At 39.1% G+C, this 57,671-nt stretch carries 55 protein-coding genes and 1 pseudogene (1 of these 56 running past the window's edge); 19 read left to right on the top strand and 37 right to left on the bottom strand.

Annotated features, from left to right (window positions below; all coding sequences use genetic code 11):
• Positions 1-151: 151 nt before the first annotated feature.
• Positions 152-1,420, top strand: a complete 1,269-nt coding sequence (rho, locus tag ACTJJH_RS08105) for a transcription termination factor Rho (RefSeq protein WP_002117304.1) — start codon at positions 152-154, stop codon at positions 1,418-1,420.
• Between the two features lie 190 nt (positions 1,421-1,610).
• On the opposite strand, the gene ACTJJH_RS08100 is transcribed toward rho, so the two are convergent.
• Positions 1,611-1,736 (bottom strand): hypothetical protein, encoded by a 126-nt coding sequence (locus tag ACTJJH_RS08100; protein WP_002117184.1) that lies wholly within the window; start codon positions 1,734-1,736, stop codon positions 1,611-1,613.
• Between the two features lie 94 nt (positions 1,737-1,830).
• Here ACTJJH_RS08100 and ACTJJH_RS08095 point away from each other — a divergent pair, with 94 nt between their 5' ends.
• Positions 1,831-2,073, top strand: a complete 243-nt coding sequence (locus ACTJJH_RS08095) for a hypothetical protein (RefSeq protein WP_017387628.1) — start codon at positions 1,831-1,833, stop codon at positions 2,071-2,073.
• A gap of 138 nt (positions 2,074-2,211) precedes the next feature.
• Here the strand turns inward: ACTJJH_RS08095 and ACTJJH_RS08090 are convergent, their stop codons facing one another.
• Genes ACTJJH_RS08090 through pheS form a run of 3 tightly spaced genes read right to left on the bottom strand, consistent with a single transcriptional unit; the run spans position 2,212 to position 5,899 of the window.
• Positions 2,212-2,508: an integration host factor subunit alpha gene (locus tag ACTJJH_RS08090; RefSeq protein ID WP_000126166.1), complete on the bottom strand. Its 297-nt coding sequence runs from the start codon at positions 2,506-2,508 to the stop codon at positions 2,212-2,214.
• Positions 2,505-4,886 carry a phenylalanine--tRNA ligase subunit beta gene (pheT, locus tag ACTJJH_RS08085; protein ID WP_440600974.1) on the bottom strand — a complete coding sequence of 794 codons (2,382 nt, stop codon included), beginning with the start codon at positions 4,884-4,886 and terminating at the stop codon, positions 2,505-2,507. The genes ACTJJH_RS08090 and pheT overlap by 4 nt, the downstream gene beginning before the upstream one ends.
• A gap of 32 nt (positions 4,887-4,918) precedes the next feature.
• Positions 4,919-5,899 carry a phenylalanine--tRNA ligase subunit alpha gene (pheS, locus tag ACTJJH_RS08080; protein WP_440600973.1) on the bottom strand — a complete coding sequence of 327 codons (981 nt, stop codon included), beginning with the start codon at positions 5,897-5,899 and terminating at the stop codon, positions 4,919-4,921.
• Positions 5,900-6,057: 158 nt separating this feature from the next.
• Between pheS and ACTJJH_RS08075 the strand changes: the two genes are divergently transcribed.
• On the top strand, positions 6,058-7,050 hold the full coding sequence (locus tag ACTJJH_RS08075) for a hypothetical protein (protein WP_440600981.1): 993 nt from the start codon (positions 6,058-6,060) through the stop codon (positions 7,048-7,050).
• A gap of 52 nt (positions 7,051-7,102) precedes the next feature.
• Here the strand turns inward: ACTJJH_RS08075 and rplT are convergent, their stop codons facing one another.
• From rplT to ACTJJH_RS08060, 3 genes and pseudogenes are all read right to left on the bottom strand, one after another.
• A complete protein-coding gene (gene rplT / locus ACTJJH_RS08070; RefSeq protein WP_000124858.1) occupies positions 7,103-7,462 on the bottom strand; it encodes a 50S ribosomal protein L20 in 360 nt (119 codons plus the stop codon).
• A gap of 11 nt (positions 7,463-7,473) precedes the next feature.
• Complete coding sequence (gene rpmI, locus ACTJJH_RS08065; protein WP_002054552.1) at positions 7,474-7,668, bottom strand: 50S ribosomal protein L35; 195 nt, start codon at positions 7,666-7,668, stop codon at positions 7,474-7,476.
• Between the two features lie 11 nt (positions 7,669-7,679).
• Positions 7,680-7,870: pseudogene (locus tag ACTJJH_RS08060) on the bottom strand (hypothetical protein).
• Positions 7,871-7,908: 38 nt separating this feature from the next.
• Here ACTJJH_RS08060 and nreB point away from each other — a divergent pair.
• On the top strand, positions 7,909-9,159 hold the full coding sequence (gene nreB / locus ACTJJH_RS08055) for a nickel resistance MFS transporter NreB (protein WP_032056076.1): 1,251 nt from the start codon (positions 7,909-7,911) through the stop codon (positions 9,157-9,159).
• A 40-nt stretch (positions 9,160-9,199) separates the two neighbouring features.
• On the opposite strand, the gene ACTJJH_RS08050 is transcribed toward nreB, so the two are convergent.
• From ACTJJH_RS08050 to thrS, 4 genes are all read right to left on the bottom strand, one after another.
• Positions 9,200-9,628: a YqaA family protein gene (locus ACTJJH_RS08050; protein WP_057077543.1), complete on the bottom strand. Its 429-nt coding sequence runs from the start codon at positions 9,626-9,628 to the stop codon at positions 9,200-9,202.
• Between the two features lie 53 nt (positions 9,629-9,681).
• Positions 9,682-10,302 carry a glutathione S-transferase N-terminal domain-containing protein gene (locus ACTJJH_RS08045; RefSeq protein ID WP_032056074.1) on the bottom strand — a complete coding sequence of 207 codons (621 nt, stop codon included), beginning with the start codon at positions 10,300-10,302 and terminating at the stop codon, positions 9,682-9,684.
• 228 nt (positions 10,303-10,530) lie between these two features.
• Entirely contained in the window at positions 10,531-11,082 is a 552-nt protein-coding gene (gene infC / locus ACTJJH_RS08040; RefSeq protein ID WP_075383312.1) for a translation initiation factor IF-3, read from the bottom strand.
• 5 nt (positions 11,083-11,087) lie between these two features.
• Positions 11,088-13,010, bottom strand: coding sequence for a threonine--tRNA ligase (gene thrS / locus ACTJJH_RS08035; protein WP_002117224.1), 1,923 nt, complete (start codon positions 13,008-13,010; stop codon positions 11,088-11,090).
• Between the two features lie 393 nt (positions 13,011-13,403).
• Between thrS and ACTJJH_RS08030 the strand changes: the two genes are divergently transcribed.
• Positions 13,404-15,041 (top strand): acyl-CoA synthetase, encoded by a 1,638-nt coding sequence (locus tag ACTJJH_RS08030; protein ID WP_415871710.1) that lies wholly within the window; start codon positions 13,404-13,406, stop codon positions 15,039-15,041.
• A gap of 48 nt (positions 15,042-15,089) precedes the next feature.
• Here the strand turns inward: ACTJJH_RS08030 and yjgA are convergent, their stop codons facing one another.
• The 9 genes from yjgA to mazG form a co-directional block, all read right to left on the bottom strand.
• Positions 15,090-15,626 carry a ribosome biogenesis factor YjgA gene (yjgA, locus tag ACTJJH_RS08025; RefSeq protein ID WP_125699774.1) on the bottom strand — a complete coding sequence of 179 codons (537 nt, stop codon included), beginning with the start codon at positions 15,624-15,626 and terminating at the stop codon, positions 15,090-15,092.
• Positions 15,627-15,628: 2 nt separating this feature from the next.
• Complete coding sequence (locus tag ACTJJH_RS08020) at positions 15,629-15,898, bottom strand: HPr family phosphocarrier protein (RefSeq protein ID WP_000567533.1); 270 nt, start codon at positions 15,896-15,898, stop codon at positions 15,629-15,631.
• Positions 15,895-16,746 (bottom strand): RNase adapter RapZ, encoded by an 852-nt coding sequence (rapZ, locus tag ACTJJH_RS08015; RefSeq protein ID WP_002117179.1) that lies wholly within the window; start codon positions 16,744-16,746, stop codon positions 15,895-15,897. The genes ACTJJH_RS08020 and rapZ overlap by 4 nt, the downstream gene beginning before the upstream one ends.
• 23 nt (positions 16,747-16,769) lie before the next feature.
• The gene (panC, locus tag ACTJJH_RS08010) at positions 16,770-17,618 is read right to left on the bottom strand and encodes a pantoate--beta-alanine ligase (protein WP_002117191.1); all 849 of its coding nucleotides are present in this window, start codon (positions 17,616-17,618) and stop codon (positions 16,770-16,772) included.
• Positions 17,619-17,621: 3 nt separating this feature from the next.
• Positions 17,622-18,431, bottom strand: a complete 810-nt coding sequence (gene panB, locus ACTJJH_RS08005) for a 3-methyl-2-oxobutanoate hydroxymethyltransferase (protein ID WP_002117298.1) — start codon at positions 18,429-18,431, stop codon at positions 17,622-17,624.
• A gap of 45 nt (positions 18,432-18,476) precedes the next feature.
• Positions 18,477-18,959, bottom strand: coding sequence for a 2-amino-4-hydroxy-6-hydroxymethyldihydropteridine diphosphokinase (gene folK / locus ACTJJH_RS08000; RefSeq protein WP_014208398.1), 483 nt, complete (start codon positions 18,957-18,959; stop codon positions 18,477-18,479).
• Complete coding sequence (gene pcnB / locus ACTJJH_RS07995) at positions 18,956-20,419, bottom strand: polynucleotide adenylyltransferase PcnB (RefSeq protein WP_440600972.1); 1,464 nt, start codon at positions 20,417-20,419, stop codon at positions 18,956-18,958. The genes folK and pcnB overlap by 4 nt, the downstream gene beginning before the upstream one ends.
• A 125-nt stretch (positions 20,420-20,544) precedes the next feature.
• A complete protein-coding gene (locus ACTJJH_RS07990) occupies positions 20,545-20,949 on the bottom strand; it encodes a ComEA family DNA-binding protein (RefSeq protein ID WP_440600971.1) in 405 nt (134 codons plus the stop codon).
• Positions 20,918-21,724, bottom strand: a complete 807-nt coding sequence (gene mazG / locus ACTJJH_RS07985; protein ID WP_440600970.1) for a nucleoside triphosphate pyrophosphohydrolase — start codon at positions 21,722-21,724, stop codon at positions 20,918-20,920. Before mazG ends, ACTJJH_RS07990 begins: the two co-directional genes overlap by 32 nt.
• Positions 21,725-21,836: 112 nt before the next feature.
• Between mazG and ACTJJH_RS07980 the strand changes: the two genes are divergently transcribed.
• Positions 21,837-22,610 (top strand): SDR family oxidoreductase, encoded by a 774-nt coding sequence (locus ACTJJH_RS07980; protein ID WP_440600969.1) that lies wholly within the window; start codon positions 21,837-21,839, stop codon positions 22,608-22,610.
• A 46-nt stretch (positions 22,611-22,656) separates the two neighbouring features.
• Here ACTJJH_RS07980 and ACTJJH_RS07975 read toward each other — a convergent pair whose 3' ends face one another.
• Genes ACTJJH_RS07975 through cysM form a run of 4 tightly spaced genes read right to left on the bottom strand, consistent with a single transcriptional unit; the run spans position 22,657 to position 28,158 of the window.
• Complete coding sequence (locus ACTJJH_RS07975) at positions 22,657-24,963, bottom strand: RelA/SpoT family protein (protein WP_002117181.1); 2,307 nt, start codon at positions 24,961-24,963, stop codon at positions 22,657-22,659.
• A 30-nt stretch (positions 24,964-24,993) separates the two neighbouring features.
• The gene (gene rlmD, locus ACTJJH_RS07970; protein ID WP_440600968.1) at positions 24,994-26,385 is read right to left on the bottom strand and encodes a 23S rRNA (uracil(1939)-C(5))-methyltransferase RlmD; all 1,392 of its coding nucleotides are present in this window, start codon (positions 26,383-26,385) and stop codon (positions 24,994-24,996) included.
• Positions 26,386-26,394: 9 nt separating this feature from the next.
• Entirely contained in the window at positions 26,395-27,213 is an 819-nt protein-coding gene (locus ACTJJH_RS07965; RefSeq protein WP_005066255.1) for a 3'-5' exonuclease, read from the bottom strand.
• 12 nt (positions 27,214-27,225) lie between these two features.
• Complete coding sequence (gene cysM, locus ACTJJH_RS07960) at positions 27,226-28,158, bottom strand: cysteine synthase CysM (protein ID WP_002117176.1); 933 nt, start codon at positions 28,156-28,158, stop codon at positions 27,226-27,228.
• Positions 28,159-28,330: 172 nt separating this feature from the next.
• Here cysM and ACTJJH_RS07955 point away from each other — a divergent pair, with 172 nt between their 5' ends.
• From ACTJJH_RS07955 to ACTJJH_RS07930, 6 genes are all read left to right on the top strand, one after another.
• Positions 28,331-31,138 carry a GacS-like sensor histidine kinase gene (locus ACTJJH_RS07955; RefSeq protein WP_078220175.1) on the top strand — a complete coding sequence of 936 codons (2,808 nt, stop codon included), beginning with the start codon at positions 28,331-28,333 and terminating at the stop codon, positions 31,136-31,138.
• Between the two features lie 94 nt (positions 31,139-31,232).
• Positions 31,233-32,021 carry a crotonase/enoyl-CoA hydratase family protein gene (locus tag ACTJJH_RS07950; protein WP_005066251.1) on the top strand — a complete coding sequence of 263 codons (789 nt, stop codon included), beginning with the start codon at positions 31,233-31,235 and terminating at the stop codon, positions 32,019-32,021.
• A gap of 12 nt (positions 32,022-32,033) precedes the next feature.
• Positions 32,034-32,903: an NAD(P)-dependent oxidoreductase gene (locus ACTJJH_RS07945; RefSeq protein WP_440600967.1), complete on the top strand. Its 870-nt coding sequence runs from the start codon at positions 32,034-32,036 to the stop codon at positions 32,901-32,903.
• Positions 32,904-32,916: 13 nt separating this feature from the next.
• Entirely contained in the window at positions 32,917-33,711 is a 795-nt protein-coding gene (locus tag ACTJJH_RS07940) for a hydroxypyruvate isomerase family protein (protein WP_202745076.1), read from the top strand.
• A gap of 81 nt (positions 33,712-33,792) precedes the next feature.
• Positions 33,793-34,194, top strand: a complete 402-nt coding sequence (gene rsfS, locus ACTJJH_RS07935; protein WP_001047580.1) for a ribosome silencing factor — start codon at positions 33,793-33,795, stop codon at positions 34,192-34,194.
• A gap of 207 nt (positions 34,195-34,401) precedes the next feature.
• Positions 34,402-35,223 (top strand): SDR family NAD(P)-dependent oxidoreductase, encoded by an 822-nt coding sequence (locus ACTJJH_RS07930; RefSeq protein WP_032035278.1) that lies wholly within the window; start codon positions 34,402-34,404, stop codon positions 35,221-35,223.
• Between the two features lie 55 nt (positions 35,224-35,278).
• Here the strand turns inward: ACTJJH_RS07930 and ACTJJH_RS07925 are convergent, their stop codons facing one another.
• From ACTJJH_RS07925 to ACTJJH_RS07915, 3 genes are read right to left on the bottom strand one after another with little or no spacing between them, the layout of a single operon-like run.
• Positions 35,279-36,733 carry an NAD(P)(+) transhydrogenase (Re/Si-specific) subunit beta gene (locus ACTJJH_RS07925; RefSeq protein WP_032007079.1) on the bottom strand — a complete coding sequence of 485 codons (1,455 nt, stop codon included), beginning with the start codon at positions 36,731-36,733 and terminating at the stop codon, positions 35,279-35,281.
• A gap of 12 nt (positions 36,734-36,745) precedes the next feature.
• Positions 36,746-37,060 carry a proton-translocating transhydrogenase family protein gene (locus ACTJJH_RS07920; RefSeq protein ID WP_000230434.1) on the bottom strand — a complete coding sequence of 105 codons (315 nt, stop codon included), beginning with the start codon at positions 37,058-37,060 and terminating at the stop codon, positions 36,746-36,748.
• 11 nt (positions 37,061-37,071) lie between these two features.
• Positions 37,072-38,199 (bottom strand): Re/Si-specific NAD(P)(+) transhydrogenase subunit alpha, encoded by a 1,128-nt coding sequence (locus ACTJJH_RS07915; RefSeq protein WP_014208383.1) that lies wholly within the window; start codon positions 38,197-38,199, stop codon positions 37,072-37,074.
• Positions 38,200-38,437: 238 nt separating this feature from the next.
• On the opposite strand from ACTJJH_RS07915, the gene ACTJJH_RS07910 reads away from it, so the two are divergent.
• The 5 genes from ACTJJH_RS07910 (at position 38,438) to ACTJJH_RS07890 (ending at position 43,044) form a co-directional block, all read left to right on the top strand.
• Positions 38,438-39,364, top strand: coding sequence for a DMT family transporter (locus ACTJJH_RS07910; protein ID WP_017399914.1), 927 nt, complete (start codon positions 38,438-38,440; stop codon positions 39,362-39,364).
• A gap of 68 nt (positions 39,365-39,432) precedes the next feature.
• Positions 39,433-39,843 carry a RidA family protein gene (locus ACTJJH_RS07905; RefSeq protein ID WP_017399913.1) on the top strand — a complete coding sequence of 137 codons (411 nt, stop codon included), beginning with the start codon at positions 39,433-39,435 and terminating at the stop codon, positions 39,841-39,843.
• Between the two features lie 15 nt (positions 39,844-39,858).
• Entirely contained in the window at positions 39,859-41,049 is a 1,191-nt protein-coding gene (locus tag ACTJJH_RS07900) for an MFS transporter (RefSeq protein ID WP_017387602.1), read from the top strand.
• Between the two features lie 142 nt (positions 41,050-41,191).
• Positions 41,192-42,196, top strand: coding sequence for a tRNA dihydrouridine(20/20a) synthase DusA (gene dusA / locus ACTJJH_RS07895; RefSeq protein ID WP_440600966.1), 1,005 nt, complete (start codon positions 41,192-41,194; stop codon positions 42,194-42,196).
• 335 nt (positions 42,197-42,531) lie between these two features.
• A complete protein-coding gene (locus ACTJJH_RS07890; RefSeq protein ID WP_017482054.1) occupies positions 42,532-43,044 on the top strand; it encodes a hypothetical protein in 513 nt (170 codons plus the stop codon).
• A gap of 8 nt (positions 43,045-43,052) precedes the next feature.
• Here the strand turns inward: ACTJJH_RS07890 and ACTJJH_RS07885 are convergent, their stop codons facing one another.
• The gene (locus ACTJJH_RS07885) at positions 43,053-43,952 is read right to left on the bottom strand and encodes a LysR family transcriptional regulator (protein WP_415872178.1); all 900 of its coding nucleotides are present in this window, start codon (positions 43,950-43,952) and stop codon (positions 43,053-43,055) included.
• A gap of 96 nt (positions 43,953-44,048) precedes the next feature.
• On the opposite strand from ACTJJH_RS07885, the gene ACTJJH_RS07880 reads away from it, so the two are divergent.
• Positions 44,049-44,171, top strand: coding sequence for a hypothetical protein (locus ACTJJH_RS07880; protein WP_206238117.1), 123 nt, complete (start codon positions 44,049-44,051; stop codon positions 44,169-44,171).
• Positions 44,172-44,234: 63 nt separating this feature from the next.
• Here ACTJJH_RS07880 and ACTJJH_RS07875 read toward each other — a convergent pair whose 3' ends face one another.
• The 7 genes from ACTJJH_RS07875 to ACTJJH_RS07845 form a co-directional block, all read right to left on the bottom strand.
• Positions 44,235-44,996, bottom strand: a complete 762-nt coding sequence (locus ACTJJH_RS07875) for a tRNA threonylcarbamoyladenosine dehydratase (RefSeq protein WP_440600965.1) — start codon at positions 44,994-44,996, stop codon at positions 44,235-44,237.
• A gap of 332 nt (positions 44,997-45,328) precedes the next feature.
• Positions 45,329-48,085 (bottom strand): aconitate hydratase AcnA, encoded by a 2,757-nt coding sequence (gene acnA, locus ACTJJH_RS07870; protein WP_440600964.1) that lies wholly within the window; start codon positions 48,083-48,085, stop codon positions 45,329-45,331.
• Between the two features lie 124 nt (positions 48,086-48,209).
• Complete coding sequence (locus ACTJJH_RS07865) at positions 48,210-49,022, bottom strand: TatD family hydrolase (protein WP_019767987.1); 813 nt, start codon at positions 49,020-49,022, stop codon at positions 48,210-48,212.
• The gene (locus ACTJJH_RS07860; protein WP_440600980.1) at positions 49,022-49,963 is read right to left on the bottom strand and encodes an RsiV family protein; all 942 of its coding nucleotides are present in this window, start codon (positions 49,961-49,963) and stop codon (positions 49,022-49,024) included. The genes ACTJJH_RS07865 and ACTJJH_RS07860 overlap by 1 nt, the downstream gene beginning before the upstream one ends.
• 90 nt (positions 49,964-50,053) lie before the next feature.
• The gene (locus tag ACTJJH_RS07855; RefSeq protein ID WP_005066206.1) at positions 50,054-50,896 is read right to left on the bottom strand and encodes a hypothetical protein; all 843 of its coding nucleotides are present in this window, start codon (positions 50,894-50,896) and stop codon (positions 50,054-50,056) included.
• Positions 50,897-50,965: 69 nt separating this feature from the next.
• On the bottom strand, positions 50,966-52,558 hold the full coding sequence (locus tag ACTJJH_RS07850; protein WP_204085841.1) for a peptide chain release factor 3: 1,593 nt from the start codon (positions 52,556-52,558) through the stop codon (positions 50,966-50,968).
• 222 nt (positions 52,559-52,780) lie between these two features.
• Positions 52,781-53,644, bottom strand: a complete 864-nt coding sequence (locus tag ACTJJH_RS07845) for a hypothetical protein (protein WP_005066203.1) — start codon at positions 53,642-53,644, stop codon at positions 52,781-52,783.
• Positions 53,645-53,970: 326 nt separating this feature from the next.
• Here ACTJJH_RS07845 and ACTJJH_RS07840 point away from each other — a divergent pair, with 326 nt between their 5' ends.
• A complete protein-coding gene (locus ACTJJH_RS07840) occupies positions 53,971-54,543 on the top strand; it encodes a TetR/AcrR family transcriptional regulator (RefSeq protein ID WP_069036446.1) in 573 nt (190 codons plus the stop codon).
• A 415-nt stretch (positions 54,544-54,958) separates the two neighbouring features.
• Here the strand turns inward: ACTJJH_RS07840 and ACTJJH_RS07835 are convergent, their stop codons facing one another.
• The gene (locus tag ACTJJH_RS07835; protein WP_440600963.1) at positions 54,959-57,013 is read right to left on the bottom strand and encodes an EAL domain-containing protein; all 2,055 of its coding nucleotides are present in this window, start codon (positions 57,011-57,013) and stop codon (positions 54,959-54,961) included.
• A 326-nt stretch (positions 57,014-57,339) separates the two neighbouring features.
• On the bottom strand, positions 57,340-57,671 hold the end of the coding sequence (gene ilvC, locus ACTJJH_RS07830) for a ketol-acid reductoisomerase (RefSeq protein WP_002115094.1). Its footprint extends 685 nt past the window's final position; 332 of the gene's 1,017 nt are visible here — the last part of the coding sequence; its start codon lies beyond the right edge, outside the window; its stop codon occupies positions 57,340-57,342.

Genomic DNA, 57,671 nt, shown 5'->3' with positions numbered 1-57,671 from the left:
ACAGAAATTGTTTTTTCACATTTCTCTTCGAAACAATTAATCAGACTTCTGAATTGTTATTGTGTAAATACAATTGCGATAATCTTTTTTGTATGCGAGCGATTTTTCTCCTTTTTAAACCACACTCTACTCTTTCCTAATTCTGACCCTTATGAATTTAACTGAACTCAAGAAAAAACCAATCGGCGAACTAATTAAAATTGCTGAATTTATGGGCCTGGAAGGTATGGCTCGTAACAGAAAGCAAGATATTATTTTTGCCATTTTGAAACGCCATGCGATGAATGGCGAAGAAATTTTTGGTGATGGCGTTCTCGAAATTCTCTCTGATGGTTTTGGTTTTTTGCGTTCTGCCGCAGGTTCGTATTTAGCAGGTCCGGATGATATTTATGTGAGTCCTTCACAGATCCGACGCTTTAACTTGCGTACAGGTGATACCATCACAGGTACTATTCGCCCTCCAAAAGAAGGTGAGCGTTATTTTGCGTTGCTCAAAGTTAACCAGATTAACTATGACACGCCAGAAAATTCTCGAAATAAAATTTTATTTGAAAACTTAACTCCCCTTTTCCCGACCGAACAATTGGTTATGGAATTAGGTAATGGTACGACAGAAGACTTAACTGCTCGTGTCGTTGATTTAGTTGCACCAATTGGTAAAGGCCAACGTTCTATTATTGTTGCACCGCCGAAAGCGGGTAAAACAATGTTACTTCAAAATATTGCTCAATCGATTGTTAGAAACAATCCAGAAGTATTCTTGATTGTTCTATTAATTGACGAACGTCCAGAAGAAGTAACTGAAATGGAGCGTACTGTTCGCGGTGAAGTTATTGCCTCAACATTTGATGAAGCACCGGCTCGCCATGTACAAGTTGCAGAAATGGTAATTGAAAAAGCTAAACGTCTTGTTGAGCATAAAAAAGATGTTGTGATTCTTCTTGACTCTATTACTCGCCTTGCACGTGCTTATAACACAGTAATCCCATCATCAGGCAAAGTGTTAACTGGCGGTGTAGACGCTCATGCATTAGAGCGCCCTAAACGTTTCTTCGGTGCAGCACGTAATATCGAAGAAGGTGGTTCACTTACGATCATCTCTACTGCTTTGATTGAAACAGGCAGTAAAATGGATGATGTAATTTATGAAGAATTCAAAGGTACAGGTAACCAAGAGATTACGCTTGATCGCCGTATTGCTGAAAAACGTGTCTTCCCTGCTATGAATATCAAAAAATCTGGCACACGTCGTGAAGAGCGTTTAATGGATGAAGATAAATTACGCAAAGTATGGATCCTCCGTAAGCTACTTCACCCTATGGATGAATTAGCAGCAATGGAATTCTTACTCGACCGTATGAAAGAAACGAAAACAAACGATGATTTCTTTGATCAAATGAAACGTAAAGCTTCAACTTAAGTGATCAAGCTTTCAAAAAAGCCACTCTTTTGAGTGGCTTTTTATTTGGTTGACAAGCTTTACACAAAAATACATTTTGCTAATTTTTATGTAAAATTATTTATAAGTTTTTGATAATAAATATTTTTGCATAAAAAAGCTTAATTTTTTTAGTAGCTTACCTCTACCTTTTCCAATATATAGGAGCTGATTAATTGTTTTTTTCTGTTAAAAAACAGTCTGTTTTTCTCTTTTTCATACGTTTTTTTGACAGACGACAGTAGTATTTCAGCATTTGCAGTGATAGCATAGCGGCAGACCAGTTAGACTGCTCCATGCGTTGTTACCTAGCTACGTTTTAGGAATAATAAAAGCAAAACAGTCCAACTTAGGTTTTTTTAATCTCAAATCTTTTTTGTGAGAGTGATGCCATGTTATTCAAAAAATTCGCTGTTGCTGCTGCTGTTGCTGCTACTTTAGCTTTCGTTGGTTGTTCTAAGAAAGAAGAAGCTCCTGCTGCTGCTTCTGAAGCTGTAGCTGCTGCTTCTGAAGCTACTGCTGCTGCTTCTGAAGCTGCTGTAGCTGTTGACGCTGCTGCTTCTGAAACTGCTGCTGCTGCTTCTGACGTTGCTGCTGCTGCTTCTGACGTTGCTGCTGCTTCTGCTGCACACTAATCTATATTCTAGATTAGATAAAAAAGAGGACATTTTGTCCTCTTTTTTTATATCTAAATTTTGATTTTCTAAGATTAAGCGGTCCTATATTGCTGCCCAATAAACTATAAAAGCTATTTAAAATATAAAAAAAGCAGATCAATCGATCTGCTCATTTCCAACGCGCTGTCTAAACTTCTGACCCGCTCTGAACGTAACTACACGGCGCGCAGAAATTGGAATTTCCTCGCCTGTCTTAGGGTTACGTCCTGGGCGTTCGCGTTTATCTCTTAATTCGAAATTACCAAAACCAGAAAGCTTAACCTGCTCCCCTGCAATAAGCGCTTGGCTAATCTCGTCGAAGAACAACTCGACCATTTGTTTTGCTTCACGGCGATTTAAGCTGGTTAACTCACTTAAATGATCAGCCATGTCTGCTTTAGTTAATGCTGTCATGAGGCCCTCAATGTCGCTTGATAAGTGTTTTCCAACACTTGGATTATATTGTCCATACCAGATTTAATTTCAGCATCTTCAAGCGTACGTGAAGGATGTTGCCATAATAATGCAAACGCCAATGAGCGCTTACCTTCTTCGACACCCTGCCCCGTATACACATCGAATAACCATGTAGAGTCTAAAAGCTCTCCACCAGTTTTTTCGATTAACTGCTGAATATCTCTAACATTTATATTATCAGAGATTAAAAGCGCGATATCACGTCTAATCGAAGGAAAACGTGATAATTCTGTAAAATTAGATACATAAGATTGCAAAACGGCTGTTTGATTAAGTTCAGCAACCCAAGTTGTGCTTAAATCTAGCTCATTTTCTAAAGATGGATGCAGACGGCCTAAATAACCAATTGATTGCCCATCAACTAAAATTTCAGCAGACTGCCCTGGATGCAACCATGCACGCTCTGAACGTACATATTCAACTTTGACACGACCAGCAGCTAAAATCTCTTCAATTTCTCCTTTGAAGTCGAAGAAATCCATTGGCTGAGGCTTAACATGCCAAGATTCTAGTTGTTGCGAGCCAACTGCCACTAAAGCTAAAGTTGGAATCTGTTTTAGATCCTCAATACTTTTAGCATCTTGATAATCAAAACGAAGTCCTAATTCAAAGAAACGAACACGACTTTGTTGACGGTTGAGATTATATTGTACGCAAGGGATTAAACTTGAAAGTAGAGTACTACGCATTGCAGCCAAATCACTTGAAATTGGATTTGCTAGCATTAACGGATTTACTTGTGGGTTCAATTGCTTTTCAAGTTTTGCATCAGCAAAGCTAAAACTAATTGCTTCTTGATAGCCTAAAGTGACGATAGTTTGGCGTAACTCTGCAATTTCAAATCGGTCTTGATATTTAGCTAATTGAACATCCATGCTTGGTAAGCTAATTTGGATATTGTCATAACCATCAATACGTGCCACTTCTTCAATTAAGTCTTGATAAATAGCCATGTCATAGCGATGTGATGGAGGTACTACATTCCACTCACCTTCAGCTTTAACAGTTACTTCACACCCTAGTCGAGTTAAAGCATCTGCAATGAAATCAGCCGTCAATTGATATCCCAACAATTGGTCTACCTGAGCTTGTTTCAGTTCAATTGCTTCACGCTTTGGTAAAATTTCAGTTTTTTCAGCCACAGTAATTGGACCAAATTCACCACCTGCCAACTCTTGAATAAGCTGCGAAGCACGGTTCATGGCAATTAACGGCAACTCAAAATCTACACCACGTTCATAACGCTGAGAAGAATCAGTATGCAAGCCAAAACGGCGAGCACGTCCAGCAATAGCAAGTGGCGCGAAGAAAGCACTTTCTAGGAAGATATCGGTAGTATTATCAGTTACGCTTGATGCTAAACCACCCATAATTCCAGCAATTGCCAAAGCTTTCTGGTCATCAGCAATCACCATAATATCTTCTTGTAATTCAACTTCTTGATCATTAAGGAGTTGTAATTTTTCTTGTGGCTGAGCTTGACGCACATGTACAGTCCCTTCGATTTTAGCTAAATCGAAAGCATGCATTGGCTGACCCAGTTCCATAAGGACATAGTTCGTCACATCAACCAAAATGCTGTGCGTGCGAATTCCTGAACGAGCTAAAGCCTGCTCCATCCACTCAGGAGTAGCAGCTTTAACATTTACGTTTTTAATTACACGTCCTAAATAGCGTGGAGCACCTTCAGTGCTGATCACTACTTTCTTCTCATCAGCAATTGTCGCTTCAACTGATTTAATATCAGGTTCATTCATTTGCAGTTGGTTAATTACTGCAATCTCACGAGCGATACCACGGATACTGAAACAGTCACCACGGTTTGGTGTAATACTGATATCGATGACGTTATCATCGAGTTTTAAGTATTCACGGATGTTTACCCCTACTGGAGCATCGGTAGGTAACTCAAGCAAACCATCGATTTTATCTTCAAGATCAATTTCAGAAGCACCACAAAGCATGCCTTGTGACTCAACTCCACGAAGTTTACCTTTTTTGATTTTGAAATCACCCGGTAATACAGCACCAATCGTTGCAACTGGAGCTTTCATGCCAGCACGAACATTCGGTGCCCCACAAACAATTTGTAAAGGCTCGCCCGAACCAATATTAACTGTCGTTACACGCAAACGATCTGCATCTGGATGCTGCTCAACTGTTAAAACTTCGCCGACCACGACACCAGTAAATGGCTTGGCAACAGGTGCAAGTTCGTCAACTTCAAGACCAAGCATAGTTAACTGATCAGACAATGTCTCACTATCAATTGCTGGGTTAACCCATGTGCGTAGCCAATTTTCGCTAATCTTCATCTTTATAAACCTTTTTTAATCCTGAAAAATTGTTAGGCAAATTGGCGTAAGAAACGCACATCATTTTGATAGAACATACGCAAATCATTAATGCCATAACGCAACATTGCAAAACGCTCTACCCCTAAACCAAAAGCAAAGCCTTTGTATTTATCAGGATCAATACCCGCAGCACGCAATACATTTGGATGTACCATGCCACAGCCTAATACTTCTAACCAACGTCCACGCTCATCCATGATATCTACTTCTGCACTAGGCTCTGTAAATGGGAAATATGATGGGCGGAAACGTACTTTTAAATCTTTCTCAAAAAATTCATTCAGTAGGTTAATCAATAAACCTTTTAATTCAGCAAAGCTGGTGTTCTCAGCAACATATAAGCCTTCGATCTGATGGAACATTGGCGAATGCGTTTGATCCGAATCACAACGGTAAACACGGCCAGGACATACGATACGAATTGGCGGCTCACTCGTCTCCATCGTACGAATCTGTACCCCAGAGGTATGCGTACGTAGTAGGTGAGTAGCATCAAAGTAGAAAGTATCGTGCATAGCACGTGCTGGATGGTGACCAGGAATATTTAATGCTTCGAAATTGTGATAGTCATCTTCAACTTCTGGACCGGTTGCAACTGTAAAACCAGCTTTAGTGAAGAACTGACAAATTCGCTCTTGTACCTGAGTAACAGGATGAACTGTACCAATACGTTGACCACGGCCCGGCAATGTAATATCAATCGTTTCACTTGCTAGCTTTTGTGCAAGTGCTGCCTGTTGTAGTGCCACTTGACGTTCTGTTAATGCAGTATTAATTGTTTCTCGAACAGCATGAATCGCAGCACCTTGTACTTTGCGTTCTTCAGGGTCCATTTTCCCTAATGCTTTCGATTGTTCTGCAAGCTGGCTTTTTTTCCCTGTAAATTGCACACGCACCTGATCAAGTGCAACAAGGTCTTGAGCTGCTGCAATGGCAGCAAGCGCTTCTGTGGTCAGGGCTTCCAGTGACATATTAACTCTCAAAGCAACAAATTTAAAAAATATAATAAAACACTGCATTCTAACAGTTTTTCATCGAATTGATGAAGTTTATCCATCATGAAAAATGTATTAGGCAACAAAAAGATAAAACGTATAAGATAGTAGCATCGTCAATGAGATCAACTATTATGGCGCTTAATCAGATTTGGAAACAACAACTTACGCTTGTGACATATGGTAATGAATACCTCCGTCAGAATTTAAGCTTTAACCAATGGCGACAACATCATATTTTCGACCATCATAGTTTTCAGTTTCGTGACTTAACTTCTCAACATTTGTTGGCCCAACACTTCCAAGTTTGGTTAGAAGTATTAAAAAAACAAGGCACCACAAAGCTCAGCTTACATTTATCAAGCCTTCTCAATGAAGAACAAAATCCAAACAGTAATGTCGAGCTCTTACCTTATACTCATTTTATCGTGACCCATCAAAATGATAAGAAATTTGCATGGATTTTTGGCCATGAGCTTGCCGAATGGTATAACAATGATAATGAGTTTGAAGCCCCTGCCTCACAAACATGTGAGCTTCGTTTAGAAACTTTCTGGCGTTTTGAACTCAATGAAAAATTATCAAAAAAAATTGAAGCTGATTTAAAAAATCCGCCATGGCAAGAAATAGCTGATTTTATGGATAGTGAATTATTTCATAGTAAATATGCAGCAGGCTTTGAGGAGCCAGAACTTCAAAATGCTCTTTTTGATGGTACAAATATTAAAAGCTTAGAGCCAAAACTTGCCTTAATTCCTGAGAGCTATCCCGCAGATTATGCCCATCAGCTTTTATCTCGTACTCAAGCATTAGCTGACTATGTAGAACAAAAGAAACGTATTGCAAATGATCCTTTGGGAGAAGAACTAGACCAGGAGCAACTCATCAATTTAAGAAACTTTACACAAAAAACTGATGATTTGTTTGCCAAGCTTATTGTAAAAGTTGCCAACCATTATCAGACAGCTCAGATGGTGCCTGTAGTTAAAGCATCTCCATTTGAGCAATCAAACGAAAATCCACAGCATCTCAAGTCTCAGCACCATAAAGGCACTGGTTCAGGCGTTATTAAGCTGATTATTCTAACCATTATTATTTGTGCTTTGGCTTATTATTTTGGCCTTTAGATAAATAATAAAAAAGACCGCTAAAAAGCGGTCTTTCTTTGAATCTCTAAGCTTATGCAGCTAATGCGCCTTTAGCTTTTTCAGCTAAAGCAGCAAATGCTACTGCATCATGCATAGCGATGTCAGCTAATACGCGACGGTCGATGATCACTTGAGCTTTTTTCAAGCCATCGATCATACGGCTGTAAGACAAACCGTTTTGACGAGCACCAGCATTGATACGCGCAATCCATAGAGCACGGAATTGACGTTTCTTTTGACGGCGGTCACGGTAAGCGTATTGACCAGCTTTGATTACCGCTTGGAACGCTACGCGGTAAACGCGTGAACGAGCACCGTAGTAACCTTTAGCGCGAGCAAGAATTTTTTTGTGACGACGATGAGCCACTACACCACGTTTTACACGAGCCATTTATAATCTCCTTAGATGTATGGGCACATACGACGAACTGAATTCATGTCAGAAACATGAACCATTACACAGCCGCGTAATTGACGGATACGTTTAGCAGATTTTTTGGTCAAGATGTGGCGCTTGAACGCTTGTTTACGCTTAAAACCGTTTGCAGTCGCTTTGAAGCGTTTAGCTGCACCACGGCGAGTTTTTAACTTAGCCATAGTAACCTCTTTTAGGCACCTGTTCGGCGCGATTGCACCATTGCAAAATCGACCTGCAGGTAAGGAAGCGCGTATTTTATAGCATGCTGAGCAAAATTAAAACTATTAGTTACTGTTTTTATGAGTGCAAAGAAAGACTTTCTCGATTTCAACTTGTGGCAGCCATATCAATAATAAATAAAGCACCTATACTTTTTTCCATTTATAATACGATCAAATTATCAACATACGATATTCCCAATGCAGAAACATGATGCATTTGCCGCCTTACGCTATAGAGATTTCTCAATTGTTACCATTAATCAATTTTGCTTAACATTAGCAATTCTAATTCAAGAAATTATTGTTGCCTATTCACTCTATCAAATCACTAAAGACCCTCTGACTCTAGGTTTAATTGGACTTGCAGAAGCTATTCCTTTTATTGCTCTTTCTCTTTGGGGTGGCTATTTTGCAGATAGATTTAATAAACAGATTATTATGAAAATCTGTTTATTTTTCTCGGTTCCTCTTCCTTTAGTTCTTTGGTCGTTGTTCCATCTGCATGGTCTAGGTCATATCAGCGTAAATTTCCTTTCTTGGGGTATTTATGCTGTTATTTTTGGCTTAGGCACTATACGTGGGTTTTATAATCCCTCTGCAACGTCTTTAAAACCATTTTTGATTCCTCGTGAACTGTACGCAAATGGTGCAACATGGACGACAATCGGTTGGCAAAGTGGAGTAATTATCGGGCCAATGCTTGGTGGTTTCATGCTTGCCTATTTAGGCCGAGAAACAAGTCTATTTAGTGTTGCGGTTTTACTTGGTATTTGTTTTATCTTAATTAACCTATTGCATAAGCGTAGTTTTCCTAAAATTGAAACTGCTAATGTTTTAGAAAGTTTAGGAGATGGTTTCCGTTTTATCTGGAAAACTAAAATTGTTCTTTGGGCAATTTCTCTTGATTTAGCTTCTGTTTTATTTGGTGGAGTCATCGCATTATTACCAATTTTCGCAGAAGATATCTTAAAAGTCGGTCCAGAAGGACTGGGATATTTGCGTGCGGCACCATCTATTGGAGCGCTCGTCACTATGATTGCTTTGACTCGCTTCCCACCAACTCAGCATGCATGGCGTAACATGCTACTTGCTGTTGCAGGATTTGGTGTTTTCACGATTCTTTTCGCGTTCTCAAATAACATGTGGTTATCACTATTTGCGTTGGCTATGACAGGCGCTTGTGACAGTATTTCAGTTGTGGTTAGACAAACCATTTTGCAAATTTTTCCACCAGAAAATATGCGTGGTCGCGTTGCTGCCGTAAATGGCATGTTCGTTTCATCAAGTAATGAGCTTGGTGCATTTGAGTCAGGTTTAGCAGCTAAATATTTAGGAACGATTGCAGCAACTATTTTTGGTGGTTGTATGACACTTGCAGTGGTCACATTTTGTTGGCTAAAAACCAATGACCTATTTAAAGTCGATATTACTAAAAGCTCAGAAGACTAATTAAACCATTTTAATAAAAGCATCTTCAGATGCTTTTATTTTAGATAAAATCTGTAATCACCCAATAAATAAAAATATAACGCCCTGCTTTAGCAATCAAAACGATAATTAAAAAGCGCCAAAAATTTTCTTTGAATAAACCCGCAACTAAAGTAATTGGGTCACCAATCACAGGTGTCCAACTTAGCAGCAACGAATAAAACCCATATTTATGATAAAAACGCTGAGCTTGTTCTAAACGTTTTTCAGAAACTGGGAACCACTTTTTGTGTTTAAACTGCTCTATTTTTAAACCAAGCCACCAGTTCACACACGAGCCCAGTACATTTCCGAAAGTAGCGATAGAAATTAGAAGGAAAGCAGAATATTCTTTTTTTAATAATAAGGTGGCGAGCACAGCCTCTGATTGTAATGGTAATAATGTAGCCGCCCCAAACGCGCTCAAAAAAAGTAAAAAGTAACTTAGCATATTAAATTAGACCAAATCACCTTTCACTTTATTCATTAGGCTACCAATAAGAATTAGATGACTTTGATTGATAATGCTTTTTGTACCGCAGGACGTGCCGTTAAACGTACAACATATTCTTGTACATAAGGATAATCTTCTAATTGAATACCCTGCCATTCATAGCGCAAGATCCAGGGTAAAATTGCCATATCAGCAATCGAGTATTCACCTGCAACAAACTTCTGACCAATAAGCTGTTTGTTTAATACACCATATAAACGTTTAGTCTCATTTACATACCGGTCTATAGCGTAGGGAATTTTTTCTGGTGCAAAGCGGTTAAAATGATGATTCTGCCCAAGCATAGGCCCTAGCCCACCCATTTGCCACATGAGCCATTGTTCAACTTCAACTCGTTCTTGCTCATCAGTTGGATAAAATAATCCAGTTTTTCGACCTAGATATTGCAAGATAGCGCCTGATTCAAATATTGAAATTGGCTCACCACGAGGTCCATCTTGGTCAACAATTGCCGGAATTTTATTATTTGGAGAAATTCTCAGAAAGTCTGGTTGAAATTGATCATTTTCTAAAATATTGATTGGGTAAAGAGTGTAGTCCAGTCCCATTTCTTCTAAGGCAATTGTGATTTTATGTCCATTGGGAGTTCCCCAATAATATAGATCAATCATTCTATTTTCCTATTCATCGTTATCATGACTGCGTCTTGCGTTATAGCATGTTTTAAGAGGGACGATGAGATTTCCAACACTAAAAAATACATAAAATTCAAGAATTGAATTTCTTTCAAAATATAGCAACTGTCTTAAATCAAACTGAATAGATAAAAGTTAAATCATCTTTTTTTATTATGATAAGGATATAAAAAAGCACTGCTTTTGCAGTGCTTTTTTTGAGTATTACTTTTTCTTTTTCGGTCCAAGTAACATACCCATTTGACGGCCTTCCATTTTAGGTGCTTGTTCCACAACCCCAAACTCAGCGACATCCGCTTCAATTTTTTGTAATTGAGCTAAGCCAAGTTGTTGGTGAGCCATTTCACGACCACGGAAACGTAAAGTGATTTTCACTTTGTTTCCTTCTTCAAGGAATTTCAAAATAGCACGAAGCTTAACTTGATAATCACCAACATCAGTTGCAGGGCGCAGTTTGATTTCCTTCACTTGCACTTGATGCTGTTTTTTCTTCGCATCTTTTTGCTTCTGCTTAAGGTCAAACAAGTGCTTGTTGTAATCCATAATTTTACAAACAGGCGGCTCGGCGTTTGCAACGATCTCAACTAGGTCAAGATCTGCCTCTTCAGCAGCGCGCAGTGCTTCATTTAATGAAACAATTCCTTTTTGCTCACCGTCAGCACCAACGAGGCGTACTTCTTTTGCACGGATCTCGTCGTTAATTGCTGGACGGTTGCTTTTTGCACCTTGTTGTTGGTTACGGTCAGGCTGTTTAATCTTTCTTACTCCACAATATACCGGCCACGTTCGGCGACGGCAGACTTCACTAAGTCAATGAATGCATCTACTGACATAGTACCTAAATTTTTTCCTGAGCGGGTACGCACATTCACTGTACCTTCTTCAACTTCTCGATCACCAAGAACTAATAGGTAAGGAATACGCTCTAGAGTACGCTCACGAATCTTAAATCCGATTTTTTCATTTCTCAAGTCAGAAATAGCACGAAGGCCATTTTCTTTGAGTTTTGCTACGACTTTCTCACAAGCTTCAGCTTGAGAGTCCGTAATATTCATGACACAAGCTTGTAACGGCGACAACCAAGGTGGCATGAAACCAGCGTAGTGTTCAATTAGTATACCAATAAAACGCTCAAAACTACCAAGAATTGCACGATGCAACATCACAGGCTGATCACGATCATTGTCTTCAGTCACATAAGACGCATCTAAACGTTCTGGTAAGTTGAAGTCACACTGAATAGTACCACACTGCCATACACGTCCGAGACAGTCTTTCAATGAGAATTCAATTTTCGGACCGTAGAACGCGCCTTCACCAGGTTGTAATTCCCATTCGAGACCCGCTGCATCTAAAGCATCTGCTAAAGATTTTTCAGCCATATCCCAAAGTGCATCATCACCCACACGTTTTTCTGGACGTGTAGAAAGTTTCATTTGCACTTCTTCAAAGCCAAAATCTTTATAAACTTCTAAAGTCAGCTTAATAAAGTCTGCAACTTCTTGACCGATCTGTTCTTTAGTACAGAAAATATGTGCGTCATCTTGTGTAAAGCCACGTACACGCATAATGCCGTGTAAAGAACCTGATGGTTCGTTACGATGACAAGAACCAAACTCTGCTAAACGAATCGGTAAATCACGGTAAGACTTCAAACCTTGGTTGAACACTTGCACGTGACATGGGCAGTTCATTGGCTTAACGGCATAGTTACGATTCTCAGAATGAGTTGTAAACATGTTGTCAGCATAGTTCGCCGCATGACCTGATTTTTCCCACAGTGTAAAATCTACAATTTGTGGTGTTTTAATCTCAAGGTAACCGTTGTCTTGCTGAACTTTACGCATGTATTGTTCAAGTACTTGGTAAATAGTCCAGCCATTTGGATGCCAGAACACCATACCTGGTGCTTCTTCTTGCATATGGAACAAGTCTAAAGCTTTACCAATTTTACGATGGTCACGCTTTTCAGCTTCTTCGATACGTTTGATGTATGCAGCGAGCTGTTTTTTGTCTGCCCAAGCTGTACCATAAATACGTTGAAGCTGTTCGTTCTTCGCATCACCACGCCAGTATGCACCAGAGATTTTAGTGAGCTTGAACGATTTTAAGAATTTGGTATTCGGTACGTGTGGACCACGACACATATCCAAATAATCTTGATGATAGTACAAGCCCATTTGTGTTTCTTCAGGCATGTCTGCAATCAAGCGTAATTTATATTCTTCACCACGCGCAGTAAATTCAGCAATAACTTCATCACGTGGTGTCATTTTTTTAACGACATCATAATCTTGATCGATGAGCTTTTTCATGCGCTCTTCGATAGCTGCCATATCATCTAATGTAAAAGGACGTGGCATCCAGATGTCGTAGTAAAAACCTTCTTCAATGACTGGACCAATCACCATCTTGGCTTCAGGGAAAAGCTGTTTAACAGCATGCCCTACAAGGTGTGCACAAGAATGGCGAATAATTTCAAGACCTTCCTCATCTTTTGGAGTGATAATTTGTAAGGTCGAATCTTCGGTAATTAAGTCACATGCATCAACTAAGCGATCATTTACACGGCCAGCAACAGTATTTTTTGCTAGACCAGGCCCGATACTTTGGGCAACTTCCATAACAGATACAGCGTGATCAAAACTCTTTTGATCGCCATTTGGCAATGTGATAATTGGCATAAAAAAATCCTTAAGGAGTGATGCCCTATACGAAGGAGCATTTCACCGCGAGATTATGATCGAGGCGAACCTCAAAATATAAAAACGGTGTAAATCAAAGTTAAAAAACCTGAAAGATTTTACACTTGTTCAAGCAATGTGAAAACCTTTGAGTCCATAAAATCATAAATACATTTTGCTTATCACGTAAACAGCAATAAATGACTTAAAAAATATATTGAGATGATTTTTAAACATGTTTAACACAAGTGGTTTAAGATGAAGAAAATAGCATTTCTGCTCATTTTTTGACTGGAGGGTATCGCTCTTTAAGACTAAAGCATAGATGCTTTGATTAATATTACATCATATGTTCAAAGAATGAATTAAAAATAGAACACGGAGTTGTTTCACATGGTTAGTGCTTATGATGAGTTACCACGCACACCCGCAAACTTTGTTGCGTTATCACCTCTACGCTACCTAGAGCGTGCGGCTTATATTTACCCAGATCAAGCTTCAATTATTCATGGTAAGCGCCAAATTTCATGGAAAGAAACTTACCAACGTTGTTGCCAATTTGCATCTCAGCTCAAGCAACTGGGAATTGAGAAAAATGATACGGTATCTGTCTTATTGCCAAATATTCCAGCCATGATTGAAGCACATTTTGCAGTTCCTATGGCTGGTGCGGTACTCAATACTCTCAATACACGTTTAGATGCAAAAACAATCGCTTTCATGTTGGAACATGCTGAAAGTAAAGTGCTGTTGGTTGATCCTGAATTTGTGAATTTGGCAAGAGAAGCCCTCTCACTTATTCCTAACCAGCACATTATTGTAATTGATGTAGCTGATACCGAATATGAAGGTGAAAATCAGTTTTTAGGTTCTTTTGAATATGAAGAATGGATCGCTCAAGGCGACATTAACTTCTCTTGGCATTTACCAGAAGATGAATGGGATGCGATTAGCTTAAATTACACATCTGGAACTACAGGTAATCCTAAAGGTGTGGTCTATCATCATCGCGGGGCTTATCTTAATGCTGCAAGCAATATCTTGGCTTGTGGAATGAAACCACGTGCTGTGTATTTATGGACACTACCCCTCTTTCATTGTAATGGCTGGTGTTTTGCGTGGAGCATAGCAGCAAGTGGTGGAACCAATATTTGTTTACGCAAAGTCGATCCAGAATTAGTCATGCAATTGATTGCAGCACATCAAGTTGATTATTTCTGTGGTGCACCTATTGTTCTTTCAATGATTCTTAACTTACCTAAAGAAAAACAAGCGAACTTTGATCACCATGTTGAAGTCATGGTCGCTGGGGCAGCTCCCCCTGTTGCCATAATTGAAGGGATGCGAAACATGGGGATTAACGTAAACCATGTATACGGTTTAACAGAAACTTATGGACCTTCTGCCCTATGTGCTTCTCAATCTGGATGGAATGAGCTATCAATTGCTGAACAAGCCCAACTTCATTCCCGCCAAGGCGTACCCTACCCGTTGCAAGACAGCATGCGTGTGTTAGATCCCGAGACTATGGAACCTGTGCCTAATGATGGTCAAACCATGGGAGAAATCATGTTCCGTGGCAATATTGTCATGAAAGGCTATTTAAAGAATCCTAAAGCAACTCAAGAAGCCTTTGCTGGCGGATGGTTTCATACGGGCGACCTAGCCGTTTGCCACCCAGATGGTTATGCAAAAATTACTGATCGTTCGAAAGACATTATTATTTCAGGTGGAGAAAACATTTCATCTTTAGAAGTAGAAGATGTGTTGTATAAACACCCTGCTGTATTAACCGCTGCGGTAGTCGCTAAACCCGATGCACGTTGGCAAGAAGTACCATGCGCGTTTATTGAATTAAAGATGGGTACTACAGCAACACCTGAAGAAATTATTGCACACTGCCAAAAAGAGTTAGCGCGCTTTAAAGTACCTAAAGATGTGGTTATTACTGAAATTCCAAAGACATCGACAGGTAAATTACAGAAATTCATTTTGCGCGAATGGGCAAAAGAACGAGCTGAAAATATATAAATAAAAAAAGCGACGCCTTGAGCGTCGCTTTTTACTATTGAAGAGCAATTAGCCTTGATCAGACAATAAGGCAATTTGCTGCACATAGTTAACAAATTTACCTTTTGATGCCTCAAGCTCTGCTTCACTCACTTCTTGAGTCTTATCACGCTTGATTCTCAACACATGCTGACGCAATGTGTGACGTTCCGATGCATTATAAATTTTACTAAATTCATTAATTGCAGGGTCACCTTGTTCGATCATACGATCAACCCAACGCATCAATTGAGCCTGTTTTTTTGCGCCTTGCTGCGGAGTTAAATAAGACAAAATAATGGTCTCATCTTCATTACGCAATAATTTACCAATACGTTGAAACTGACGACGACGAGCTTCAAAAGAACTAATGTTCTGTACTTCCATTAACGCATCAATTAAACGTTCATCAACTGGGAGTTTTTGAATCTGTTTAACAGAAAGTTGTGCTAATTGCTCACCTAAAGCAGCCATACGTTGAACTGCTTTTTTCTGCTCTGTCTTACTTGCACGTCCTTCTAAAGAGCCAAAATCTTCTTCAGTATAACGTTGGGGACGACGTGCCACGATTAATCTGCCTCATAAAATTTTGCGGCGAATAACGCCTGTACTTCATTTAATGCCTGCTCTTCGTCGGTACCATCAATGACCAATCGTAAAGTGGTCCCTTTACCTGCACCTAACATCAGCAAAGACATAATATTTTTTGCATCTACTAAATGATCGCCTTTTCCAATTTGGATCGACGAACGAAATTTTGTAGTGACCTCTATCAGTTTTCCTGATGCACGAGCATGTAAACCGAGTTTATTAATTACATCAACAGTTGTGTCTATCATGACCAGTGCTTCATTTCTCTGTGTAAGACCTGAACAGACCATTCTGCCTCAAGTGCTTGTTTTAGTCTATCTACGATATAAACGGAACGATGTTGACCACCAGTACAACCAATAGAAATCGTCATATAGTGACGATGCCCTTCAGCAAATGCTGGAAGCCATTTTTTTAAGAAGTGAAGAATATCATCAAACATTTCGTTTGCTTGCGGACTTGCTTCTAAAAATAGTCTTACTGGCTCATCCAAACCAGAAAAACGTCTCAATTCTAAATCCCAATGCGGATTTGGTAAATGCCGTACATCAAAAACATAATCAGCATCTAAAGGAATGCCATGTTTATATCCAAATGACTGCAATATCACGATAAGCTTATCTGACTGCCCCAATTTAGACAGTAAAATATGCTTTAAATCATGAACACTTTTATCCGTTGTATCAATATGAACCGTAGCACGGAACTGAATTGGGAGCAGCAATTGCTTTTCTTCATGAATACATTGCAACAGACTTTTAAAACGATTGGCCAATGGATGCGGACGACGCGATGCACTAAAACGTGCGATCAAATCCTGATCTTGCGTAGTCAGATAAATCACATCAACTGTGCCATGTTTTTGTAGTTGTTCAAAAACATGATCAAACTCTTGCATATCTGCACGAGTGCTTCGAACATCCACACCTAATGCCAACTGCTCTAGATTATTTTCATGATCTAGCTTTGCCACAATTTCGGGCAGCAATGCCAAAGGCAAATTATCAATACAGTAATAGCCCAAATCTTCTAACACTTGGAGAGCCGAAGATTTTCCTGAACCAGACTGTCCTGTCACGATAAGTATACGCTTCATGGCATGGCTGTCCTTTGATCTGTTTATTGGGGTGTAAAGGCAACTTCTAAATTATCAATCAAACGAGTTGCACCCAATTTTGCCGCGATGAACAACACAATATCACGATCAAACTGAGTAGCAGGTAACAGATTTGACTGACGAGCTTCGACATAATCCACAACAAACCCATTATCTGTCAACTGAGTTTTGATATCTTCTAAAACTTGTTGTAGATCTTTGCCTTGATGTAACTGCTGCTCAGCTTGCTTTAAACTCTGATAAATAACTGGAGCGACCTGACGTTGCTCAGGACTTAAATAACCATTTCTTGAACTAAGAGCCAAGCCATCTGCTGCACGAACAATAGGCACACCAATTACTTCTAGCGGGATATTTAAGTCTTGTACGAACTGACGAATCACTGCTAACTGTTGGTAATCTTTTTGACCAAAGAAAGCATAGTTAGGTTGCACAATATTAAAGAGTTTGGTGACCACCAAAGCTACGCCATCAAAATGCCCAGGACGTGAACTACCACATAAAGCATCAGTAATTTGGCTAACACTTATATTGGTTAAACGTGGCTGAGTACCGTACATTTGCTCAACTGAAGGTGCAAAAATAATGTCACAGCCGACATCGGCCAATAGACGACTATCTTGTTCTAAAGTACGAGGATAGTTATCAAAATCTTCACCCGGTCCAAATTGGGTTGGATTTACGAAGATACTAACAACCACAACATCACATAACTTTTTCGCTTCACGAACAAGTGTGAGATGGCCTTCATGTAGATTTCCCATTGTTGGGACAAAACCAATAATTTTACGCGCAGCTCTAGCAGGATTTAAAGATGCTGCAAGACCTTGTATGGTGGTTTCTGTTTTCATGAATTACAGCTCAACGTGGAAAGTATGTTCTTTGGCTGGAAATGACTGGTCCTGTACAGCAGCATGAAAAGCTTTAAAAGCGTCTAGGATTGCTGTTTCGCCGGATTGTTCTTTCATAAAGTTACGGACAAAACGCGCAACTCGACCAAAAGTTAAACCAAGCATGTCCTGTACTACAAGTACCTGACCATCAGTCGCATTACCCGCACCAATACCAATCACAGGTGTATTTGGAAATAGTTCGGCAATTTCCTGTCCTAACTGAGCAGGAACACATTCAAGCAATAGAACTGCCGCACCCGCTTCAACCACTGCCGTACAGTCAGCAATAAGTTGATCAGCTGCTTCACGTGTTTTAGCTTGTAATTTGTAACCACCAAATACGTGTACAGATTGAGGAGTTAAACCTAAATGTACACATACAGGTACACCATTACGTGTTAAAACTTGTACAGTTTCACTTAACCAAGCGCCACCTTCGATTTTGATCATCTGAGCACCAGCTTGCATAACTGTTCTTGCGTTTTGCAAAGCATCATTTAAGGTGGCATAACTCATAAATGGTAAGTCAGTCATAATCAAAGCATGCTGGTTACCACGACGCACCGCCGCCGTATGATAAGCCATGTCCTCAACAGTTACAGGTAAAGTTGAGTCACGACCTTGAATTGCCATTCCAAGAGAATCACCAATTAAGATTGTATCAATTTCAGCAAGTTCCATTGCTTTTGCCATACTCGCATCGTAACAAGTTAGACAAGAGAACTTACGTCCTTCGGCTTTAAATTTTCTTAAGTCACTTAGACTAATCATGATGGTATCCTCTACAGGAGTTTGCAGAACGTAATAAGTCAGGCTTTAAGCCCAAGACTCATCAGCAAGTACAGTCAGCGTAGGCTGCTGTATGAGTTCTAAATTTTTAAGTGGCTGATCGTTAATATGTAAATCAGCGTCTAAATCTAATAAAGGAATTACAACGAAATCTCGCTCTAGAATTCCAATGTGTGGCACAGTTAAGCGCTCATTTTGAATTTTTTCATCACCATATATAAGCAAATCCAGATCCAAGGTACGCTCTCCCCAACGACGAAGGCGTACACGACCAGCTTCTTGCTCAAATCGCTGTAACTGGTCTAACAAATCTAAAGGCATGAGATCCGTATTTAGCTCTGCAACTGCATTTAAATAATTTGGTTGATCTTGAGGACCCATAGGTGGACTTTGATAAAGTTTAGAAACTTTCACTCCACCTAAAGTTTTAAGCTTAGCAATGGCTTCAGATAAGATTTGGCGCGAATCACCCAAATTACTTCCTAAACCAATATAGGTCTTCGTTGTCATTGCGTTGGCCCAAAAATAACTTGGCTTAAATCGCGTTGTACTCGCTTACGCTTCAAAATCGGATGGTCGCTCATCAACCCAGCTTCTGAAGCAGAGGCTTTTTCAACGAAACGACCCATCGATTGTTCTTGTCGAGCACGTTCTTTTTTCCCACGACGGCTGCGTGGTTCAGGAATATCAACCAAAGGTTCGATTTCCGTCTCAACTTTATTGTTTTCAACAGGTTCAGCAACGGCTTTACGACGGTTTCTAGCTTTCTGACGATTGTACTGGCTAATTGCAGCTTCTTTTTCGTCATTCGACATTTCTTGGTAGGCTTCCCACCAGCTTCCCATTCCTTGCGTGGTGTCATCACCTGACTTTTCACGAAGTAACAAGAAGTCAAAACCAGCACGGAAACGCGCATGTCCAGCCAATGCTTCAATTTGCTGTGGTTTCGGACTAAGCAAACGGGTCTGCATTTCCCAAACTTCACGAATAAAAGTTTCTGCAAAACGAGGAATCACAGTGCGGGTTGCTTGACGTTTTAAGACATCTAAACCAGCTTGTGCACGCGCTTCAGCTGGTACCACACCTTTAGATAAATAAAATTCACAACGCTCTAAAAATGGTTGCCACAATAAGACTGCATAGAAAAATGCAGGGTTAATTGTTTTACCCACTTGAATACGCTGATCTGTATTCTTTGCTGCTCTTAAAATAAATGGAGTGAGGTTAGGCTGAATATCGGCAAAGAGTTGTTTCCAAACACCAAACTCAATCAACATTGGCAAAACACGCGCCAAATGTCCCATTGTAAAGAGCTTCTGAGATTCATCATATAAACGATGCGGAGAAACATCACGCAATAGTTGCGTCATCTCTGCATCAAATATATCGAGAATATCTGAATCAATTTTAAAATTTAACTTCGCTGCAAAACGTAAAGTTCGCAGCATACGCACAGGGTCTTCTTCGAAGCGCTGTGCCGGATCGCCCAATAAACGTAGGGTTTTATTTTTTACATCGTCAATTGCTTTGCAGAAATCAAGCACAATACTCTTACGCGGTTGGTAATATAGCGTATTGATTGAAAAGTCACGGCGAGCAAAGTCTTGTTCGATGGTTCCCCAGTTATTGTCACGTAAAATCATGCCTGAAGCACTGGTGACTGCTTTTTTAGGAGGAGCACGGAAAGTTGCAACTTCAATAAGCTCACGCCCTGAATAGACATGTGCTAATTCAAATCGACGGCCAATGATTCGACAACGTCGACCAAAAACTTCTTTAATCTGGGAAGGTGTTGCATTAGTGACTGCATCGAAATCTTTAGGATTAAGCCCTAGCATTAAATCACGGACACCACCCCCAACAATATAAGCTTCATAGCCAGCTTTAGTCAGGCTATCGATCACATCTAAAATCGAAGAAGGAAGTTGGGCTGTGGACAAACCACATTTTGACGCTCGCAAGGTTTGCAAAAGACGCTGTCTCCTACGTCAGGACGTAAATAACAAGTTGTCGCTAATCATAGCTCTAACGCACACAAAGGGCAATTTGATTCTCTGTAGTTTGCACATGAAATGATAATTGACAGAAAGATGATTTATAAAGCCATCCGTGATTTATTCTTTTCAAAAATGGCTGGACCAATACCCTTTACGTTTTTAAATTCATCAATATTTTTAAAGCCGCCATTCTTTTGACGGTATTCTACAATCGCCTGAGCCTTTTTCTCACCAATACCTTTTAGCTTTTGGAGCTCATCAATATTGGCTTGATTCAAGTGTATTTGCCCTGACGAATCAGTCATAACTGAGCTTTTTGGACTATTAGAATGAGAGGCTTGTTGCATGCTCAACTTCTGATCATACATCTGCTGTTTAGCCTTCCACTCCTTAAAATTTTGATCAAAAGATTGAGCCTGAACAAAGGTTGAAGAAATCAGGCTCCAAAATAAAACAATGAAAATGTTGTGCTTATTCTTCCAAAGATTCATGCTGAGCTGCATGTGTTTTTTCCCCTAACTTTAACTGCCGCTTTGCCTGATTCCACAATTCATCCATTTCAGACAAGGTCATGTCCTCTAATGTTCTTTGCTGTTTTTGCGCTTGATCTTCAATAAAAGCAAAACGGCTTCTAAATTTATGTATTGTCGATAAAAGTGATGTTTCACTTGAAATCGCAAGTTTACGTCCAACATTGACTAATGAAAACAGGCAATCTCCAAATTCGTCTTGAATTTCATCAATATTTTGATTTTTTAGGGCCTGCTTAAACTCATCCAACTCTTCTTCTAGTTTTTCATAAGCATCTTCTACCGTTTCGAAATCAAACCCAACCTTAGCTACATTTGCTTGAATTTCTTGTGCCTGTAACAGGGCTGGCCCATGTTTAATTCCATCTAATCTTGATTGCGGCTTGCCTTGTTTTTCTTGTTGCTTAATTTGTTTCCAAAGCTCACTTACTTGTTCTGGTGTTAAAGTATTAAATTGATCTGCCTGAAAAACATGGGGATGACGGCGTATTAACTTTTCACTTATTGCCTCAACAACATCTTGAAAGTTAAAAGCGCCTTGCTCACTAAACATTTGTGATTGAAACACAACTTGCAATAACAAATCGCCTAGTTCATTTCTAATTTCATTGATATCGCCTTGACGGATGGCCGCCTCGACTTCATACGCCTCTTCAATCGCATATTTAGTCAGTGACATTGGGGTTTGTTGTTGATCCCACGGACATTTTTCACGTAACTCTTGCATGATTTTAAGCAATTTATCCATGGTAACCCTCAAGTTTAAAAAGTCGGTCAGTCAAACTAAGATTTTAATTTGTTATGATCAAAATCAAAGCGATTAAATCAGTCGCACTATTGTACTGACAAAGAGAAAAAAGATGAGATACAGTATTCTGATTAGTGGTGCCGCTCAAGGTATTGGGGCTGAAATTGCACGCGTATTCTACAAACAAGGATATAAAGTAGGCATTTATGATATTAATGAATCGCTTGCTCAGGAACTAGCAAATGACTTAGGGCCAAATGCCCGTGCCGGCTATCTAGATGTAAGTGATTACAGCCAGTGGCAACACACATTAAAAGAATTTACCGAATGGGCTGGTGAACTTAATATTTTGGTAAATAATGCAGGTATTTTATATTCTGGCGCGTTTGAAATGACTGATATTAAAGCTCACCAAAGAACAATAAATATTAATGTAAACGGCGTAATCAATGGTTGTCACGCTGCTCTACCCTACTTAAAGCAAGCGTCTTTTGCACGTGTTATCAACCTCTCTTCAGCCTCTGCAATTTATGGGCAAGCTGATTTGATTTCTTATTCTGCTAGTAAATTTGCAGTTCGTGGAATTACTGAAGGTTTAGATGTGGAATGGAAAAAATATGGTATCCGTGTTTTAGATGTGATGCCGCTATTTGTCCAAACTGCAATGGTTAACAATATGGATGCAGGCACCATTCAGAATATGGGGATAGATTTAACCCCAAATGATATTGCTCAGCAGGTGCTTACGCTTGTAGAGAAAAAGGCTCATTTTTGGACGCCTACCCACACTCCAGTGGGTATAAAAACCAAACTGCTTTATCAGCTCTCAACGTTGAGCCCACAATTTCTAAATCGACTAACCAATATTTATTTATCTAGAAAGTAATTTGCAATAAAAAGGCTGCCATTTGACAGCCTTTTTACTTAATTTATTAAACGCCTTGAATCATGCGTCGAGCACTAATGATTCCTGGTTGTTGCTCTAGGCGAGCCAATAAACGAGAAAGCTGCGCTAAACCTTTAACCTCAATGAGCAACTTCATATTAGCAATACCATCTGCCTCAGAAATTGTATTAACCTGACGAATATTGATTTGGTCAGAGAAAATCACTTGAGTTAAGTCTTTAAGCAGACCACGACGATCATAAGCTTCCACCACAATTTGAACGCTTTGACCACGTGTTGGCTGCATTTCCCAATCAGCTTCAACAGCACGCTCTGGCTCTTGCTTAATCATACGCTGATAGTCAGAACAAATGACTTTATGGATGCTGACACCGCGGTTCAAAGTAATATATCCAGCGATTGATTCACCATGCACCGGCTGACAGCACTGAGCGATGTGCAGTTCTACATTATCCAAACCATCAATTAAAATGCCATGTGCTGATAGCGTATGGCTAGCACGCGGATTTAACGTTGGTTTAAGTACTAGTTCAGGCTCATCCTGATCTAGATGCATTTGGCGGTTCACCTGATTAATCAGGGCATGTAAGCTAATATCGCCACTGACCAAATTCACCAAAATGTCGTCGCCGGTCTTCACATTAAAATGTGATGAATAATCGTTTAAGTCGATACTTTTTGGGTGAATCGCAAGACGAGCTAACTCTTTATTAAGCAGTTCTCGGCCTACTTCAAGATTCTTACTACGGTCTTGCTGCCTAAACCAATGACGCAACTTGTCACGTGCACGAGAGGTTTTAATATAACCTAGAGAGTTCACCAACCAATCACGGTTTGGTTCACGATCTTTTTTAGTTAAAATTTCAACCTGTTCACCCGTTTTTAAAGTATAGGTAAGTGGCACATAACGCTGGTTGACCCGCGCCGCATAACACTTATTCCCTACTTCTGTATGCACATGATAGGCAAAATCTAAAACTGTTGAGCCACGCGGCAATTCCTTAATATCACCATCACGACTGAAAACATAAATCTTCTCAAAGCCTTCAAAGTCTTGTAACTGTTCAAAGCCTTCTGTTTCATCTTCGTTTTGATGTACCGTCGTTTCATTACGCTCTTGATAATGTTCTAAAACGGCACGTAATGAATGCAAACGATGGTTAAAAGAATGGTCGGTATTCTTTGAACCTTCTTTATAGTTAAAGTGTGAACATACGCCTAACTCTGCTTCATCATGCATCTCGTGAGTACGAATTTGCACTTCAAGAGATTTGTTTTCAGCAATTACAGCCGTATGCAAAGAACGATAACCATTGGCTTTCGGGTTTGTAATATAGTCATCAAACTGATGCGGAATATGACGCCAGATTTGATGTACGATACCTAAAGAGTGGTAGCACTCTGGCACACTATTGACCAACACACGCAAAGCACGAATGTCATAAAGTTGGTCAAAGCTCAGGTTTTTGCTCTTCATTTTTCGATAAATCGAATAAATGTGTTTTGCACGCCCTGTAATTTCAGCTTCAATGCCGTAAGACGCTAACTCATTTTTCAAACGATCAATGACGAACTGAATATAATGCTCACGCTCTAAACGCTTTTCATTGAGTAATGAAGCAATCTCTTTATAGCGATCTGGAGCCAAATAGCGAAACGCTAGATCTTCAAGTTCCCATTTAAGCTGAGCAATACCAAGTCGATGTGCCAACGGCGAATAAATAGTAAGAATTTCACGCGCTACACGTTCTTGGCGTTCACGAGAGGAATTTGCAAGCTCTCGCAAAGAATAAGTACGTTCAGCAAGTTTAATTAAAACAACACGAACATCTTCTGTCACCGAAATCAGCATTTTATAAATGCCGCTTAGATGTTCTCGTTGATTATTATTAAAGTGATCTTCTAACCGTTTATTTTTCTCAATAAGTTCTGAGAGTTTACCCATTGCCAAAGTACCTTTGACAAGGTTGTAAACTTGCTCCCCGAATTTCTGTTTTACTTCTTCTATATCGGTAATGCCTTCACGTACACTACGATAAAGCATTGCTGCTGATAAAGTATCTTCATCTACATGGAGATGTGCCAGAATGTCGGCCATTCCAACGCCTGTAGCAAAAGTATTGGAACGATGATTAACCGTTGAATCTAACTCTTTTTGCAGGGTTAAATGAGCGACTTTTTCAAGTTGTTCAAGCTCCGCCCCATCTAATATTTCACGCACCCGATCCAACCATGAGGCTAAACCGATTTGCGTTTCGGCGGCATGCTCTACAGTCGTTTCCTCTGACAACTCGGTTAGTTGTTCAGGTAACTGTTCACGTACTGTGACCATACCATTCTCCTCAATATGTAACTCATGTTTTTAATCGTTTATCTCTTGAATTTTTTCAAATAGTGCAATGGATTCAACATGTTCGGTATGCGTAAACATGTCCATCACTGCTGCTTTTTTTAACTGGTAACCATATTGGACCAAAACACCCGCATCCCTTGCCAGTGTAGCTGGATTACATGATACATAAACGATTCTTTTTGCTCCAAAATTTGATACATACTGCATAATTTCATATGCACCAGCACGAGGAGGATCAATCAATAATGCATCAAATCCTTGATTTGCCCAAGAATGATGCGAAAAATCTTTTGTTAAATCTTGTGAAAAGAAGGTTGCTTGCACCAAACTATTGCATTCCGCATTAGCTGTTGCTCGCTGCACCATTTCTTCACTCCCTTCAACACCGACAACCTGACCACTCTCACCAACACATCGTGCTAACGGGAGTGAGAAATTGCCCAAACCGCAAAATAGATCAAGTACCTTTTCACCTGGTTGCAATTGAAGCAATTCACATGCCAATTGAACCATCTGTTCATTTACTGTGGCATTGACCTGAGTAAAATCCAATGGCGAAAAAGCAAAATTTACATTAAACCTTTCTAAGGCATAATGTAAACGTAAAGCACCTTGTTCATCATCAATACGATGAATGCTTTCAGGACCTTTAGGTTGCAAATACAAATGCCACCCTTTGTGTAACGCAAATTGCTTTAATTGGTTGACATCAGAATTGTTTAATTTTTCTACATGACGAACCAATAAAGAAATTTCATTATCACCTTTTGCTAATTCTACATGACCAATGTGCGCTTTGCCTTTTAGACTTTGGAGTAAAGTGCGTAACTCAGGCAGACTATTTGATAAGTTTTTATCCAAAACACTACAGCTATGGATCGAAGTTAAACGATTACTATGATGTTCGCGAAAACCCATGATTAAGCGATCTGGTTTTGGCAAATAGCGCACGCCTATTCGAGCACGACGACGATAATCACTTTGTAAAGATCGAATCGGTTCTAGCCACTGTTCAGGTTGAATACCTGCGAAATGCTGTAAATGTGACTGGAGTACATTTTGTTTTAAACGGATTTGTTCATCAGGGTGAATATGCTGCATGCTACATCCACCACAGATACCATAATGAGGACAAATTGCCTCTATACGATGTGCTGAAGGTTCTCCTAACAACTGCAACATTTCAGCTTCTTCAAGACGCTTCGCTTGATGGGTAATCCGAGCTTTTACAGTTTCTCCTGGCAATGCATAACGAATAAAAACTTTTTTGCCATGCTTATCTGCAGGGTGCTCAGGATGAGAACCATAATGTGCAATTCCACGCCCCTCATGAGAAAGTGTTTCAACCTGAAAAATATATTCAGGTTGTTGAAGGTTGCGAGATTTGGCTTGTTGTTTCAAAGAATGAACCTAAAAATCTGAAGAATTAAAATAGTGAGAAGTAAATTCGGTATGTTTCGAAGTACGTTCCCATACTTCAAGGAAATCGGCTTGCTGTGGCATAGTCTGTAAATATTCAATACTCGAACTAATCCAGTGGTTATGTTCATCTGCATTCAATTGACCTTTTAGTACTAACCAACGCAAATAAATAAACCATGTATTGAGCACATCCCCTTCACAATAGCTCGTCAATTTTAACCACTGTTGATTACGAACATATTCAGGCACATGATAACCCGATTCGCCACGCTTACCCGGCAAACCTAAAATACAGGCAATATCATCAAGCTTTTGAAAATTACGACCATTAAACATTGCCATCACGTCCATTAAATCTATATGGCGATGGTGATAACGGTTTTGGTAATTATTAAAACGCTTTTGGCTATCAATCTCACCTTGATCAAACAGACCGGGTGCAGAGAGCCCATGATACATAGCGCGAAATAGGATAACTGGTAAATCAAATTGCGAACCATTCCAACTTACTAGAGTCGGATGGCGCTTATCAAAAATAGATAGAAATTTCTGCAAAATTTCTGCTTCAGAATATTGTTCTCGACTGAAAGAAAATAATCGAAAACCAGACTCATCGATCCATAGGCCAGAAATACAAACAATTTCATGTAAAGGCAAACGCTGAAAATCCATACCAGATTCTTGGCGACGGATTTTCGTCAATGCTTGCTCTACATCGGCTTCAGGTAAATCAAGATGATATAAATGCGCACCCGCTTTTAAATCAGTTAAAGTTTCAATATCAAAAACTAAGGTAGGGAAACGCATTATTTCTCTCAATTATGAGTTATCGTCCTGTACTGAAAACAGACCTGTAGACAAGTAGCGATCGCCACGGTCACAGATAATGCAAACAATAACAGCATCCGGATTTTCTTCTGCAATTTTGATTGATGCCCAAACTGCACCGCCTGAAGATGTACCAGCACTCACACCTTCCATACGAGCTAATTTACGCATAGTTTTTTCAGCTTCAATTTGGGGAATATCAATAATACGATCAACACGGCTACTATCAAAAATAGTAGGCAAGTATTCTTTTGGCCAACGGCGAATACCGGCAATACTTGATCCGTCTGCTGGCTGTAAACCAACAATTTGAATATCTGGGTTTTGTTCTTTTAAATATTTAGAAACGCCCATAATAGTACCGGTTGTACCCATTGAGCTTACAAAATGGGTAATCTTCCCACCTGTTTGCTTCCAGATTTCAGGACCAGTTGTTAAATAATGTGCTTCAACATTATCAGGATTACCAAACTGATTTAAAACGTGACCTTTGCCTTCTTTTTCCATTTGCAAGGCTAAATCACGTGCACCTTCCATACCTTGCTGTGGTGTTACCTCAATCAGCTCTGCGCCATAAGCCAACATTGCGTCTTTACGCTCTTGGCTCATATTGTTCGGCATAATAAGTTTCATTTTATAGCCGCGCATTGCCGCAACCATAGCCAAAGCAATACCGGTATTACCGCTGGTTGCTTCAATTAAAGTATCACCCGGTTTAATTTGACCACGTTTTTCTGCCTGCATAATCATGTTATATGCAGGACGGTCTTTTACAGAACCTGCCGGATTATTACCTTCCAATTTTGCTAAAACTATCGCTTGCGTATGAGAAGCTAATCGCTGCAAACGAACTAGAGGTGTCTTACCTACATAGTGATCTAACAAAAATTCGTCAGCTAAAAAATCAGGTTGTGTATTACTCATGATCAACACCTATATCGAGGTGGGCCTATTGTATGAAAAAATGCTCGGTACTGCACCCATTTCAATATGCTTTTTCATGAAAGCGATTAAAGCTCGGTCATTTATAAAATGCCGTCTGTTTTAAAATAAAGCGTGATAAGATGCCGTACAGAGAGATAAATCTGATGTAGCCATGTCTAATTTCAATAAAACCTTATCGAAACGCTTACGTCTGAATCATGCATATGGGCAATTGATTGCTCTTATTTTTGTGCCCATTATGATTTTAACGTGTGTTGGTGCTTTTCTGGTTTTAACTGAAACCTCACATTCAGTAAAACAACAACAGCTACATCATGCCTCAGCAATTTTAGCTCGCTATAATCAAATTGCACTAGACTTATACCACCTAGTTGAACTACAGCCTGATGAATATGACCATGCTCAGCACATCATGCAAAGCATGTTTAATGAAAAAAATCTAAAGCGTGCTGCGTTAATTGATAGTAACGGCCAAACCTATTTAAGTATCGGTTATCGAGACAATCGTTACTGGCCAAATTTTACTGAAAAAAATAATTTTTTTGGTCCAATCTCTTATAATCACAACAATATTTATGGACTTCGTATTAGCGATACACCAGGAAAAACACCTGTCTGGCTCGTGATTGAAATGGATAATCAGCCACTAGAATTGGCACGTTACCGTATTTTGATTGCCCTTGTCATTACTGGCTTAATGACCTTACTGTTACTTTTACTTTGCTTGAATTTTTATTCGCGTCGCTGGATTGCGCCGATGTACGAAATTCGCATGCAGTTGCAACGTTTAAATGCAGACACGTTGGACCAGCATATGGTTATTAACAGTACGGGTGAATTGCGCTTGTTACAGCGAGATATTGCAAACGTTGTTAAACGATTGCACTTTAGCTTTTTAGAGTTAAAAGAACACACCGAACAAACCGAAGAAGACTTACGCAGAACGCTAGATACCTTAGAAGTTCAAAACATTACCTATCGTCAAGCACGTGACCAAGCGATTTCGTCAAACCAAGCCAAATCGGTTTTCCTTGCCAATATTAGTCATGAGCTTCGAACGCCTTTAAACAGTATTGATGGCTTTATTCATTTATTACTTCGTCAACAAAACCTAAATAACGAACAAAACCTTTACCTACAAACCATTCGCAAATCATCTGCCCATTTATTAGCATTAATTAATGATGTATTAGATTTCTCAAAAATTGATGCGGGTAAGTTAGAGCTCGAAACAGCACCGTTTGATTTAGAAGAAGCTGTCTTTGATGTCATGGATATGCTGTCTCCACTGGCTGCTCAAAAGCATATCGCAATGGCTTTTTATTATGCGGACAATATTCCACAACAAGTGATTGGTGATGCTTTACGCTTTAAACAAATTCTAACTAATTTGATTTCAAATGCGATTAAGTTCACTCCAGATGGCGAAATTATTGTTCGTGTTCGTATGGAACATGATGATATCGGACAATGCCTACTTCATTTTAGTGTTCAAGACAGTGGTATTGGTTTAAGCGGCACAGATCGTAAAAAATTATTTGAATCATTCTCGCAAGGTGATGCATCTGTTACACGCCAATTTGGCGGTACAGGTTTAGGCCTTGCGATCTCTAAACAGCTTGTTCATCTGATGCATGGCCAAATTGGCTTTGAGGATAACCAAGAACGCGCTCCAACAGAAAAAGGCTCGACCTTCTGGTTTACAGCACAATTTGTGGTAGATGAAGATTACGAGATTGAACACCCGCACTTTGAACATTTACAAGTGGTGTCTTATCTTGCCCACCCTGCTACAGCAAGTGTTTTACGTTATTACCTTGAGAACTATCATGTTCCTCATATCGAGACACAATCGATTCTGGACTTATTTAGTCGTTTAAAACATCTTGATCAGAAAGATAATACCTGGCTCATTGTTGACCATAGTGGTGATACTGAAGCGTTATTAAAAGAAATTCGTAGTCGTTATCAAGGTAATTTGGCAGTTTATGGCTATCAAATGACGCTTGAGCCAAACATGCTCACTGAATATCGTGCTCGCCCTCTCTATCAACCGCTCAGCCGAAGTGGTCTTATTCAATTGTTGAGCGATCAACCTGTATTTGAAGAAGAACAACAAGACTTTAATGGTCAGGGTTTACACATTCTGGCAGTGGATGACCATTTACCTAACTTAATTGTTTTAGAAGCCCTACTGGGTGAACTCAACGTTAGAACAACTAAAGCAATCAGTGGTCAAGAAGCGCTTAATCTGATTCAAGAGCGAATCGATCAGAAACTCAAACCATTTGATTTAGTGTTTATGGATATTCAAATGCCTGTTATGTCAGGTATTGATACCACGCGGGCTATTCGTTCATTAGAGTCGACTTTAGATGGTGAAATGCAGCTTCCAATTATTGCATTAACAGCCCATGCCCTTGCCGATGAAAAACAAAAACTTCTCAAAGTCGGCATGAATGACTATGTCACCAAGCCCATTCAAATGGAACAAATTATTCAGATTTTAACGCAATGGACTAAAAACAACTTTACAGCAAAAGCTCCAGATAAAGACCATCATGTCGTTGCAGAAGCATTAGACCCAGAAATTCTAAACTGGCAACAAAGCTTGCAGCTTGCAGCAAACAAAGAAGATCTTGCTCAAGATTTACTTAAAATGTTAGTTGATAGCTTCCCAACTGAGCTAGACGAAATGCAGCAGCTCATCGAGCTTGAGGACTTCCCTCAACTTGAGCATGTTTTACATCGTCTTTATGGCGCTACACGCTATGTAGGGACTCCAAAACTACAACAAGTGACTGGTGACTTTGAGCAATTTATTTCAACACTACGCAAAGAACGCCGTATAGCCGATGAAAGCTTTATTGAAGAAGTTATGAGACGCTTCGACGAGTTAGGACTTGTTGTAAAAGAAGTGGAAAGTGCAGCCCATCAAATCTTGGTGATCCCTGACTAACATATCTACAAAATAGGCATGACTGGGCTGTCATGTTTCCAAATTACAGCCATGTTATGCTCCGCTTATCGATAAAAAAATAAGCGGGAATTTCATGGCACTTTTACGTATTGAAAAGAATAATGGCATTGCAACAGTTTATCTAAACCGTCCTGATAAACGTAATGCCATGAGTTTTGCCTTATTAAAAGAACTCGTTTCAACAGCAAAAGCCATTAAAAAAGATAGAGATATCCGCTGTGTGATTTTGACAGGTGAAGCACAAGTTTTTAGTGCCGGAATTGATTTATCTGACCTGAATAATCCAAAAAATTCTGCCTTTGCCATTTGGGAGCTTGTAAAGCCTGGACAAAGCTTATTCCAAAAAGCATTCCTGATTTGGCAAAATTTACCTGTACCGGTGATTGCGGCACTTGAAGGATATTGTTTTGGTGCTGGAATGCAACTTGCCTTAGCAGCTGATATTCGAATTTCTCATCCAGACACTAAAATGTCGATTATGGAAAGCCGTTGGGGCTTAGTGCCAGACATGGGACTTACTCGCTCATTGAAAGGCTTAATTGGTGTTGACCTTGCAAAAGAACTCACCTTAACAGCCCGTGTTTTTGATGGAGATTATGCAAAAGAAATTGGTCTTGTAACTCATTTAAGCGACTCTCCGCTAGAAAAAGCAAATGAAATTGCCACTGAAATGTTACAACGCTCACCTGATGCTCTCACTGCTGCAAAACGTGTACTTGATGCAATGGAACACCAACCTGAAAAGTCATTGCGTCTAGAAAAAATCTGGCAACTTAAATTATTACTTGGTAAAAATAGCAAACTTGCTCGTAAAAAAGACAAACATCCGGAAGTTAATTTTTTACCACGCCAATATAAATAAAGAGCTTAGTTTATGAATTTTGATCGTAATACCCCTATTGCTTTTTTAGGTATAGGGCTGATGGGGAGCCGCATGGCAACCCGCCTTATTCAAGCTGGCTTTCAAGTTGCGGTTTGGAATCGAACCCCTTCTGCATGTGATGAACTGATTGATATCGGCGCACAGCCTTTAGAACTTTCTGATATTGGCGAGTATCCAATTATTTTGACCTGTCTAGCAGATGACAAAGCTGTACAAACTGTATTTGAACAAATTCAGCCGAACTTAAAAGCTGAACAGGTAATTGTGGATTTCTCGAGCTTATCTGTTGCTGCAACAAAAACGCTTGCTCAAACTGCTGCCGCGCATGATGTTACATGGATTGATTCACCCGTATCAGGTGGAACCGCTGGTGCAGAACAAGGCACACTTGTTATTTTTGCAGGTGGCGATGCTCAAACCATTACAGAATTAACGCCTGTTTATAATGTTTTATCTCAACGTGTAACACGAATGGGAGATACAGGAACTGGCCAAGCCACCAAAATCTGCAATCAACTCATTGTTGCAGCCAACAGTGCTCTTATTGCAGAAGCTGTTGCGCTTGCAGATCGAGCGGGTGTAGATACCACTTTGCTCGCTCCAGCCTTAGCAGGTGGATTTGCAGATTCAAAACCTTTTCAAATTCTCTCCCCACGTATGGCAACTCATACCTTTGAACCTGTTCAGTGGAAAGTTCAAACATTATCAAAGGATCTTAACAACGCAGTAACATTGGCTAACAATGTTAATTTAGATATCCCAGTTGCACAAAAAGCTCTATTACAGCTACAAACTCACCAAAAAAATGGCTTTGCCGAGAAAGATTTAGCTACTATGATTCAATTAATAGAGCAAAAATAAACGGAGTTTGAGTATGGGTCGTCTTGCAATCAATTTATCCATGATTTTTACCGAAGTTCCTTTAATTGAACGCTTTGCTCTGGCCCATGCTCAGGGCTTTGAATATGTCGAAATTCAATTCCCTTATGAATTGTCTATTGCAGATATTCAAACCCAACTCGAACGCTATAACCTCAGCCTTTGTTTAATTAATGTGCCTGCCGGTGATCTTATGCAAGGTGGAAACGGTTTAGCAGGCATTCCTGGCCAAGAAACAGCTTTCCATGAGGCATTAGAATTGGCTATTAACTATGCCACGGCTTTAAACGTTCCTCGTGTTAATATTTTAGCGGGCAAACAACCACTAGATGCAGACTTGCTTCCTTGTTTAAAAACACTAGCAGCCAATTTAAAACTTGCCTGCAACTTACTCAGTGAACATGATATAGAACCCGTTTTTGAAATGATTAATGGCACGGATATGCCTCGCTTTTTGGTGCAGAACATTGCGCAGGGCCAAGAAATGCTCGAAGCGGTCAACCACCCTGCTCTGAAAATGCAATATGACTGCTATCACATGGCCATGATGGGGGAAGATGTACTTGAGGGTTTGCAAGAGAATATTAACTTAATTGGACATATTCAATTTGCAGACTGTCCGGGCCGCCATGAGCCTGATACAGCTCAAATTCCTTATGAACAAATTTTTTCTTGGTTAAAGCAAAGTTCATATCAGAACTATATTGCAGCGGAATATAAACCTGAAAATGGTTCAAATCAGTCGTTTACATGGAAGAAAAAATACTTTTCTGATGATGTAAATATATAAACTGTTACGACTTCTGTTTGAAATTTAGTGCGAAAACCACTATATTAGATAGTGAGTAATTGTCAGGAAAATATACCCTATATGAATTTAGAACCATCGCCCAGCGTGTCTAATTCTCACGATTTCGCAATGAACACCTCAAATAAAGACGTACAAGCTTGTCTCAAAGTCGTCCACGACGCTTTAGTTGATGTAAAAGCAAAAGATATTCTCCAGTTAGATGTTAGCTCAATTAGCAATGTCGCCGATGCTATTGTAATTGCAAGTGGTACTTCTACTCGCCATGTCAAAGCACTTGCTGACAATGTTGCAGAAGAAGCTCGAAAAGCCGGTTTCCGCCCGATTGGCGTTGAAGGTGAACGAGATGCGGAATGGATCTTAATTGATCTCGGCTTTGTTGTAGTACACGTAATGCTACCAACAGCTCGTAAATTCTATGATTTAGAAAGCTTATGGCGTACCGCTCCAGAGTCGGTTGCTTAAAATTTTGCTTTTAAAAAAAGCGGCTCTTTTGAGCCGCTTTTTTTATTTATCTAACATCAATTTTAATTACATTCAAATACGCAGCCCTATCCCCAAAGCACCAATCATCACTTACAACTAATTTTGACATGACAAATTGTCAATTTTGCAGCACTATACAAATTCTTGAAGTCCCCACCAATAAATAGCATAACCGGAGTACAGAAAGTGAAGATATTAATTACAGGTGCTAATACGGGCATAGGTTTCGCGACAGCAGAACAACTCGTTAAACAAGGGCAACATGTGATTTTGGCATGTCGAAATCCTCAGAAAGCGCAAGAGGCACAAAACAAACTAAGCTCACTTAACCAAGGACAAGTCGATGTCGTTTCTCTCGATTTAAACAGCCTTGAGTTAACCCAAAAAGCAGCAGATGAAATTGCTGATCGCTATGGCAGCCTTGACGTACTCATTAATAATGCAGGCTTATTTGCCAAAACCAAACAATTGACCAATGAAGGCTTTGAGCAACAATTTGGGGTTAACTATTTAGGTCATTTTTTACTTACTCAAAAATTACTCCCAGTTTTAAAACAATCTCCTAAAGCGCGCATTATCCATCTTGCATCTATTGCCCACTGGGTGGGCTCAATTAAACCCAATAAATTTCGTGCAGAAGGTTTTTACAATCCCCTGTTCTATTATGGCCAATCAAAGCTTGCGAATTTGCTCTTCAGCAATGCATTAGCAGAACAGTTAGCTGGAAGTTCAATTACCAATAATGCATTACACCCGGGTGGTGTTGCTTCTGATATTTATCGTGAATTACCAAAACCAGTTTATGCAGCGATGAAATTAGGCTTGGTCCCAACCTCAGTTCCAGCAAAACTCATTACAGAAATGGCAACTGGAGATGCATGGCAGAACCGTAATGGTGAATATGTGAGTGCACATATGCCAGACTGGAAATCATCACATGCTAAAAATCAGCAACTGGCACGTGACCTGTATCAACAATCGATGGATCTTGTAGAAAAATTTCTTTAAAAAACCAGCTCAAATAAAAAACCACCCGAAGGTGGTTTTTTTATTTCAAAGCAACTTAGTGGCCTGTACCATTAATTGCTTTTGTCATATCTTCAACAACTTTCTTAGCATCACCAAAGATCATCATTGTTTTTTCATTATAGAACAAATCGTTGTCTAGACCAGCATAACCAGTTGCCATAGAACGCTTAATCACCATGATTGTACGCGCTTTATGAGCCTCAAGAATTGGCATACCATAAATCGGTGAGCTTGGGTCATCTTTTGCAGCTGGGTTTACAACGTCGTTTGCACCAATTACAAGTACTACGTCTGTTGCAGGGAAGTCTGAGTTGATCTCATCCATTTCCAAAATGTCTTCATATGCTACGTCTGCTTCAGCAAGTAGTACATTCATATGACCAGGCATACGACCTGCAACTGGATGAATTGCAAAACGAACGCGAACACCTTGCTCTTTCAAAAGCTCACACAACTCTTTTACAGCATTTTGTGCACGACCTTGCGCCATACCATAACCCGGTACAATCACAACGCTGTCCGCATTTGACATTAAGAAGCCAGCATCATCAGCAGAACCTGAACGGTAGTTACGTTGAACTTGTTCACCTTTATCTGCAGATGCAACTGCTGCACCACCCATTGCTCCACCAAACAATACATTGATGATCGAACGGTTCATTGCTTTACACATGATGTACGACAGAATCGCACCAGATGAACCTACAAGCGAACCTGCAACGATCAACATGTTGTTTTCAAGAGTAAAACCAATACCTGCCGCTGCCCAACCAGAGAATGAGTTAAGAAGCGATACCACTACAGGCATATCACCACCACCCACTGGTGCAATCCAAACCCAACCAAATGCAAGTGCAAGTGCTGTCATTGCCCAGAAAGCAGTCATGTTGCCAGTTGTAAAGAAGTAGAAACCACAAGCCAACATCGCAACAAAGATAAGTGCTTGAACAGGTTTAACCCATGCGCCAGAAATTGTTTTAGCCCATTTTTTTGCAGCCAATTTACCGTATGCAAACACAGATGCAGTAAAGGTAATCGCACCAACGAAACAACCCACAAACAATTCAAATAAATGAACCTTGCTCATGTGTGCATGTTGTACGCCAGCTGCAGTCAAAGCCGCCTCATTCTGAGCAAACAATGCAGTTAATTGATTGTTATGTAAAATTGCAGCAATCGCAATTAATACAGCAGCCAAACCCACCAATGAGTGCATAAGCGCAACAGTTTCTGGCATTTGAGTCATTGGCACTGTACGTGCACGCGCAATACCCACGATTGCACCTAACACCATTGCCCCAACGATCATCCAAATGACTGGGTTATTCGCAACAAAGAAGGTCGTTACAACTGCAATCGCCATCGCGATCATACCGTAACGGTTACCTTGAATTGCTGTTTTAGGGCCAGATAAGCCACGAAGCGTCAAGATAAAGAGGATTGCGCCAACAAGGTACAACCAGTTTGCATTTGCTTGAATAAATTCCATGTCAAAGCCCTCTTATTTCTTTTGCTTAGGCTTGAACATTTCCAGCATGCGTGCAGTTACTGCAAAGCCACCGAAAATATTAATGCTTGCCAAAAATACTGCAATCGCACCGAGTACGCTCACCACATTCACACTTTGAAATGCAACGTTAGCATCTACACCTAAAACTGGCAGACCTACAGTTTGCAACATCGCACCTACCACAATAATAGATGACAACGCATTGGTTACTGCCATAAGTGGTGTATGCAAAGCTGGCGTAACCCCCCAAACCACGTAATAACCTACGAAGATGGCAAGGACGAAAATTGTAATAGTTTCAACCATGAGAAATCTCCTTAACCACGCTTAAGCAGTACTTGACCGCCATGAGTGACCAATAGGGCTTTTTGGATTTCGTCTTCCTGATTAATCGCAAAGTTTTTCTCTTTGTCGAATAAGGTCTCTACGAAATTAAAAACGTTACGCGCATACAATGCAGAAGCTTCTGTTGCCACAGTCGCCGGAATATTTGGAACACCCAAAATTTTCACGCCATTTTCTGTAAACACAGTCTCACCAACTTTAGAACCTTCAACGTTACCACCAGTTTCAACAGCCATATCTAAAATGACAGAGCCTGGTTTCATCTTGGCAACAGTTTCAGCTTTAATTAAACGCGGCGCATCACGACCTGGTAATAATGCAGTAGTAATCACGATGTCAGCATTAGAAACAGCTTTATCTACAATCGCAGCTTGGTCTTTGATGTATTGCTCACCCGGCATCCATCCATAACCATTTTTAGCGGCATCTGCTGCACGTTGTTGCTCTTCTTCAGACATTGGGACGTCTAACCACTTACCACCTAAAGACTCAACTTGATCTTTAGCTGTAGGACGTAAGTCTGTCGCTTCAACAATTGCACCTAAACGTTTTGCAGTTGCAATCGCTTGAAGACCAGCAACCCCAACACCCATGATTACAACACGCGCAGGCTTTACAGTACCCGCAGCAGTCATAAGCATTGGGAACATGCGTTGATATTCAGCAGCAGCAAGTAAAACTGACTTATAGCCAGCTAAGTTTGCTTGAGAAGACAACACATCCATGTTTTGTGCACGAGAAAGCGTACGAGGAAGCAGTTCTAAAGCAAAAGCAGACACTTGTTGATTCGCAAACTGATCTAACTCGGTGTTACGATAAGGATCAAACATTGCTACAACAGCGGTATTTGCTGCAAGTTTCTGAATTTCCGTGCCCTGTGGTGCGCGAACTTTCAAAATAATTTGACTACCCGTATAGGCATCATCCGTAATGGTTGCACCGACCTGTTCATAAGCACTGTCAATGTACGCAGCCTTTACACCAGCACCACGTTCAATCACAACGCTATGACCAGCGCTAATCAACTTCTTTACTGTCTCTGGCGTAGCAGCTACACGATTTTCACCGACGACAGTTTCGGTTGGGATTCCGATCTGCATGAGCGTTCCTCAAGCTAATTTCTCATTGTCAAAAACATTGCAAGCTGCAATGTTTCCCCCATGTGTATTCTTTGTACAGAATTTGGATTCTAATTGAACTTTTTTAAAATACCACCCACTATTTATTTAATAAATACCCATATTTTGAACTGATGATTCACGATATTTATTTAGAGGTGTAATATAGGAGGATTTTTCTTTTTTTGCAGACAATAGTCTCTCTTATACAGTCCTGTATATGAAAATTTCTTTATCTTCGTTTCAAATCGGGTCTTTTTTTGCTCTTTGCTCTGCGTTTCTATTCAGTACAAAAGCAATCTTTATTAAACAGACTTATGCCCTTTCTCCATTAGTAGACGGTACGGTCCTGATGGCTTTACGTATGTTAAGCGCTTTACCGTTCTTTCTATTAATTTGCTGGTTTAACAGGCATCATAATCAGGGCATAAAAAAGAAGGATTGGCTAATTTTAATTTTTGCCGGTCTATTAGGCTACTACTTTGCAAGTTGGCTCGATTTCATGGGCCTTATGTTTATTAGTGCCTCTTTAGAACGAATTATTCTATTTTTATATCCCACGCTTACAGTCATCGTATCAAGCTTACTCTACAAACAAAAATTAGATGTAAAAAGTTTCTTTGCCATTTTTCTTAGTTATGGTGGAACCGTGCTGGTTATGCTTCAGGAGCACAACAACGCACCAATTCAGGGCAACTTCTGGTTAGGGACAAGTTTCGTATTTGCAAGTGCCGTGGCTTTCGCCGGCTATTTGTTGCTGACGCCACCTCTCATTAAGAAATTTGGCTCTTGGAATTTCACAGGGTTAGCCTTAACTGTGGCTTGTATCGGCACATTAACTCATTACGCATTAAGCACACCTCATCCAATTCAACTCCTATTACAACTCCCCTCTAGTGTAATTTGGTATGGCATTGGCTTAGGCTTTTTAGTTACCGTGTTACCTACCGTTATGCTTATGCAAAGCATTGAACGATTAGGGGCCTCTCAATCTGCAATGATTGCTTCAATTGGACCAGTTTTAACGATTTTGCTTGCTGTTTCTTTTTTAAATGAACATCTCAATATGTGGCAATGGGTTGGCTGCCTTCTTAATATTGTCGGTGTCATGATGATTACACTCAGAAAGAAAAGACTAAAACATTAAATTCTCTTGACCTCAACTTAAGTTGAGGTTGGATACTCATCTAAATTTTAATAAACGGTTGAGTTCCAATGAGTCAAGAAACTTTTAAAATCATAAATCCATCAACTTTATATAATCCAACGCCAAACGCTTATAGTCATGTTGCTGTAGTGGAAAGCTTTAAGAATATTATTCATGTAGCAGGTCAAGGAGGCGAAAACTCCCAAGGTGAATTAAGCCCAAGTTTTGAAGAACAAGCGAACCAAGTTTTTGATAATATTCAACATGCTTTAAAAGCAGCCAATGCAGAGCTTAGCAATATTGCTGTATTGAGAGTTTTAGTTGTTGACCACTCGGTCGAAAAACATCAAATTTTGATTAAAATTATGCAGAATTTATGGAAAAATCATCCTTTTCCTGCCTGTACACTTATTCCTGTGCCGCGCCTTGCGCTAGAACACATGCTTATTGAAGTTGAAGCAACGGCATACACCCAATAAAACTGAGAGAACGTCATGTCTACCCCTGAAGATATCAGTCAAAATAAACCTTTGCTTTGGTTGATGGCAGCAGCATGCGGTTTATGTGCAGGTGTGAATTATTATTGTCAGCCTCTAATTCACTCTATTCAGCAAGAGTTTGCTGTAACTCAAGCACAAGCCGCTTTAACAGTGACATTTGCTCAGGTGTCTTATGCCCTCGGTTTACTCTTTATTGTCCCGCTGGGTGATATTGTCAATAAAGCCAAAGCTATTCCGTTTTTGATGGTACTTTGCGCAGTTGGTCTATTTACATCTGCTTTTGCTGTGAACTTACCCATGTTGTGGATTGGTACAATCTTAGCGGGATTGTTTTCTGTTGCTGCCCAAGTCCTCATCCCACTTGCCACAATGACCGTAAAGCCCGAAAAAACTGGCGAGATCATTGGTTTTTTAATGAGTGGCTTATTGGTCGGAATTTTACTCTCTACCAGTTTAGCTGGCTTATTTTCCAACCTTTTCCACTGGAAAGTAGTCTATGTCGTCAGCGGCGTATTAATGCTTCTGTTGGCATTTACTTTAAAAAGCCGTCTGCCTTATGTCTTACGCATGAAAATGAACTATGGACAAATATTTGTTTCCATGGCTCAACTCTTAAAAGAGGAAAAGCGACTATTATTAAGAGCGCTTACAGGTGCTTTCGCCTTTGCCGCAGTAAGTATTTTGTATTCCACCATCGCCTTACTTTTGACTTCGGCACACCATTTGCCCGATTTATTTATCGGACTAGTCCCACTAGTCGGTATCTTTGGGGCATTATCAACACGCTATATTGGTAAATATGCCGACCAAGGCTACACAAGGTTACTTACGTGGATGGGTTGTGGACTGTTTTTGGTGAGCTGGCTTTGTTTCTATTTCGGACAAACCCTCCTTTCTAGTTATGTTATTGGCTTTGCTTTAATTCAATTAGCACTCGCGCTCGTTCATACCAGCAACCAGAGCATTATTTTCCGTTTACGTCCAGATGCTAAATCTCGTATTAATGCCATCTATATGACAACTTATTTTATTGGAGGAGCTGGTGGCTCTGCCTTAGGGATTTTTGCTTGGAATCATGGCGGGTGGACTATGACATGTGTTGCAGGTGTAGCTCTTGTTCTGCTTTGTATTTTATTTAGTGTCATTGATGCTTTCTTACAAAAAAAGCAGCTCGCTCACTCATAAAGTAAATTGTTATAAATCATCTTTCTATATTCAACATAAGGGTGGTTATAAATTACTCGGTTAAATGCCACTGTCGATTCAGGGCTAAACCCCGTATAATGCTGCCCTTTCATTAATTTAGCGACTTTTGGGTCTATTGGCTATGCAATCACTTCAATCGTTACAACCTCGTATTTCTGTCGCACCTATGATGGACTGGACTACAAAGGACTACCGATTCTTTGCACGCTTGTTTAACCCAAACGTTGTGCTATACACCGAAATGGTGACTACAGGCGCGATTTTATTTGGCGATGCAAAACGTCATTTAGACTATAGTGCTCAAGAACACCCGATCGTATTACAACTTGGCGGTTCAAACCCACAAGAGCTTGCCACTTGCACAAAAATGGCTGAAGACTGGGGCTACGACGAAGTCAACCTGAATGTAGGCTGCCCAAGTGACCGGGTACAGAACAATAAAATCGGTGCATGTTTAATGGCAGAACCAGACTTGGTTGCTGAGTGCATTCATACCATGCAAAAGGCAGTGAATATTCCGGTAACAGTAAAGCACCGTATCGGTATTGATGACATGCAGTCTTACGAAGAAATGCTACATTTCGTAGATACTGTCGCTGCAACAGGTTGTACGTATTTCGTTGTGCATGCCCGTATTGCTATTTTGAAAGGTTTGTCTCCAAAAGAAAATCGAGAAGTTCCTCCTTTACGCTACGAAGATGTATACCGCTTAAAGCAAGAACGTCCGCACCTAACCATTGAAATTAACGGCGGAATTAAAACTTTTGCCGAAACTCAAGCTCATTTACAACATGTTGATGGTGTCATGATTGGCCGTGAAGCCTACCATAACCCTTACCTACTTGCTGAGCTCGGCCAACTTTGGAATTTAGAAGCACCAGATCGATTCGATATTATGGAACAAATGCTGCCTTATATTGAGCAACGCATGGCTGAAGGTGCTCCCCTTTCAATCATTACACGTCATATTTTAGGTTTATTCCAAAACTTACCGGGTGCTCGTAAATGGCGTCAGGCGCTAAGTGGCGGAAACGCAAAAACTTTAGCTGATGTTGAAAATGCAATTCAGAACATGCGAGCAGCTATGATTCGCACTGAAGAGTATGTAAAAGAGCAGCAGGTTTGAGTTGACAACGACTTCTTAAATTGTAAGAAAATGTGGCATTTTAAATCAGAGACTTAGATTTTGAGTATATTCGCAAATGTTGGAAAAAAATATTCAAATTTAAGCTCTGATTAGTTATTTATTTATAATGATATCAATAATTTAAATTTCACAATTTTTGACCACCTCTTTTGATAAGTATATTTTCGCTCCAAAGCAGACACCTCTGGAAAAAAGATACGTTATTACATAACATACACAAAACTTTTAAGATACGCCTATTAGTATCTCTGAACGCCACAGGTAGGTGGTGATTTTTTTAATATGGATATGGGTAGCACGGTAGAGATTTCACGATGATTATTTATGACGGACAAGTAGCTGATAATTACATGTATCAGGATTCAAATCAGGCAGCCATTGTTGTATCGCACAGCGCACCAAGCCTCCCTTATCCTTTCACCATGAAACCCAATAATCATCAAACTCAAACTTCAACCAACCCACCGATCGATGTAGAAAAGTTTGTAGAAAAATTAGAAAGCGTTACTTCTAGACGCAGTAAAGCTAGATGCGCACGTAGTATCCGTCTTGCACTCGAATCTGCTGGTGCTAATGTTGAAAACCACCCAATCGCAGCTTCAGATTGGGGCGATACTCTCAAAAAGATTGGCTATAAACAAATTGATCCAGCCTTCGACGAACCTCAAGAAGGTGACATTTATATTATTCACAGAACCCGCAACCACGTTTATGGACACATCGCAGGATATACTGGAAGTGAATGGGTCTCTGACTTCAAACAAAGTAGTTATGACGTTTATAAAGACGATAACGTTACTTATACTTACTATAGATTAGCTGCCTAATCAATTTCCTAAAATTGAAAAACTTGATGAATGCGTTCGGCACAATGCTGAATTATTTCATCATGATCTTTTCTATAGACCAAAACTACTTCCGAAAGTGATAGCTGATCGGTTAAAGGCAATAGTTTTACCTGAGCAGGCAAGATCTGCTGAAATTCTTTAGGCACAATACTTACACCAATATTTGCTGCCACAAGTTGTAACTGTGAAATCTTACGCGACTGGATTGGAGCTTTTTGTGGGGTAAATCCTGCGGCTAAACATAGATTTGAGACCAAATAGCTTAATCCACCTCTTTTAGAATGGGGTGTAGAAACAAAGTATTCTTCTTTTAAATCTTTGACTTCGACCTTCTCTTTATTTGCAAATTTAGCATGATCAATGTGCACGGCCACCATTAAAGGTTCTTCATATAATTTAATAACATTGACGTCATCTAGTGTATGCCGAACTGGCGGTCTAATTAAACCAATATCAATCTCCCCATTCAGTAAAGCCAAAACCTGATGCTCCGATGAAAACGTGTTTATCTCAAAGTTAATTTTTTGCTTTAAACTCATTTCTTTTAATATTTGAACCTTTTTATCATCCATAACAATACTGCTCGAGTGAGCAATTTTAATCTGGCGATTTTTTCCTTCTGCTATATTCTTAGAAACTCCAATGATTTCATTTAAATAATGCATATTATCTTTTATTTTTTTATAGAAGATCCCTCCTGCCTCTGTGAGTTTTACTTTCTTATCAGTACGATCAAATAACTGAAAATCAATTTCTTCTTCTAATAATTTAATTTGCCGGCTTAAAGCAGACTGAGCTATGAATAGCTTTTCAGAAGCCGCAGTAAAGCTTCCTTCTTCAACGATTTTTATGAAATATTGGAATTGTTTTAACGTGAGCATTTCTATCTCAAAATTAGATCATCAGGTCTATTTTCTATATTAGATTAGATAGATTGCCTTCGCTAGAATTTTATCAAGACCATTCACTTGATTGAATTATTCATGAAGTATTTAAAAGGTTTAGCCATCTTCACCGTTGTTGTTCTAATTTTATGGTGCTTTAAATTTTATGATCAGCAGCTACCCACACACACCCAGCAAGACAACATAGAGCTGTATGATTAAATAGTTTTTCTCAAAAATAAAAGGCATGCACTCACATAAGCACATGCCTTTTCAATATTTAAATTAGGCTTTCTTTAAATCGAGCTTTTTCAAAACTTCAGCCACAGCAATCATAGCAAAGCTTGAAGTCACCACTACCGCTGAACCATAGCCACCACAACGTAAGCCAGCTGATGGGCAGACATCCGCACTTGAAAATGGGTTATCGATTGAGTAAATACAGGTAATGCCAAATTTCTCTTTTGGCTTTTTACAGATGCCGCGAGCACGAAGTTGACTACGTAGCTTCGCTAACATTGGGTCTTGTTCTGTTTTTGATAAATCAGCTACGCGGATTTTAAGTGGATCGAGCTTACCACCTGCTCCACCCGACACAATTAAAGGAATTTTATTAAAACGACAATGGAGCATTAAAGCCAGTTTTGCTTTAACGTCATCAATACAGTCCAAGATAATATCGGGTACAGGATTTAAAAGTTCTGTGACATTCTCAGGGGTTAAGAAGTCATCAATAATATTAACTTTAATACGTGGGTTAATTTGGCGACAACGCTCCGCCATAATCTCAACTTTTTCACAGCCCAGAGTTGATGTCATCGCAGGTAACTGACGGTTCACATTTGATGCCGCAACCACATCCATATCGACTAATGTGATCTCACCAATACCTGTACGCGCTAAAGCTTCCACTGCCCAGCTGCCGACCCCACCAATACCAATCACCATCACATGACTTTTTTCATAGTGCTGGAACGATGAATTACCATAAACTTTGGCTACACCTGCAAAACGGCGGTCATATTCATCTTGTTGAAGATCGGTCATTTCTACTCTTTGGAGATATAAAACACGGAGAGTATTTTACTGCTTTTCAGAAGAAAGTGTATTTTAGATCAAAGAAAACTTGAGACTATAATATTTAAACTCACGACAAGTCTTATGATTATTAATCAAATTATACGGCTTAAGATTTAAACTATTGATTACTAGTGTGACAGGCGGCATGGATGCCGCCCAGTTGGGCTGCGGTATAAGGACATACCGTCAGCCCGACAAAGGATTTTTGTTACTTTTTATCCTTAAAAAGTAAGGATATGGCTATATACCCAACATTAGCTCATTCATATTCATTACAAGGCTGTACAAGCTTAGCCAATTTATGAAGCAATCAAATTTCGTAGTACATAATGCAAAATACCACCTGCCTTAAAGTACTCAACCTCATTTAACGTATCAATTCGACATAACACATTAAAGTGGCTCGCTACTCCATTTGGTCCTTTGACATCAACTTCAAGAATTTGATGAGGCTGAACGCCATCAGACAAACCTCGAATTGATATCACCTCATGACCAGTTAAGTTGACAGATTGTCGAGTTTGTCCATCAATAAACTGTAATGGCAACACTCCCATACCCACCAAGTTTGAACGATGAATACGTTCAAAACTTTCAGCAATGACAGCTTTTACACCTAACAAGTTTGTTCCTTTGGCAGCCCAGTCACGCGAAGATCCTGTTCCGTATTCTTTACCAGCAATAATCACAAGCGGTGTATGTTCTTGTTGGTAACGCATTGCTGCATCATAAATAGCGAGCTTTTCACCACTTGGCACATGAATGGTATTACCACCCTCTTCCCCACCAAGCATCTCGTTTTTAATACGAATATTGGCAAAGGTCCCGCGCATCATGACTTCATGATTACCGCGTCGAGAACCATAGGAGTTAAAGTCTTTTGGTTCAACACCTTGCTCTTGTAAGTATCGGCCTGCTGGGCTGTCTTTTTTGATATTACCTGCCGGTGAAATATGGTCAGTCGTTACCGAGTCACCAAGCACTGCCAAAATACGTGCCTGTTCAATATTTTTAATTGGTTTGGGCGGCTCACCAATGCCTTCAAAGAACGGCGGATGGCGGATATAAGTCGAATCATCAGCCCATTCATAAGTTTTACTTTTTGGAATCTGGATAGATTGCCAGCTTTCATCACCATCAAACACCGCAGCATATTCTTTATGGAACATCTCTGTATTTACTTTCTGTAAGACAGCATCAATCTCTGCCTGACTTGGCCAGATATCTTTTAAATAGACAGGTTGTCCATCTTTACCTTGCCCAATAGGTTGCGTAGTCAAATCGGTACGAATATTACCAACTAAACCATATGCCACTACCAAAGGTGGCGAAGCAAGCCAGTTTGTTTTAACTAATGGATGTACGCGTCCTTCAAAGTTACGGTTACCAGAAAGTACTGATGCAACATTCAAGTCATGGCATTGAATTGCATCTTCCACTGGCTCCGGTAGTGGACCTGAGTTACCAATACAAGTTGTACAACCATATCCCACCAAGTTATAGCCCAACTCATCTAAATACGGCGTAAGCCCAGCAGCCAATAAATAGTCAGTCACAACTTTAGAACCTGGTGCAAGAGAGCTTTTCACCCACGGTTTACGCTGCAAACCTTTTTCAATCGCTTTTTTAGCAAGTAAACCTGCTGCTAGCATTACACTTGGGTTAGAAGTATTGGTACAAGAGGTGATTGCCGAAATAACAACATCACCATGATTTAATGGATAAGTTTTTCCTTCAATCACGCAAGAAGGACTTTCATGTTGGATATTTGCTTTTTTTGCCTCGACAGCAGTACCGCCACCACCTTCATTTTCTAAACGTTCTTTCGCTTCTTTGGCTGGTTTTAAAGTTAACTCCATCAGCGCATTAAAGGTTTTCGGCACCTCTGATAAAAGCACTCGATCTTGTGGACGTTTTGGGCCAGCTAGACTTGCCTGAACAGTACTCATATCAAGACTTAAAGTATCGGTGAAAACAGGTTCATCCCCCGCATTACGCCATAAGCCTTGTGCTTTGCTATACGCTTCGACTAGTTCAATACGATCACTTTGACGACCAGTTAATTTCAAATAACCCAAAGTCACTTCATCAATCGGGAAGAAACCACAAGTCGCACCATACTCTGGTGCCATGTTGGCAATGGTCGCTCGGTCAGCCAGTGGTAAATCGGCTAAACCATCTCCATAGAACTCTACAAATTTCCCCACAACTCCTTTTTGACGGAGCATTTGAGTAATAGTCAGCACCAAATCAGTTGCCGTAATCCCTTCTGGTAGTTTTCCTGTCAATTTAAAACCAATGACTTCAGGAATGAGCATTGAGATAGGTTGGCCCAGCATAGCAGCTTCAGCCTCAATTCCCCCTACACCCCAACCCAATACACCTAAACCATTAATCATGGTGGTATGTGAGTCTGTACCGACTAAAGTATCTGGAAAAGCAAAGGTTTGTCCGTTGTCCTCACCTAACCAAACCGCTTGAGCCAAATATTCTAAATTAACCTGATGACAAATTCCCGTCCCCGGTGGCACTACACTAAAGTTATTAAATGCAGACTGTCCCCAACGTAAAAATTGATATCGCTCACCATTACGCTGCATCTCGATTTGTACGTTTTCTTCGAAAGCTTGATCATCGGCAAAATAGTCGACCATGACAGAGTGATCAATGACTAAGTCTACAGGAGATAAGGGATTAATTTTTTCAGGGTCGCCACCCGCTTGCGCCATCGCTGCTCGCATTGCAGCTAAATCAACAACTGCTGGTACACCCGTAAAATCTTGCATTAAAACCCGTGCAGGTCGATATTGAATTTCTTGATCTGAGGTGCGGGTTTTTAGCCATTCTGCTAAAGCATGGATGTGTTCGGTTTTAACGCTATGCTGATCTTCAAACCGTAATAAGTTTTCCAATAATACTTTTAAAGATTTCGGCAGTTTGGCAATATCCCCTAGCGTTTTCTCTGCTTGGGCTAAGCTAAAAATCTGATAATTGCTGGAACCTACTGTTAGCGTCTGTAAAGCATTAAAACTATTGATATTGCTATACTTAGCCATTGGGTTATCCTCCCACGTCTGGCAATGTTATTTTTCACGTTTTTACATGTTGTTTTCTTACTTTAAGCTTCTTTTTTAATCGCTGTGTTTTGTTTTAGTTACTATTTCTAATCTTTGATTTTTATTACGATAATTTCAATGCAGTAAGAGAGTTTTTCCACAGCAACTTAGCCAAATCTGGCTCTGGCATATTTAAATTTTCAGCCAGACTTTGTAAAACATAGGGCAAATTAACAGGGGTATTACGAGTACGCTGTTCTGTTGAGGTTTGACAGCAAAGCGGTGTCATATCTGGACAATCTGTTTCAATCACCAAGTGCTCTGCACCTATAGCCTGCACAACCGTATGAAGTTTTTTTGCATTTGGATTGGTAATCTGCCCCGTCACACCAATTTTAAAACCAAGCTTAATAAGACCCTTTGCCTCTTCTACTCCACCACTGAAGGCATGAGCAATTCCGCCAAACTTAAATTTTTGAGCTTTTAATATAGCAAGCACATCACCGTGCGCTTTTCGAATGTGGAGTAACACTGGTTTTTGGTATTGGGTTGCAAGCTCTAACTGAGCTGCAAAATATTGTTTTTGCTTTGCATATACATCTGGCTGCTTATGTTCTTTCAAGAAAGTATCTAAGCCAATTTCACCTACAGCCACGCAGTTTTCTTGCTGCAAGATTTGTTCAAGATGAGAAAGATGCTCTGGTTGATGCTGCTCAATATAAAATGGGTGTAAGCCTGGTGCTAAATAAGAAGTAGGCACATTTTCCCAACTTTTTAACTGATGATGAGTCTGCACCAACTCATCAAAACGTGACTGCACAAACCCAATTAAGACTAATGCATCTACACCCACTTTTTTAGCCTCGAGTGCTAGTTGCTGCCGATCTTCATCAAAATCGGCAACATCAAAATGGGTATGGGTATCGAACAAATGCATTAGCCAGCACTTTTTGCAACTGGTGCCGAAGCTGGTTTAGCTTTAGGCTGTGGCAAATATTCTTCTTTCAACACATCTTGTAATTGGTCATAAGGAATGACTAATCGAGGGAGTCCAACCACGTATGGGCCAATTTCATACTCACCGTATTGAAGGATTAAACCTTGCTCACCTAACAAGAAGTTATTAGATAATTTAAATGGCCATGCTTGTTCATAGTCAGCAACATTATCAGCCAATTTAGAGTCCATCACCCATGTCTTAAAGGCTTCATGGGCTAACTTCTCTAAAGCTGCTTTTTGCTGAGGACGTAATAAATCTTCAAGCTTAATTTGCTTTTGCTCTTTTAAATCAAAATTATAATAATGCTGTGCAGCAGAGCCATGAGCCCCACCTAAATAACTACTACTGTTAAGCACTACAGTTACAACTTTACCTTGAGCCTGCAAAATCTTAGGTTTAACTAAAAGATTAATCTGATGATTACTACTTAAAGCTTTTAATTCATTATCTAGATCAATAAATGAATTTGCATAGCGTTGCACCTGTGCATCAAAGCTATTTTTTTGCTCTGCACCCGCTACAGCTGAAGCTTCTGACTTTTGTTCCGTTTGCGTACTCTTAGCATCAGGTTCAGCAATTTCTAAAATTTGATTTAGTGTACTTAAGATTTGTTGATCTATAATTTTGTCAATAAAAGGAAAATTACTTTGTAAACGTTCAACTGTGAATTCGGGACAAGTTTTACCATCACAATCAGGTAAAACCACCTTACTAGGAATTGTTTCACCCTTCAAAGTCAACTCTACTGGCTTTTGTTCTTGAACAGTTGATTTCTGCTGCTCTTGAGAATCCTTAGGATCAGCTTTAGGTTGGCATGCTGCCAGAAATATAGCAGAAGCAAGCAAAGTTAATCGCAGTGAAGCTTTAGAAGATAACATCATATTTTGCCTTTTATTCTAAGGAGATTACGCTATGCCTTTCTAAGAAATTAGCGCATATAAATAGAGGTTGCAAATTCTGCTACCATCTTAAAACATTTGTTCATAAACCTCGGGTTGTAATATTTTTTTGGTCTGTTCTTTAGATAAATAAATATCGAGCTGTGGAGCTTCTTTAGTAATCTGGTTTGCCTGATAATGTAAGCCAACACCTTCACCATCAAAGAACCAATCTGCCTGCCCCCAATATAAAGTTTTTGGTGCTTCTTTCTTTATGTCAGCAGTCTGCTTTTTTAACCAGTCTTGATAGGCCACCTGCACCATTTGATGCACAGTAGTTTGTTGATCTTTTTTCAAAACATCTAACAAAGTTAAGCTCTTATGCAGTTTGCGGTCGGCCACAAAAAAGTAATAACGGTCTTTAATCGTGAGCTCTTCCTGCTTGGTATCAAGTCCTAATTGCAATAAAACATATTGGTTACGCTGCGATGCAATACGGGTATGAAGATGCAATTCATAAGCCCGATTCTTTGAATATTTATCTTGCCATTCATCAGACTTTTTAACATAAGCATTAATGGCTTGCTGCAAACTTAAGTCTTTTTTCAAATCAATTTGATCTTGAATTACTTTAGCCTGACTTTTCGCGATCCATTCATTTAGCCATGCATCTTGAGTCTTTATTGTTTGAATATCGACATCAATACAATTTTTCTTCTCACAAAATGGCAAAGCATAATCAGCTTTTACTTGTTGCAAGTTTAGAAATGGTAGTACTTCCGCTTTCTCTATATTTTGATTTTGGGTAGAAGCCGATTTCATTTGAGAAGATGATGAAGGTTGAAAGCTTTTCCAGACAAAAAGGCAAATAGCTAAAAGTAATATGATTACCGCAACTAAAAGTGCAATAACTGTCTTTCTATTCAAATTCATTTCATCATCCTTTCTTATTTTTCAAAACAAAACAGCTTCTGTTCGAAGCTGTCTGTCAAATCTTAAAGATTAGTGTTCACGCGTGTTACGGAACTGAATATCAGGCCAACGCTCTTGCATAATCTGCAAGTTGACACGACTTGGCGCAAGATAAGTTAAGTGACCACCACCATCGATAGAAAGCTGATCATGTGCTTTTTTCTTAAATTCATTGAGAATCTTATCATCATCACAATGAATCCAACGAACCGTATTAACACTTACAGGCTCATACACGCAGTCAACTTTGTATTCTTCTTTCAGGCGGTAAGCAACCACATCGAACTGAAGCACACCAACTGCGCCCACAATCAAATCATTGCTAATTTGTGGCATAAATACCTGAGTTGCGCCTTCTTCAGACAACTCTTTCAAACCTTTTTGCAATTGTTTTGACTTTAATGGATCTTTCAAACGCACACGACGGAACATCTCTGGTGCGAAGTGAGGAATACCTGTGAAATGTAGATTTTCACCACTTGTGAAAGTATCACCAATTTGAATTGTGCCGTGGTTATGCAAACCAATAATATCACCTGGCCACGCTTCTTCTAGATGTTCACGTTCACCCGCAAGGAATGTCAATGCATCACTAATACGAACATCTTTACCAATACGTACATGATTCATCTTCAAACCTTTTTCATATTTACCTGAGCAAATACGCATAAAGGCAATACGGTCACGGTGTTTCGGATCCATGTTTGCTTGAATCTTAAAGACGAAACCAGAAAAACCTTCTTCTTTAGCATCGACAACACGCTCTTGTGTTGGATGCGCTTTAGGTTCTGGTGCCCAATTCATAAATGCGTCTAACACGTGGTCAACACCAAAGTTACCTAATGCTGTACCAAATAGAACTGGAGTTTGTTTACCTTGTAAAAATAATTCGCGGTCCAAAGGCTCATTCGCCATCTGTACGAGCTCAAGTGACTCTTCAAAAGACGCCCAAGCCAGCTCACCTACTTTTTCACGGATATCTGCATGGTCATAGCCATCGCGTACTTCAATATCTGTAATAGTTGAACCAAAACCTGCTTTGTAGACATACAATTTGTTTTCAAGAATGTTGTATACACCAGTAAAATCACGCCCCATCCCTAATGGCCATGTAATTGGTACACAGCGAATATTGAGGACATTCTCAATTTCATCCAGTAACTCAAGTGGTTCACGAATCTCACGGTCCATCTTGTTTACAAATGAAATGATCGGAGTGTCACGCATACGACAAACTTCCATCAATTTGATGGTACGTTCTTCGACACCTTTTGCACCATCAATCACCATTAATGCAGAGTCAACTGCAGTTAGGGTACGATAAGTATCTTCAGAGAAGTCTTCATGTCCCGGTGTATCAAGTAAGTTAATGGTGTGACCTTTATAAGGGAACTGCATAACAGACGTAGTAATGGAAATTCCACGCTCTTTTTCCATTTCCATCCAGTCAGATGTAGCTGCGCGGTCAGATTTACGGCTTTTTACCATCCCTGCAACCTGAATTGCTTTACCCCATAACAGTAATTTCTCTGTCATGGTGGTTTTACCGGCATCGGGGTGGGAAATGATGGCAAATGTGCGGCGTTGAGCAACCTGTGCCGCTAACTCATCTTTAAAACTCATGAAATACACCTACTGCGGAGATTGCAGTGCCAAAGACCTAAAGTCGATCAAAATAAAAATTGGCGTAATTGTAGCAGATTTATAGAACTGTTTAATGATTGTTGATAAGCCATGAGTTACTCATAAGCTTTTTTGAGTATGTAATTTAACTTCTTAGAAATTTTACAATTAAAAAAGCCCACCTTTTTATAGATGGGGCTTGATTAAGACTTAATAGAATCTTTACGCCAATTTCTTTTCTTCAATGAATTGAACATCTGCAATTTGTGCATCCCAGAACTCATTCCATAAAGCACAGTAATCAATACATAACTTGGTTAAGCTTTCATAATCATCTTTTGTAATTGCTTGTGCTAATGCAAACCACAAGTCATCTTCATGATCGTCATCAGCGGCCTCAGATGTTTCATCCGTAGATACCCCATGTACATGGTAATAACCACCACCTTCAACATCGATATTTACGAATTTGGTTGCTTGACGTAATGGAGGACTAAAAAGAATGACTTCCTCCTCTGCAACAGCTAATAATGCCACGACATTAATATAACTATCATAAGAAGATTCTAAAAATGATCTAACCTGATCTGCAAATTTTGATGGTTTATAATTACGACGGTCAAGTTCCGTTAAACCATAATCATTAAGTAAATCTTCATATAAAGGATAATGAGCATATTCAGGATTACCCAGATAGTAATTATCTTTGTCTAAACCAGGGCGAAAGCCAAACTCATCAAGTATATTTAAACTTAATAATACCCGTGGATACATCTTCGCTCCAGAGTGGAGTTTAGGTTCCAATTGTTTTGTTAAAAATTGAGCCTTTAATAGAGCGTCAGTAAAAATTTGTACAATCGCATGACGATATTCTAAATGGATAAGAGTCAAACGTTGTTTATCAAGATATCCACCGTTTAACAGCTCAATAGCAGGATGATTACAAACTGGTAACTCTGCAATTGTTTTTCTTAACTGTTTAAGAAATTGTAAATTTTCATCCCATTGTTTTGCAGGAATACTATTTTTCATCCCCTGCAATGCTTTTTCTCTTGGATTATTAAAGTCTTCAAATTTTTTTAACATAATGATTCTCTGTAAAAAGTTTTTCTTATAGTTAAGTTATAGGCTCTCTCTTTATTACAATTTTGCATTCAATTGCTAAAATAAATTCCGCACACCCATACTTAACAAGTTGATACTATGTGTATTATCTCAACAAATCAACGGATTAATTAATAATATTTAAAAAAGTAAACTATTGCCAATTAAATATATAATATGTTGTTTTTTAAATTAACCAAGCTATTGAATAAATATAATTTTTTAAATACTATAAAATAAGTTTTATTTAAGCTTATACACTTTACAATAGCAAAGTTAATCAAAAAATATCCGCAACGGGGAACCCGATGACAAAAAGAGAAACTATTATAACAACAGCAACATCCCTCTTTAACCAAAAAAGCTATACTTCTATTGGTATTGATCGCATTATTGCTGAGTCAAATGTTGCAAAAATGACTTTTTATAAATACTTTTCTTCTAAAGAAGCCTTAATTGAAGAATGTCTTTATAAGAGAAATTTAGAGATCCAATATTCAATATTGGAAAAAATAAAGAATACCAACAACCCTTTGATTAAATTAAAAAAGATATTTAATTGGTATATCGATTGGATTAATACAGATGACTTTAATGGCTGCTTATTTAAAAAAGCGACAATAGAAGTCATGCAATTGTACCCTTCTATTAAGCATCAAATTAATGAATATCGGGAGTGGATTTACTCGTTAGTTTTCTCAGCTCTTTCAGAGTTAGAAGTAGAAAACACAAAAATTCTAACAGGGCTCTTTCTTAACATCGTAGATGGAATCATTATTGACGGCACTATAAATAAAGGAAAGATTAATCCAGAACAAACGTGGTCTTATATAAACAAAATTATTGAATTAGAAACAGTTCGAGAGTATGCAACTATTTAATTTATAAATTAATTAAATATTTATATTTTAATAAAGATAAAAAGTATTTTTAATTCGGTGGAGTCTACCCTCCAACTCCACCAAAAATCCATTCACTCCCTAAAAATTAATATTTTTATTTAGTTCTATCTTCATTAATTTCAATTATTATATAAACTTCATAATACTTTATAACAATCCTTTTCACCTCTTATATTTTATAAAATACAAACATCAATTTATTAGTATTACTTTATACTTGCAGTATATATTCATAAATTATTATATGTAAAATACTCAACTAACTGAGAAGCTGATACTATTCACTACTACAAATATATAGGTGTATTTTAGAAGATAAATTTATTTTAATTAATTGTTCTTTAAAGATAAAATTAAAAGGAAATGTTAGGTTTAAAAATCGATATAGAAAAGATTAAGCGAAGTGAGCGCCTTGAGATTCAATCAGTTGATCGACATGAACAGGCATTCCTAATAAATAACCCTGAAATTGCTGACAACCTAAACGGGTTAAAATCTCAACTTGCTGTTGAGTTTCCACCCCTTCCGCTGTTACGGTTAAACCCAACTTTTTAGCTAAATGTATTATACTTTCTAATATAACTTCTTCTTTTGAGCCTGGTTTTAAGTCAACAATAAAACCACGATCAATTTTCAATTCATCTACAGGTAAATCTTTTAAATATAAAAAGCTTGAATGACCTGTTCCAAAATCATCAATTGCGACTCGAATGCCCATATCACGTAGTCGCTCACAAGCTCGAATACTTAAATCGATATGTCGCATTGCTGTTGATTCAGTAATCTCAACAATTAAGTGATGAGGTTGAATTTGATATTTTTTCAATAATGCTTCGAGTGTACTAAATAATTTTTTATTTTCGAACTGTAGTGCAGATAGGTTTACTGCGACTGGATAAAATGGGGTGTTACTGCGTTCCCACTCTTGAATTTGCAGGCAAGCTTGCTCAAGTGCCCAATATCCCATTGGAATGATCAAACCCGTTTTTTCTGCACCTTCTATAAACATATGCGGGGTGAGTATTCCTAAAGCTGGATGATTCCAACGGATTAATGCTTCAACGCCACAGACCTCAAGGTTCGTATTAAATTTTGGTTGGTAATATAGGATGAACTGCTTTTCTTCTACGGCCTTATAAAGATCATTGATTAGTTTTGACTGACTTCTCGTTTCTTGTTGATGGGTTGAATAACTAAAGATGGTGTAAGTATTTCGGCCTTGTTCTTTAGACATGAGCATCGCGGCATCAGCGTTCATGAGTAAGTCCTGAACATTTTGTCCGTGCTCAGGAAATAGTGCCACTCCTAAGCTTGCAGAGATATTAATTTCTTTACCAGAAATCTGATAACTCTCTTGAATCAGCTGTAAAACTTTCTCAGCCAAAATAACTGCTTCATCGGCATTTGTATTTTCGGCAATAAGCAAAAACTCATCACCGCCAATTCTAAGCAGTTTGCACTTCTCATTGAGTTGCCAATGTAAGCGGTTCGCCATCTGAATAAGTAATTGATCACCCACATGATGTCCAAATGCATCATTCACCGATTTAAATCGATCTAAATCAATGTATAAGAAAGCAATTTTCTGGTCTTTGTATCGATGATCTGAAAGTAATACTTCAGCATAATCCACTAAATAAAGGCGGTTAGGTAATTTGGTTAAATTGTCTTGTATAGATAGGTTAGCTAATTCTTTATTTGCCTTACGCAGCTCTAAATTCTGTTGAGTAAGGCGTTGCTCTAACATTGCAACAATAAAACTTGCTACGAGTACCAAACAGGTGACTAGAATAATTGTGAATAATAATAAGTCATGTTCAGCCTGATATTGGCTAATAAATTTATCAGTAATATTCGTCGCAATAAGCGCTGTATAGTGCATCCCCATAATGCTTAAGGTCATCATAACCGAAAATGCGATTTTTAAAGTTAAGCGATATCGTTCGGTGTCTTTTAATTTATAGGCTAATAAAAACGCTAGCCCTGAACCACTCATCGCAATTAATACAGAAAATAAAAGTAAAAACGAAGTGTAATCTTTTTTATAAACATTAATATTCCAGCCCAGCATGCTAATGTAATATGAAGCTGAAATTCCGATTCCCATAATAATCGAGCTCAAAATGAGTCTAAATAAAGGGAGTGTAAAACGCGAAGTCAACCACATCGCAATGCAAGATAACAATGCACTAATAGCATAAGATATTGCAATTAAAGGCATATTAGAGTGAGCTGCATCAAACAGATGATAAGCTTGTATACCAACAATATGGACGATGCTAATTGCTAAGGCGAGTAGCAATCCATTAATAAATAAAATTAAGGACTCAAATTTCTTATAGACTTGCTTGAATATTAGCTGCTCCATGGAAATTACAATATAACAAATGAAGCCAGCTGCAATAAAAGAGCCGACGATCAATGTGCTATCGTAATCAACATGACCCATATTGGACTTCCATGATTATTCAATACTTTTTTTTATTTTGTTCAACTCATTGCCCAAAATACAATTAAACATGTTAAAGAAATTTTAGTAAATTTGACTTATTCAGTCAGTTATAAACAATAACATTATCTATCTTTTGGTCAAGTATTTTTTACTTTATAAATCAATAAAGTAAATAAAAATTAAGCAGCCAATTATATGAAAAATATAGAATTTATTTAATCTAGTCAAGTTGGCCTAATCGCAATTTTCACATTCAAATAAAATAGTATAAATAAAGAACCCTGCTTAAAGCAGGGTTCTTTTAAAACGTTAGATAAAGAAAATTAGTTCTTTTCTTTGTCTACGATTTTGTTTGCTTGAATCCATGGCATCATTGCACGCAACTTATTACCAGTTACTTCAATACCATGTGCAGCATTTTGACGACGACGAGCAGTCATAGATGGGTAGTTTAACGCACCTTCTTGAATGAACATCTTAGCGTACTCACCAGATTGAATACGTTTCAATGCATTACGCATTGCTTCACGAGATTGTTCATTGATTACTTCAACACCAGTTACATATTCGCCGTACTCAGCATTGTTAGATACTGAGTAGTTCATGTCAGCGATACCACCCTCGAACATTAAGTCAACGATCAATTTAAGTTCGT

It is taken from the genome of Acinetobacter sp. 22301 (genome assembly GCF_052045285.1).
Classification (GTDB): Bacteria; Pseudomonadota; Gammaproteobacteria; order Pseudomonadales; family Moraxellaceae; genus Acinetobacter; species Acinetobacter pittii.
This window is presented reverse-complemented; position numbering and strand designations above follow the sequence as displayed.

Bases quoted from the DNA above. Each gene is read 5' to 3' on its own strand.
- rho (WP_002117304.1), top strand. From the start codon at position 152: ATGAATTTAACTGAACTCAAGAAAAAACCAATCGGCGAACTAATTAAA.
- ACTJJH_RS08100 (WP_002117184.1), bottom strand. From the start codon at position 1,736: ATGGAGCAGTCTAACTGGTCTGCCGCTATGCTATCACTGCAAATGCTG.
- ACTJJH_RS08095 (WP_017387628.1), top strand. From the start codon at position 1,831: ATGTTATTCAAAAAATTCGCTGTTGCTGCTGCTGTTGCTGCTACTTTA.
- ACTJJH_RS08090 (WP_000126166.1), bottom strand. From the start codon at position 2,508: ATGACAGCATTAACTAAAGCAGACATGGCTGATCATTTAAGTGAGTTA.
- pheT (WP_440600974.1), bottom strand. From the start codon at position 4,886: ATGAAGATTAGCGAAAATTGGCTACGCACATGGGTTAACCCAGCAATT.
- pheS (WP_440600973.1), bottom strand. From the start codon at position 5,899: ATGTCACTGGAAGCCCTGACCACAGAAGCGCTTGCTGCCATTGCAGCA.
- ACTJJH_RS08075 (WP_440600981.1), top strand. From the start codon at position 6,058: ATGGCGCTTAATCAGATTTGGAAACAACAACTTACGCTTGTGACATAT.
- rplT (WP_000124858.1), bottom strand. From the start codon at position 7,462: ATGGCTCGTGTAAAACGTGGTGTAGTGGCTCATCGTCGTCACAAAAAA.
- rpmI (WP_002054552.1), bottom strand. From the start codon at position 7,668: ATGGCTAAGTTAAAAACTCGCCGTGGTGCAGCTAAACGCTTCAAAGCG.
- nreB (WP_032056076.1), top strand. From the start codon at position 7,909: ATGCAGAAACATGATGCATTTGCCGCCTTACGCTATAGAGATTTCTCA.
- ACTJJH_RS08050 (WP_057077543.1), bottom strand. From the start codon at position 9,628: ATGCTAAGTTACTTTTTACTTTTTTTGAGCGCGTTTGGGGCGGCTACA.
- ACTJJH_RS08045 (WP_032056074.1), bottom strand. From the start codon at position 10,302: ATGATTGATCTATATTATTGGGGAACTCCCAATGGACATAAAATCACA.
- thrS (WP_002117224.1), bottom strand. From the start codon at position 13,010: ATGCCAATTATCACATTGCCAAATGGCGATCAAAAGAGTTTTGATCAC.
- ACTJJH_RS08030 (WP_415871710.1), top strand. From the start codon at position 13,404: ATGGTTAGTGCTTATGATGAGTTACCACGCACACCCGCAAACTTTGTT.
- ACTJJH_RS08020 (WP_000567533.1), bottom strand. From the start codon at position 15,898: ATGATAGACACAACTGTTGATGTAATTAATAAACTCGGTTTACATGCT.
- rapZ (WP_002117179.1), bottom strand. From the start codon at position 16,746: ATGAAGCGTATACTTATCGTGACAGGACAGTCTGGTTCAGGAAAATCT.
- panC (WP_002117191.1), bottom strand. From the start codon at position 17,618: ATGAAAACAGAAACCACCATACAAGGTCTTGCAGCATCTTTAAATCCT.
- panB (WP_002117298.1), bottom strand. From the start codon at position 18,431: ATGATTAGTCTAAGTGACTTAAGAAAATTTAAAGCCGAAGGACGTAAG.
- folK (WP_014208398.1), bottom strand. From the start codon at position 18,959: ATGACAACGAAGACCTATATTGGTTTAGGAAGTAATTTGGGTGATTCG.
- ACTJJH_RS07990 (WP_440600971.1), bottom strand. From the start codon at position 20,949: ATGCAGCTCAGCATGAATCTTTGGAAGAATAAGCACAACATTTTCATT.
- mazG (WP_440600970.1), bottom strand. From the start codon at position 21,724: ATGGATAAATTGCTTAAAATCATGCAAGAGTTACGTGAAAAATGTCCG.
- ACTJJH_RS07980 (WP_440600969.1), top strand. From the start codon at position 21,837: ATGAGATACAGTATTCTGATTAGTGGTGCCGCTCAAGGTATTGGGGCT.
- ACTJJH_RS07975 (WP_002117181.1), bottom strand. From the start codon at position 24,963: ATGGTCACAGTACGTGAACAGTTACCTGAACAACTAACCGAGTTGTCA.
- ACTJJH_RS07965 (WP_005066255.1), bottom strand. From the start codon at position 27,213: ATGCGTTTCCCTACCTTAGTTTTTGATATTGAAACTTTAACTGATTTA.
- cysM (WP_002117176.1), bottom strand. From the start codon at position 28,158: ATGAGTAATACACAACCTGATTTTTTAGCTGACGAATTTTTGTTAGAT.
- ACTJJH_RS07955 (WP_078220175.1), top strand. From the start codon at position 28,331: ATGTCTAATTTCAATAAAACCTTATCGAAACGCTTACGTCTGAATCAT.
- ACTJJH_RS07950 (WP_005066251.1), top strand. From the start codon at position 31,233: ATGGCACTTTTACGTATTGAAAAGAATAATGGCATTGCAACAGTTTAT.
- ACTJJH_RS07945 (WP_440600967.1), top strand. From the start codon at position 32,034: ATGAATTTTGATCGTAATACCCCTATTGCTTTTTTAGGTATAGGGCTG.
- ACTJJH_RS07940 (WP_202745076.1), top strand. From the start codon at position 32,917: ATGGGTCGTCTTGCAATCAATTTATCCATGATTTTTACCGAAGTTCCT.
- rsfS (WP_001047580.1), top strand. From the start codon at position 33,793: ATGAATTTAGAACCATCGCCCAGCGTGTCTAATTCTCACGATTTCGCA.
- ACTJJH_RS07925 (WP_032007079.1), bottom strand. From the start codon at position 36,733: ATGGAATTTATTCAAGCAAATGCAAACTGGTTGTACCTTGTTGGCGCA.
- ACTJJH_RS07920 (WP_000230434.1), bottom strand. From the start codon at position 37,060: ATGGTTGAAACTATTACAATTTTCGTCCTTGCCATCTTCGTAGGTTAT.
- ACTJJH_RS07915 (WP_014208383.1), bottom strand. From the start codon at position 38,199: ATGCAGATCGGAATCCCAACCGAAACTGTCGTCGGTGAAAATCGTGTA.
- ACTJJH_RS07910 (WP_017399914.1), top strand. From the start codon at position 38,438: ATGAAAATTTCTTTATCTTCGTTTCAAATCGGGTCTTTTTTTGCTCTT.
- ACTJJH_RS07905 (WP_017399913.1), top strand. From the start codon at position 39,433: ATGAGTCAAGAAACTTTTAAAATCATAAATCCATCAACTTTATATAAT.
- ACTJJH_RS07900 (WP_017387602.1), top strand. From the start codon at position 39,859: ATGTCTACCCCTGAAGATATCAGTCAAAATAAACCTTTGCTTTGGTTG.
- dusA (WP_440600966.1), top strand. From the start codon at position 41,192: ATGCAATCACTTCAATCGTTACAACCTCGTATTTCTGTCGCACCTATG.
- ACTJJH_RS07890 (WP_017482054.1), top strand. From the start codon at position 42,532: ATGATTATTTATGACGGACAAGTAGCTGATAATTACATGTATCAGGAT.
- ACTJJH_RS07880 (WP_206238117.1), top strand. From the start codon at position 44,049: ATGAAGTATTTAAAAGGTTTAGCCATCTTCACCGTTGTTGTTCTAATT.
- ACTJJH_RS07875 (WP_440600965.1), bottom strand. From the start codon at position 44,996: ATGACCGATCTTCAACAAGATGAATATGACCGCCGTTTTGCAGGTGTA.
- acnA (WP_440600964.1), bottom strand. From the start codon at position 48,085: ATGGCTAAGTATAGCAATATCAATAGTTTTAATGCTTTACAGACGCTA.
- ACTJJH_RS07865 (WP_019767987.1), bottom strand. From the start codon at position 49,022: ATGCATTTGTTCGATACCCATACCCATTTTGATGTTGCCGATTTTGAT.
- ACTJJH_RS07860 (WP_440600980.1), bottom strand. From the start codon at position 49,963: ATGTTATCTTCTAAAGCTTCACTGCGATTAACTTTGCTTGCTTCTGCT.
- ACTJJH_RS07855 (WP_005066206.1), bottom strand. From the start codon at position 50,896: ATGAATTTGAATAGAAAGACAGTTATTGCACTTTTAGTTGCGGTAATC.
- ACTJJH_RS07850 (WP_204085841.1), bottom strand. From the start codon at position 52,558: ATGAGTTTTAAAGATGAGTTAGCGGCACAGGTTGCTCAACGCCGCACA.
- ACTJJH_RS07845 (WP_005066203.1), bottom strand. From the start codon at position 53,644: ATGTTAAAAAAATTTGAAGACTTTAATAATCCAAGAGAAAAAGCATTG.
- ACTJJH_RS07840 (WP_069036446.1), top strand. From the start codon at position 53,971: ATGACAAAAAGAGAAACTATTATAACAACAGCAACATCCCTCTTTAAC.
- ACTJJH_RS07835 (WP_440600963.1), bottom strand. From the start codon at position 57,013: ATGGGTCATGTTGATTACGATAGCACATTGATCGTCGGCTCTTTTATT.